Genomic DNA, 57,671 nt, shown 5'->3' with positions numbered 1-57,671 from the left:
GAAAAGCAGATAAAAACAGACGACGGTCATTCGGTCAATGTCACAGCAAGCTTGGCCTATCTCTCTACATCAAAACCACTTAGTAATTTTGATGAGCTGTATTCGATATTAGACCAAGCTTTGTATCAATCAAAAAGAAATGGGCATGATGCCGTGATTGATGCTTATAACGAGCCTATTGATCTTCCGCTTTCTGCTTTTGAATCAACGACTGCATAACAGTGTCTTTGTTATTCAGGTAATCATCTAAGCCCGCTTTGCGCAGATCGCAAGACGGGCAATCACCACAGCCATCACCAATGATGCCGTTGTAGCAAGTTAGAGTACTTTCACGGACCAGTTGCAACGCATCGTACTGATCTGCCAACGCCCATGTTTCCGCTTTATTTAGCCACATCAGCGGTGTTTTGATGTCGAACTGACGATCCATGCCTTTTACTAAAGCACTGTTCATCGCTTTCACAAAGTCATCACGGCAATCAGGGTAACCACTAAAGTCGGTTTCACACACGCCAGTAATAACGGTTTCAGCACCAATTTGGTATGCATAAATGCCAGCTAGCGTTAGGAACAAAATATTGCGACCCGGAACGAATGAATTCGGCAAACCGTTCTCTTGAAGTTCATGAGAAACTGGAATGTCATCACGAGTCAAAGAGCTGATTGCTAGTTCGTTCAGAAGACCTACATCCATGACTTTATGAGCAGCAACACCAAGATCTTTTGCTACTTTTTCCGCAACTTCGATCTCTAACTTATGACGTTGACCATAATCAAATGTGATTGCATGTACTTCATCAAACTCTTTTAACGCTTGAACCAGACATGTTGTAGAGTCCTGTCCACCACTGAAAACAACAACTGCTTTTTTCATCTTTTTCTCCGAGCTTAAGCAATACTTAAGTATTTATGAGTTTGAACTGACAAGCGCCAGTTACGTGCCACGCAAGTATCAATACAAAGCTGTGTTGCTCTTGGCTTTTGGCTAATTGGTTGCAGAGCGATGATGGTTTTTGAGTCTATATCGGCCATCGTAAGCAAGTCATCAAGATGATCGATATCTTTTTGTGTGCCAACTGGATGCTTAATTTCATTTGCGCGCTCCAACGCACTTTTAAGTACAGGCAATTTACCTTTCATCGCGACTTTAGGTGACACGGTCACCCAAGTATTTTCTGAAGTAACGACTTCTGAAGTGCCGCTGGTTTCAATTTGGCACTGGCAACCCATATCTTCAAATGCTGCGGTTAAATCACGCAAATCATAAATGCAGGGTTCACCGCCAGTGATCACAATGTGCTGAGCATTGAAGCCTTGCTTTTTGTATTCTGCTACGATGTCTTGTGCAGATGCGAAACACCATGTTGGGGAGTCCTCTGTTTTCACCAAGATATCGCCAATCTGGCGTTGGTCTTTCTCTTCTGCGTACCAAGTTTGCTTTGTATCGCACCAAGAGCATCCTACCGGACATTCTTGCAAACGCACGAAAACAGCTGGCACACCAGTGAAAACCCCTTCCCCTTGGATGGTTTCAAACATCTCATTTAGCTTATACAACGTAGAACTCACTCAACTCATAATACTTCGAGGCGAAGACCTTAATGGAGAGGCGCACTCAGGTCAATTTAAACCAAAAATAAATTGTTAAAATAGGTCTTTTTGTAGTTTCATACACGAGTTCCCAATTTTTAAGGTAAGTAAAGATGTACAAACTGATCGCCCTAGATATGGACGGTACGTTGCTAAACAGCGACAAAGTAATTTCAGAAGAGAACAAGCAAGCCATCACTAAGGCTCGTGAAGCTGGTGTGACCGTTGTACTTGCTTCAGGTCGTCCTCTTGAGGGTATGCAAGACAAATTGGATGAGTTGAACATCAACTCTGATAAAGACTTTGTACTGTATTACAACGGTTCTATGGTGAAGAACATTAGCACCAATGAAATCATCCACCAGCAAATCATCGATGGCAAAGCAGCAAAGAAAATCGCTCGCAAAGCAAAAGAACTTGGGGCGTACGTTCATGCATTCAGTCAAGAACACGGTTTAATTACTGAAGAAAACAACCCATACACTGATATCGAGGCAAAAATTAATGGTCTTGATGTCACTGAAATGAACTTCGAGTCACTTTCTGATGATCACGCCATCATCAAAGCGATGATGGTTGCAGAGCCAAGCAAACTTACCGAAGTGATAGCAGCGCTACCGTCAGATCTAAGAGAAGAATTCACCGTAGTACAAAGCGCACCGTTCTTCTTAGAGTTTTTGAATCCATCAAGTAATAAAGGCATCGGTGTTTCAGCAATCGCAGAATACTTAGGCATCAAAGCTGAAGAAGTGATTTGTATGGGCGATGCCGAGAACGACCATCACATGCTTCAATATGCGGGTCTTGGTATTGCAATGGCAAACGCGATGGAAGAGACAAAAGAAATCGCAGACTACATCGCTGAGAGCAACGATGAACACGGCGTAGCAAAGTCTATTGAGAAATTCGTTTTGAACGCTTAACAAATCTGAAGTAAACGCCAATTAAAAAACCTCGCTATTAAGCGAGGTTTTTTATTACTCTGCGTGCTTGTTTTTACACGTTAGTTTTCTCGCTAACACAATAAATGTCAGCATCAATAGAGGGTAATGGAAGGTGCTAAACACCAAAGACCAAAATCCGCTAAATGAAACCGTTGTGCTCAAGTAAAGATACAATTGCTCAACCAGCAATAACGCCAGAATCACAAACAACATCTGTTGACGGTCAAAACGTATTTCTGACTCTTTGAAGGTCATCACCAGCGCTGACGCAGTAATCAGAATCGCTAACCAGCTAGTAAATACGGGCAACGACCAAATGACAGAAATCACTGCGGTAATCGCAGTCATCGTAAACCAAACACTTTTTGAACTCAGTAACTTGTCTACGTCCACATCGGGGTTGCCTTCGAGTCGGAGCACATGCCATGCAACCAAAGAACCCAACAAAGCACCAATCAACATATCTAGGATAAATGCAGTACCAAGGAAGAACTTACAAGCCAGTACGGTCAAAGTCACAAGGGCAACAAGCAACGTGATTCGGTTTAGACCAAAGGTATTTGTTCTTTGGAACATAAACGTCATCACACAAAACCACACCGCTACCGGCAAACTTGGAAAACTAAAGCCAAAGCTTTGAGTTAACTCTGCCATTGGTACATATACATGCGGTCTTGGTAGTGAGAACCCCTGTTGAGCAACGAGAGTCATCAACGAAGTTGCGGTAACAGCAAAGAACAGCCGATATACAAAACGACTATCGAAACGCATCATCACGAATGGAAACAAGAACAACAAAAATGTTGGATTGCTCAAACTCGTAATTAGGTCTGCTATTTCACACGCCGTATTACGACTACTCGATGAAAACGAACCTACCCAACTCTGTAGATCCATCATCCAAGACAACTCCAGTTGACGGAAATTGGGCGCTGACTCAATTAACTGTTCAACATAAACGACAGGTTGTTCAGTCGCTCTAGTGTAGAACTCGCCTACATCTTTCCACTGCTCAGGATAACGGTACAAAGAGGCTGACATGTTACTCGGGCTCACTAGCATCGCAGAAGCGACTTCAACGCCATAATGAGGAGCAAACCAGATAGGTAACTCATTACCATCAATTTTATTGGTCATCGAAAACGCAATTACGTCTGAATCCGATACACAATCAAAGAAAACAGCAGTATCTGTTCTACCTAACTCTTCACCAACAGTAACAACTAAACCGGTTTCTTCCCACGTTTCTCTCTGCGCAGCAAGTTTAGGCGATTCACCTTGAATAATGGTGCCACCAGGAAGGGAAATTTTATTCGTTAATATCTCGTGGATTAATACTAATTTGTTATCTGCGCGAACAACACAAAGCGCCCCTTTCACATCTTCTGGAAGAGGATTCGCGGCAGACAAAGGAGAAACAAACAGTGAAATGGAATACAGGATGAGAAAAAACAACTGTCTCAGCACAAAATACAACCTTTAAAAGAGAGAAGAATCACACCGTCATGATGGCAGGGTTGCCAATATTTTTCGACATAAATTAAGTAACCAGTTGTACATTTGGCGAACATGTCAAAAAAAGACTTAATGATACTTTTCAAAATAATTCTGACAGAAATCAGACATAACTCGAAACATTGGCTGCAATTTTGCCAGTTATATTAATTTAACGTCAGGGTAATTTATGTGGATTTTACGCGTTCTCAGAATTGAAACAATAGAAGAGAGTTTATTATCAGTGAGAAATAAACTCTCTTAAACGATTACAGCTTCAACCATGCATAGCCTAGTCCAGCGACAGTTAACCAATCACAGACGCCTGCATATTGCGAGACACTCCTGATGCGATATCCACTTTCGTAACACCTTGAGGCTTTGAAGAGAGTTTTAACAGAGCGATATCATGAGACAAAGTAGAACGATTATAGGAAGGATGTACGTAGATTTGGCTGACATTAGAGCGAACGCCATCAGTACCATTATAAATCACACCACCAATTTTGACGGCAATTTGATTAGGAGCATCGCCATCAACACAGTGAGCAGCCGTGAGAACATAGCCATCCCCAATATAACTCGCCCCGCAGAAAGAACGATTACCATTGCGGCTGACTATCTGCGTATAAAATTTCCAGCCATTGGGGTTTGCCGTGATACCACCCACGATATCCGGCTGAATTTCATTGTTTTGTGTTTGCGTGACTTGTTCTGCACTTGCCAACATTGGCAATAACGCCGTTGCAAGTAAGGTTTTTGATAGATTCAATGTTATTTTCCTCTGTTTTATGAGGCACTATTCATGTGCCACTTACAAAACAAGCAAACAAAAACAACATCACCAATTTGGATGAGAATGAGTCGCCGCACATTGCGACGAGACTAATAGTAAATACTGACCATTAGACTCAACTTTTGCACCATCAGATTACATAAGTCACTAAGTTACCGTCTTAACTACGCATTAATTAACGTTCAGATAACGACTTTCTTAACCAATGAATATGATGCCCAAAACCTTGGTTCTCATAGAGAGAAATCGCTGTCTGGTTAAAGTCCCAAACCTCAACAAACATCTGTTTCACTCCGTAATCAACGAATGTCGCCTCTATCTTTTCAATCAAAGCCTTTGCGGTACCTTGCTTACGATATTCGGGTAAGACGTATAGCTCATCAACGCTTCCCATCATGACAGGTTTACTAACCGTAGAAATAAGCTCGCAGAAATGCCCAGATACAAAGCCGACGATCTCACCCTCTACTCTAGCGACATACACCAAACATTCAGGATTATCGAGATAGCGAGCAATACTCTTTTCTTGTTCGATTTCTTCTGCGGTTTTAAACAGCTCTGGAGATTGGATGTGGTGCTCATCATGCAGTTCGAACATCAAATCATTGAGTTGTTCAAGATCGTCAAAAAGCGCTGGTTTGATTACAAAAGTAGACATAGGAAAAGAAGCCAAAAACAGGAATCCATATAGTGTGTGTTTAAACACGAGATTAGGCAAGCAGGAATGCAAAAGCCTCTTGCCGACAAAGCAAGAGGCTTCGATATTTACGATTGGTCGCAGCTAATCTAAGATCGTGCTTAATTAAAATCGTACTTAACTAGCCACGTTTAAGCACTCGTTCGATTTCGCCTAAACTGGATGGATCATCAATGGTTGATGGCACCACGTATTGCTCACCATCGGCTATTTGACGAATGGTTCTTCGCAAAATTTTGCCTGAGCGTGTCTTTGGTAAACGATCGACAACCAGCGCATGTTTAAAGCAAGCCACAGCACCAATCTCGTTGCGCACTTTACCCACCAACTCACCCTCTAGCGTTAGATCATCAATCTTCACACCATCTTTAAGAACCACGAAGCCAAGTGGTAGCTGTCCTTTTAACTCATCATGGATACCGACTACTGCGCATTCCGCAATCGCTGGGTGACCACCAACGATTTCTTCCATCTCGCCGGTAGACAGACGGTGACCTGCGACGTTAATTACGTCATCAATACGCCCCATGATAAACAGGTAGCCATCTTCATCTAGGTAACCGCCATCTCCCGATACGTAGTAACCCGGAAATTGACTTAGATAACCAGTTTCAAAGCGGTCATGGTTGCGCCAGACAGTCGGTAAACAGCTTGGTGGTAATGGGCGCTTCAAAGCTACAAAACCTTGCTGATTTGCACCCACTGGCATACCCATTTCGTTGAGAATCTCGACCTGATAGCCAGGAATCGGCTTGGTAGCGGAGCCTGCTTTTACCGACATCATCTCGATACCGGTCGGATTGCCCGCGATCGCCCATCCGGTCTCCGTTTGCCACCAGTGGTCAATGACCGGCTTATCTGCTTTGCTTTCGACCCATTCTAGCGTTGGTGGATCAAGGCGTTCGCCTGCCATAAAGATAGAGTCGAGATTGGACAAGTCGTATTGCTTAATGAACTCGCCTTCTGGGTCTTCTTTCTTAATTGCACGAAAAGCGGTTGGCGCGGAAAAAAGCACATCCACTTTGTATTCGTCACAAACACGCCAGAATGCACCCGGATCCGGTGTTCTCACTGGTTTGCCTTCAAATAGAATAGTTGTACAGCCATGAATCAACGGTGCGTACACAATATAAGAGTGACCAACGACCCATCCTACATCCGATGCAGCCCAGAACACGCCATCTTGGGGGATGTTATAAATCGACGTCATCGAATATTTCATCGCCACGGCATGACCACCATTGTCACGCACCACGCCTTTTGGTTTCCCTGTTGTGCCAGAGGTATACAGAATATAAAGAGGATCTGTCGCTAGCACAGGGACACACGCATGAGGCAAAGCTTGCGCGTATTCTTGCTGCCAATCTAAATCACGTTCAAGGTTAAGTTCGGCTTCGCACTGCGGGCGTTGAAGAACAAAGACTTTCTCAGGCTTCCAACGGCTGTCCATAATGGCTTTATCAACCATTGGTTTGTACGGGATCACCTTGTTAATTTCGATGCCACAAGACGCCGTCATGATGACTTTAGGTTCCGCATCTTCAATTCGAACAGCAAGCTCATTCGGGGCAAAACCGCCAAACACCACCGAATGAATCGCGCCCAATCGAGCACACGCTAACATCGCCATTGCTGCTTCTGGGATCATCGGCATGTAGATGACCACACGATCGCCTTTGGTTACGCCTTGGTTGGAAAGCATACCCGCGATTTTTGCTACTTGGTCGCGCAAAGCTTGATAACTGTAAGTTTGTTTTTGACCCGTCACTGGCGAATCATAAATCAGTGCGGTTTTATCCCCCCTTCCATGCTCGCAATGATAATCCAACGCGAGCCATGATGTGTTCATTACGCCATCAGGAAACCAACGTTCAATCCCATGTTCGTCAGCTTGTAAGATGGTATTTGGCGCTTCAAACCAATCGATGTTTTCAGCTTGAGCACGCCAAAAGTTTTCCGGTTCGTTCTGTGCCCAAAGGTATTCTTTTTGATATGCAGACATATTGCTTCCTCCAGTATGTCCTGACATTGCTTCTCTTAAGTATCACTACCATGCAATTGTGTTATTCAAAGACATTGGAGGGAACACGCACAAAGCCCTCCATCAGTATTCTTGCGCTGCGGCTCATGATGGCTTTCTCAACCACCCAACCTTGTTCTGTTTGTTTGGCTTTTGCCCCCACCTTAAGTGTTCCTGATGGATGCCCAAACGTCACAGATTCTTTCTCTCCGCCGCCAGCCGCTAGGTTGACTAGAGTACCCGGGACGCATGCCGCCGAGGCAATGGCGACCGCTGCGGTTCCCATCATGGCGTGGTGAAGTTTGCCCATAGATAAAGCTCGGACGAGAATATCGACCTCACCTACTTCTACGGTGTTACCACTCGACGATAAATAGGATTTAGGCTGGGAAACAAACGCAATCTTAGGCGTGTGTTGACGTGTTTGAGCCTCTTCGAGCGAATCAATCAGCCCCATTTTTAGCGCGCCATGAGCACGAATGGACTCAAACCTCGCGAGCGCAAACTCATCGTTATTGATGTCATCTTGAAGCTCAGTGCCTTGGTAGCCGAGCGCTTCTGCGTCAATGAAGATCGTCGGTATGCCTGCGTTAATGAAGGTTGCGTTGAATGTCCCAACATCTGGCACGACCAAATCGTCTACTAGATTGCCGGTTGGAAACATGCTACTTTCGCCATCAGCAGGGTCGACGAAATCAACTTGGATTTCAGCCGCTGGAAACGTCACACCATCAAGCTCAAACGCCCCTGTTTCTTGAACGAAACCATTTACGATTGGCACATGAATCAATATGGTTTTGCCAATATTTACCTGCCATACACGAACGGTAACGATGCCGTTTTGAGGAATTTGATCTTCGTCGATCAACCCTGCATGAATGGCGAAAGGTCCGACTGCAGCAGAAAGATTGCCACAGTTACCACTCCAATCGACAAACGGCTTATCTATCGATACTTGCCCGAACAGGTAATCAACGTCGTGATCGACTCGCTGACTGCGCGACACAATCACAGTTTTACTGGTGCTGGAAGTCGCGCCGCCCATGCCATCAATTTGTTTGGCATACGGATCCGGACTGCCAATCACACGAAGTAACAGTTTGTCTCTTGCCTTACCTGCGACTTGCGCTGGCTGTGGCAAATCTTCAAGGTTGAAGAAAACACCTTTGCTCGTACCGCCGCGCATGTAAGTCGCCGGGACTTTGATTTGGCTTTGCATCTTGCTATCCATATCTTGCTCCGTTATTGCGCTATCTATTGCGAGAGGAAATCTTTAGCAAAGCGTTGTAACACACCACCCGCTTTGTACACGTGAACTTCATCTTCGGTATCTAGTCGACAAGTCACCGGCACATCAACCTTGTCGCCATTAGTTCGGGTAATCACCAACGCCAAATCCGCACCTGGAGTGATATCGCCGATAACGTCATAAAGTTCAGTGCCATCTAATTCGAGCGTCTTTCGGTTCACGCCATCTTTAAATTGCAGAGGAAGTACGCCCATGCCAACTAAATTGGTACGGTGAATGCGCTCAAAACCTTCCGCGACAATCGCTTCTACACCCGCCAAGCGAACGCCTTTCGCCGCCCAATCTCGCGACGATCCTTGACCATAATCCGCACCCGCGACCACAATAAGCGGCTGCTTGCGATTCATGTAAGTCTCAATCGCCTCCCACATGCGTGTCACTTTGCCTTCAGGTTCGACTCTCGCTAACGATCCTTGCACTACTTCGTCGTTTTCCTTGACCATTTCGTTGAACAGTTTCGGGTTAGCGAAAGTAGCGCGCTGCGCGGTTAAGTGATCGCCTCGGTGAGTCGCGTATGAGTTAAAGTCTTCTTCTGGCACGCCCATCTTCGCGAGGTATTCGCCTGCGGCGCTGCTTGCCAAAATTGCGTTTGATGGCGACAAATGGTCGGTCGTAATGTTATCGCCTAAAACGGCAAGAGGACGCATTGAAGACAGAGTTCGCTCACCAGCCAGTGCTCCCTCCCCCTCTTTTTGCCAGTAGGGAGGTCGACGGATATACGTACTCATCGGACGCCAATCGTAGAGCGGATTCGGGTTACGAGCCTCATCATTCAGTTTAAACATTTGAATGTAGACTTGATTAAATTGCTCTGGCTTAACGTACTCACCCACCACAGCATCAATTTCTTCATCCGTTGGCCACAAGTCATTGAGGTAAACCGGCTTGCCGTCTTTGTCTGTGCCTAAAGAATCACGTTCGATATCAAAGCGAATCGTACCGGCTAACGCGTATGCAACGACCAAAGGTGGCGATGCTAAGAATGCTTGTTTTGCATAAGGATGAATTCGACCATCAAAGTTTCGGTTCCCAGAAAGTACTGCCGTTGAATACAGATCTCGGTCGATGATCTCTTGTTGGATTTTCGGGTCAAGTGCACCACTCATACCGTTACAGGTTGTACACGCATAAGCCACGATACCAAAACCAAGTTTCTCTAGTTCAGGGAGTAAGCCAGATTCTTCAAGGTAGAGTCGAGCAACTTTAGAACCCGGAGCAAATGAAGACTTCACCCAAGGTTTGCGCACCAATCCAAGCTCATTCGCTTTCTTAGCGACCAGACCTGCTGCCACAACGTTTCTTGGGTTACTGGTATTGGTACAAGAAGTAATCGCCGCGATGATCACCGCGCCATCTGGAAGCTCGCCTTCTTTCTCTTGCCACTCTCCAGAAACACCACGCTCAGCAAGCTCTGAGGTAGGTAAACGACGATGAGGATTAGATGGACCTGCCAAATTACGCCCGACTTGGGACAAATCAAACTCAAGTACGCGTTCGTAAACGGCAGTGTCTAAATCATCTGCCCACAGACCGGTTTGCTTGGCGTACTTCTCAACCAAGTCGACCTGTTGATCATCGCGCCCTGTCAGTTTGAGGTAATTAATGGTCTGCTCATCAATGTAGAACATCCCAGCGGTTGCGCCGTATTCTGGCGTCATGTTTGAGATGGTCGCGCGGTCGCCGATGGTTAGGTCTCGCGCCCCTTCGCCAAAGAACTCGAGATAGGATGAAACCACACGTTCATTGCGCAGGAACTCGGTAATCGCCAACACGATATCGGTAGCGGTAATACCCGGTTGACGCTTACCAGTCAGCTTCACGCCAACAATGTCTGGTAGACGCATCATCGACGGGCGACCAAGCATAACCGTCTCCGCCTCTAAACCGCCGACACCAATCGCAATCACGCCAAGAGAATCAACGTGAGGTGTATGACTGTCTGTGCCGACACAGGTATCTGGGTAAGCAATGCCTTGCTTGGCTTGCACAACCGGAGACATCTTCTCCAAGTTGATTTGGTGCATGATGCCATTACCTGCAGGAATAACGCTAACGTTCTCGAACGCCGTTTTACACCACTCGATAAAGTGGAATCGGTCTTCGTTTCTGCGCTCTTCTATCGCGCGGTTTTTCTCAAACGCCTCTGGGTCAAAGCCTGCATGTTCAACTGCCAGTGAATGGTCAACGATCAATTGCGTTTCAACCACAGGGTTTACTTTCGCTGGGTCACCGCCTTGTTCGGCAATCGCATCACGTAGACCAGCGAGGTCGACTAATGCGGTTTGTCCAAGGATGTCATGACAAACCACGCGCGCCGGATACCAAGGAAAATCGAGGTCACGCTTGCGTTCAATCAACTGTTTTAAGCTATCAGTGAGCGTATTTGGGTCACAGCGACGAACCAACTGCTCTGCTAAAACGCGTGAGGTGTATGGGAGCTTTTCATAGGCTCCTGGAGAAATATCGTTAACAGCTTCTCGGGTATCAAAATAATCGAGTTGGGTTCCCGGGAGCGGCTTACGATATTGAGTATTTATATTTGTGGTGATGCTCATGGGCTTGCTTCCGCTTTAGTGTACATCTTGTGCCTGAACGCACCGCGATACTGTTTTTGAAATGGAATCGCGGTGAAAAAGACGCCCCTTGTGAATGCCATCAAGACAAAACTCACAAAGAGGCGTCACGCGCTAGCGTTGTTCGATTGGCACCCAGTCTTGATGATCCGGTCCTGTATAATCCGCACTTGGGCGAATAATTCGGTTGTTCGCTCGTTGTTCATACACGTGCGCCGCCCAACCTGTCAGTCGGCTCATCACAAAGATTGGCGTAAACAATTTGGTCGGAATATCCATGAAGTGGTAAGCCGAAGCATGGAAGAAGTCGGCATTACAGAACAGACCTTTCTCGCGCTTCATTACGGATTCCACGCGCTCAGAAACCGCGTAAAGATGCGTGTCACCCACCTCTTTCGATAATGCTTCTGACCAACGCTTAATCAGTGCATTACGAGGGTCACTTTCGCGATAAATCGCATGCCCAAAGCCCATAATTTTGTCTTTGTTCTTTAACATCTGAAGAATGTTGGCTTCTGCTTCATCTGGCGTTTGCCAATCTTGAATCATCTCCATCGCCGCTTCGTTTGCACCGCCATGAAGTGGACCACGTAGCGTGCCGATAGCAGCTGTGATACAAGAATGAAGATCAGAAAGCGTAGAAGCACACACGCGCGCCGCAAATGTTGAGGCATTAAACTCATGCTCTGCATAAAGAATCAAAGAACAGTGCATCACCTTTTTGTGCGTTTCGCTTGGTGCTTTATCAGTAAGAAGTTTTAGGAAGTAGCCGCCTATGCAGTCTTCGCTGTTATCGTGCGTTTTGATTCGTACGCCATCGTGGCTGAAGCGATACCAGTAACAAATGATGGCAGGGAAAAGCGCCAGCATTCGCTCAGTAGCATGGAGCTGTTGCTCAAAGTCCATTTCTTGCTCTAAGTTACCCAGCATAGAGCAACCTGTGCGCATAACGTCCATCGGGTGAGCATCAGAAGGGATCAGCTCTAACGCTTGCTTAAGCTCCGCTGGTAAGCCACGCAAGCTCAATAGATGTGTCTTGTAGGCGTCTAGCTCTTGTTGATTAGGTAAGTGACCGCGTAACAGCAAATGCGCGACTTCTTCAAATTGAGCATGATTTGCCAAGTCCGTAATATCGTAACCACGATACGTTAGACCCGTCCCCGTTTTACCGACAGTGCATAAAGCTGTGCTTCCAGCGCTTTGACCGCGTAGACCTGCGCCACCTATCTCAGCTTTCTTTTCTACAGAATGAGGCATTGTTGAACTCCTTTTCTGTCTGATTTGGCTCTCTTAATGGGCTCTTTTGAATCAGACAATTTTCACGTTATTGGATTAGAGATTCCGTTTATCTATCTTTTTCTTGGGCTTCCGTTTGTTTCTTTGTTGACCTTATTTACCCTCCGAAAACAGCTTGTCTAACTTATTCTCGTAGTCGTGGTAATTAAGGTGCTCATACAGCTCTTTTCGTGTCTGCATTGAATCAAGCAGCGCTTCTTGGTTGCCAACTTCAAGCAAGTGTTTGTAAACCATCTCGGCAGCTTTGTTCATCGCACGGAATGCGCTCAATGGGTACAAAACCATGTCCACTTTGGATTGCGCTAACTCTTCACAGCCATACAGTGGCGTTTGTCCAAACTCAGTAATGTTGGCAAGAATCGGCACATGCTTCCCTGTTGCGTCTTCGAGCGCTGTTGAGAACTGCTGATATTGGTCTAGCTGGTTCATGGCTTCTGGGAAGATCATGTCTGCGCCAGCTTCCACACATGCAATCGCACGTTCAATCGCACTGTCCATGCCTTCCACCGCCAACGCATCAGTGCGAGCCATAATGACAAAGCTCTCGTCAGTACGTGCATCCACCGCCGCTTTCACTCGGTCGACCATTTCTTGTTGGCTAACAATCGCTTTGTTTGGGCGATGACCACAACGCTTCTGCGCCACTTGGTCTTCCATGTGCACTGCCGCCGCACCGGCTTTTTCCATCGCTTTGATAGTGCGTGCGATGTTAAAAGCTCCACCAAAGCCGGTATCGATATCAACCAGTAATGGCAAATCACACGCATTGGTGATGCGGTCTACGTCCACCAAAACGTCGTTCAATGTCGTAATGCCAAGATCTGGCAAGCCGTAAGACGCGTTAGCGATGCCGCCACCCGACAAATAGATAGCTTGGTGACTCAAGTTTTTCGCCATCATGGCGCAGTATGGGTTAATGGTGCCGACGATCTGCAGTGGGTTGTTTTGCTCAATGGCGAGTCTGAACTTCGCCCCCGGAGATAAGCTCATGACAATTTCCTTCTAGTCTTGTTTTACCCTTCATACTTGAAGCTGCAGCTTTGTTAACTGCGCCAATTCACCGGATCGCCGGCCGCCAAAATTACATAGCGCACCTATGCTCATAGGGCTGAATTGTCTTGTTGCCGCGCCGCAACTCCAATTATTTTGGGTAAAGTTTTGGAATCTGAAATCTGTAATTCGATAAGTTTTCGGCTGCCTGAGATGTGCCTTCTCATCAGCATTTCTGCCAGTTCTTCATCACGGTTGCGAATCGCTTGCAGAATGAATTTGTGCTCGTTGAGTGCTTCGTTAGGACGAGATTGCGCACGTGGCGATTGGTAACGATACATGCGCAACAAGTGATACAGCTCATCGCAAAGCAAAGAGATAAGCTTGCTGTTTCGGCTCGCTTGAATGATTCGATAATGGAAGTCGAAGTCACCATGCTGGTGGAAGTAAGACGATCCTTCGACTTCGTCAATATGTTTGGAATGTGTCGACAATAGCATTTCCAAACTCAACAATTCTTCTTGAGTGATATAGCGAGCCGCGAGCCTTGCCGCCATGCCTTCTAACGCTTCGCGGACTGAATACAATTCGATGAGTTTTTCTGGGGAGAAAGTAATAACACGAGCACCAACATGCGGAATGCGCTCAATCAAACCAAGTCCTTCAAGGCGCATCATGGCTTCACGTAAAGGACCTCTACTCACTTGATATTTCTTGGCTAATTCAGGCTCTGAGATTTTACTGCCCGGTTCAATTTCACCACTCACAATCGCTTCCACTAACGATTCGGTCAGCGATTCAGATTTAGTGTGCTCTTTTTCAGAGACAATCACTTTATGACGAGTTTTCAATTCTGTATTCATATTCAAGGCACTCGTATTTAGAAATCAAAGTTTCAACAATTGGTTAACTTGAATATAAAATAGACGATCAGATTGTCGACAATCAAGCAAATTGTCGACAATTTAGACTAAGGTATAGTGCTATTGAGTGATTTATGAATGGATAAATAGGCAATTTAATGAGAACAATTCGAGATTGTCGACAATAAAAGTTAAATAAATTCAGTAAGTAAACAAAATTAGGGAGCACAACAGCTCCCTATTTGGGTTCAATTTGGTAGCTAGCGGTAAGTTTTGTCTAGTTGACCAGTTTGTAGGTTAAGTCTTTTTCATCCAACAACCCGGATTCAACGAGGTTTCTCTCCAACATCATGTCTTGCAGTTGTTTCAGCGAATTGATGTTACCGTAACTGCGGCGGATCTGGTCAAATGCTTCTTCCAGTTGCGGTAGGTTTTGTGCATTCATCTGGTCAGTAGTCGCTTCAGAAGCCGCTAAGAACCACTCTACATCCTTGGTGATCTCTTGCACTTGAATCAGGCTTTCACGCAATTTCGCTTGGTAATGCTCGACCTCTTTGATGGCAGAAAAGAACTCCGTCCATGCTTGCATGTTGTCGATAGCGGACGTGGAAGACATGGTGGTTTTGTTGAGCTTCACACGGGATTCATTGATCGCCTCTTTAAGCTTGAATAAACGCAAACTGAGCTCATCAGAACGCTTTGGTAACAACTTCACCTCGTACTTCACTAGCTTACGAATCGCATGAATGTGTTCATCACGCTTACGAGCAGAAAGCGCCAAGAACTCGTGATCGACTTTTCCTACCGAGTTAGTTTTAAGTTGCTTGCGAGCAGATTCAATTTTTTTGTTAAGAAGAGATTTAACCCCTTTCTTTGAGCCCTCTTCCCACGCTTTGCGAGAAGCGGCTTTTAACGCTGCCCCACCTGCGACTTCCAACAGGGCTGCCCCCTCTTTCGAGCCGGGAAATGGAATCATCCCGATACCAGTCCTTACCCCTTTTTGTGCAATATCCATCGCGACCATTTTCTTGTCACGTTTCACCCAGTTCTTTGCAGATTGGTATTTATTACCGAATTTTCTCGCCCAACTTTTGTGATATGACTTACTGTCCTTTTCTACATTTTGCAAAAATTCTTTCGCCATCTTTTTTGCATTTTGACTCGCCATAAAGAACTCCTTTTCTTTTAATAAATCGAATAGCGAATAAGATCTAATACTGCTATTTTTTGAGTAATTTGATTAATAATAGTATTTATATTTCAAATTTTTATTATTGAAAAGTTCAAGCATAAGGATATGCAATGGCTGATAAATACAGCAGTTCGGCTAGTTTAATGTCTGCAAAAGACTCAAGTAATCAAGAACATATCATAAGCAATGCAACAGTAAAGCAAGCCTTATCAGAGCCCTTTGAAATCAAAGCGATGCTGGTATCCAGTGGCTTTGACATGCAAGATCAGTTGGGGCAATTTCTTACAATAAACCGTTATTTCAACGAATCTGGCAGTAATACACTTAATCGTTCCTACAACGGAATTGTGACATTGATCCAACATTTAGGAATGGATTCAAATTTACAAAACCACCAATACGAAATAACGCTTAAACCGTGGTTTTGGTTATTAAAACACACACATTCCTTCCGGGTTTATCAAAATCAATCCACACAAGAAATCGTCAGTGATATTTTCGACAACGCTGGTTTCAAAGGAAACTATAAAATATCCAGCATGCCTTCAACCAAGCGTGAATATTGTTTGCAATATAACGAATCAGATTTTGATTTCGTTTCTCGCCTGCTCGCTGAGGAAGGTGTTCATTATTATTTCGAGCATACGAGTGGTTCACACACTATGATTTTGCAAGATGCTCAAACCCCATTTGATAAAGCCAGCACAGCAAAGTTCGACATGAAAGAAACACCGACTGGCTCACTCCCTCTGATTGAAGATTGGTGCCCGACCGTTGCCTTTCATGGCGCGAGCGTAGAGCTTTCAAGCTACGATTATTCGCAGACAAAACTCATCTCCAGCGGCAGTAAAACCTCCAGTAATACCATTGCCAACAACACTAAACTCGCCAACACGCGTTACCCAACTTTGGGTATCAGCGGTGATATGACAGATCTCTCTAGCAATCTTGCCAAACGTCGAATCGAGTATGTTGAGCAGGATTACCAAAGTGTCATTGCCAGCGCAAAACATGATCTCTTCGAGCTCGGTACTTACTTCTCGCTCTCAAGCCATCTAGACAAAGAGCAACTTGGTGACTTTTCGGTCGTCAGTATGGAAGTGGAATACACCGAAAATGCAGAGAGCAGCACCAGACTAAAAGTGATCCCAAAAGATACCCCTCACTACCCTCAACCTCGCTCAAAACAAGTGGTTCAGGGCTTACAAAGCGCAGTCGTTGCTGGCTCAACCGCGGGTGATATTAATCAGGACGAACAAGGTCGCGTGCGTATTCAGTTCCAATGGGATACAGATGCAACTGGCGACAAAACCAGTTGTTATGTTCGTGTCGCACAAATGCTTGCGGGAAGTGGTTACGGTGCTCAATTTGTGCCACGAGTCGGGCAAGAAGTGCTGGTCTCTTTCATCGATGGCGATCCAGATAGACCTATCATCACGGGCAGCGTTTACAACAGCAAAAATGCCCCGCCATACGCAGAAGCCAATACAACAAAGTCTGGCATCAAAACTCAACTTTCTGGACAGAGTAACGAGCTCTACTTCGATGATAAAAAAGACAATGAACTGCTTTACCTTCATGCAGCCAAAGACCTGACGCAAGAAGTTGAAAACAACCAAACCGAAACCATCAAGGGCGAATTGAGCCAGGCGGTCACCAAAGCGGTATCAGTGTCGACAGAAGACAACTACTCGCTGAGCGTAACCAAAGCACTGAGCGAAAAAGCCAAGTCGATTTCGATTGAAGCTGACGATTCTATCGAGCTCAAAGTTGGCTCAAGCAAAATAACCCTGTCCTCATCATCCATTGCCATTGAAGCAACCAATATCGACATCAAAGCGAGCAGCGCACTGAATTTGGAAGGGACCAATGTCACCAGCAAAGCCACTTCAGCCAACAAAGTTTCTGGCACCACGACCGCTCTTGAAGCAACCAGTTCAAACAGTATTTCTGGCTTGAGTATTTCCATCAAAGCGGACACCACGCTTTCTGCTGAAGGCTCTTTGAGTGCCGAGTTCAAATCGGGTCTCAAAGCGACATTTGATGGCGGTGTAATGGGTGAAGTAAAAGGCGCAATTGTAAAGGTTAACTAATGAAATATAAGAAGATTCCATACCAAACGGCAGAGCAAATACTACCGAGATTCAAAGCCAGTGACGAGGCTAAAGCGCTACTCAACGAAGAAACCAGCATCAACGATGCAATTCAATCACTCACAGACAAAGAGCTCTACAACGATCTCGTTCAGTTTTTGACGCACGCTCTACCCGTCCGGGAGGCAATCTGGTGGGGAGCGTTGTGTTTAAATCAACGCAATGAGGAATGGTCACCCCTTCAAAAACAAAGTGTCGAAACGTGTATGGCTTGGGTGCGTTCACCCTCCGAAGAATTGCGCCGCAAAGCCGAACATCTCTCTCATCGATTGGAACTGAATTGCGGTCCATCTTGGCTTGCTCAAGCGGTATTTTGGAATGGTTCGGGCAGCATCGTTGCACCAGATATTCCACCCGTCATGCCTGATCCATTTTTGTATGCCAAAGCGACTGCGGGAGCTATCAATCACGCAGCGGCCCTTCCTGAATGGGACAAGACGAAACCTTACTATCAAGCCGCAATCGCCATGGCGTTGGATATCGCTGCAGGCGGTCAAGGCACTTCAGTTAGCCAATCACAAACTGCAGTACAAGGAGAAGTACGATGACATTACCTGCTGCTCGTATCACTGACATGCATGTTTGCCCAATGCAGACACCTGCAACGCCACCAATTCCTCATGTGGGTGGTCCGGTCACCGGCCCTGGGGCACCTACTGTGTTGATCGGTAGCTTACCGGCCGCGACAGTAAGTGACGTTTGCGTGTGCGTTGGAACCCCAGATTCTATCGCGATGGGAAGCACGACCGTGCTATTAAGCAATAAACCTGCCGCCCGAATGGGAGACACCACTTCTCATGGCGGCAGTATTGTTGCTGGTATGCCCACAGTACTTATAGGGGGATAAAACCTCTTTATAAATCAGGATATTATATTGATAGAAGCATTCATCCGACCAATTTTTTGGATCGACATCTTAGTTTTTATTAAATAGTTAATTTTTATCGGCTATTTAGGAAAATCCTCACTAGACTGAAGTTTACAAACTATGAAACCAGAGGAAGGGAATTATCTCTGGCTTAATAAAACAATAATTCATGGATTGAATATGGTTGACATTGATAGTCTTTTGGCACCGATCACAGATGGATCGCCGAGCGGCGTCTATCTAAAACTCGATAGAAGTGCCTATCGAGCACTGAGAAACAGTTACAATGCGGCGCAATCGTCATTTCGCCAGTTGGTGGAAACGCCCGAAGCATCCAGTGATGAATCCTTACTTGAGAGTAATGATGAAAACTGGACGCAGCTGCGTACCGCGACATTTCACGCTCTCACCCAGTCAAGCAAAGACTTGGAGTTACTAGGTTGGTATATCACCAGTCAGTTGTTCACCGACGCACCCTATCGAAACCTTGCCGACGCAACGCAAGTTCTTCTAAGCACCGTGGAGCAGTTTTGGGACTCTCTCAATCCATTCCTTCCTGAAGACAAACTAAAAAGCGCTGAGGAGTCTGGCATAGCGAGAGAACGTGCTGAGTTCCGTATGAAGCCTTTGCTACAGCTTGTTGGCGAAACTCATGATACAACTGCCGTGTATATGCCTTTGCAGTTAATCGGCTTGATTGATGACATCACTTTTGCAGATTACCTACGTGCAGAGCGCAACGGTTCGCTTGGCGAAATCAAAACTAAAGCGCAAAACCTTTTCAGCGCAGACACGCAAGACATCTTAATGGATCTGGCGCAAACGTATAAGAATCTTGATACTACAGAACAAGCCATCGCGAAGCATTGCCAACCAATTAACGCCACGCCAGTAAGTTTCAAATTCATCAAAGAAAACATCGCTGAACTTATAAATGCGATTCGTTACCTCACCGAAGATAATTTTTCCAAGTGGCCGTTAGACGAAAAATTTAGGCTATTAAAAGATGAACCACAAGCCGCTGAGATAGAACTACCAAGCGTAAGTGCTGTTGAGCCGACTGATAACATATTGGAATCAGTTGCTCAAACAACGGGTCAAGCGAGTAAAGAAACGAGCCAAACGTCTTCTACTCAGCAAATCGATTCTGTGCCCCCCACTTCAACCACACAGACTCAACCCCTTATCCAAGCGCCTTCCGTTAGCATCGATGTTCAAGTACACAATCGCGACCACGCCTTTCATGAACTTAGAAAGCTCGCCGACTACTTCAAACAAACCGAGCCACACAGCCCTGTTCCGTTCTTGCTAGAGCGCGCAATTCGTTGGGGTTATCTGAGCTTACCAGAACTACTCCAAGAAATGACTGGTGGCAACAACCAAGTGCTCGACCATATCAATCAACTCACAGGAATGGACAACTTAGAACAAACCATTCTGAAGAAAATTCCTGAACCACAATCAGTGTCAGAGTCGGTTCCGACCGTACCACCTGCGACTGAGGTTCAAACAGCCTCTAATGAGGAGTCTCAAAGTGCAACGTCAATTGAAACAACAACGTCAGAGCAAAGCGACACTCCAAATACAACCAACCAACCAGAAGTAAAAACTACTCAATCGTCGAGCGGTATTACCGATTTCGAGTGGTGAAGCAAAAAATGCTAAAAAGCAAAGGAGAACCAAATGGCTTCTATTTACATGAGAATTGATGGCACCACACCAAAAGGTGCTGCAACGGTAGAAAAGATCGGTGGCAAGGATGGATTTTTTGCTATTGATACAGTGAACTGGAGTGCCGTTCGTGGCGTTGGCATCGACGTCGGTAATGCGAACAACGCAGACCAAGGCATGGTCGCGCTAGGTGAAGTGAACATCTCTCGTGGCTGTGATGGTGCGACACCGTACTTAACGACTTTCCTTTACGCACCAGGTGGCGAAGGCAAAACCATCGAGATCGTGATGACTAAGCCAAACCGTGAAGGTTCTGGTGCAGATCCATACCTAATCCTGACACTAAGTGCTGCGCGTATGTCGAGCTACAACATGGGCGCGTCGGATGGTCACCTACCAAATGAATCATTCAGCCTCACTTACACCGAGATTTCTAAAGCGTACTACATCGAAGGCGAAGGCGGCAAAATCGAGAAAGGTCCTGAAGTGGGCTTTGACGCAACGACAGCGAAAGTTACTTCGACAGCTTCTTAATGGAATAAGGAGATACCATTATGGCACTGAACTCCCAACACAAGCGAGTTAGCAAAAACCGTGTAAGTATTACTTACGATGTCGAGACGAATGGCGCAGTAGAAACCAAAGAACTCCCTTTTGTGGTGGGAGTCGTCGGTGATTACTCAGGTCACAAGCAAGACAAAGAGGACGTGGAAGATCGCACCTTCTATAACGTCGACAAAGACAACTTCGATACTGTTATGAAGCGGGTTGGCCCTGAGTTATCACTCAAAGTGGACAACGTTTTGGTTGATGACGACAGCCAAATCGAAGCGAGTCTGAAATTCTCATCAATGAAAGATTTCGAGCCTGAAGCCATCGTTGAGCAAGTTGAACCGCTCAAGAAGCTTGTTGAAACTCGTAACCAACTCAAAGTACTGCTTTCAAAAGCGGACCGTTCTCGTGATCTAGAGAAGCTACTCAAGGAAGTTCTGCAAAGCGCAGACACTATCAACGCCCTTTCCGATGAGCTAGGCATCCAGAAAGAAGGAGCAGAATAATGACGACGGAAGTTGAAAACCAACCACAAGCAGAAGCGGCTGAAGCTTCGCTGAGCTTTCTGGATCGTGCAATCGAAGCGACCACACAAACGCCAGCGGACACAACGAAAGAACTGTTCTCAGTATTAGCAGAGCAAGCGCTAAGCGGCACGGTAACCTGGGACAAGAACGTCACCAAAACAATTGAAAACGCCATCGTAGAGATCGACAAAAAGCTTTCTAAACAGCTATCAAAAGTCATGCAAGAAAATGACTTCCAAAAGCTAGAAGGTTCATGGCGTGGTCTGCAAAAACTGGTTAAAGAGAGCGACCTAGGACGTTCACTGAAAATCAAAATGGTCGACTACACCAAAGACGAACTACTTGATCAGTTTGAAGATGCGCCAGCCATCGACCGTAGCCCACTGTTTAACGCGGTATACCAAGGCGAATACGGCACAGCAGGTGGTGAACCGTATGGCACCTTCATCGGTGACTACGAGTTCAGCGCAAAAGATGAAGACGTCGCCCTACTACGCTACATGGGCGAAGTAGCCGCTGCGTGTCACGCTCCGTTCATTGCCGCAGCAAACGCAGAAATGTTTGAGTTCAATGACTTCACTACCTTCGAAGAAGGCAAACCGGTCGCGGCTGGTTTTGATTCTCCGGCTTATGCTGCATGGAACTCGTTCCGTGAAAGTGACGACGCGCGTTACGTAACTCTAACACTACCTCGCACACTGGCTCGCCTTCCTTACGGTGAGAAAGGTCTTGGCACCAAGCTGTTTAGCTACGAAGAGTTAAACACAGACCAAGATGGCAACCCGAACCCATCAAGCAATGATGAGTTGGTTTGGTCAAATGCGGCTTACGAGTTGGGTCTGAAAATGACGCAAGCGTTCACTGCGTACGGTTGGTGTACAGCGATTCGCGGTCTGGATAACGGTGGTAAAGTGGAAAACCTACCAAACCTAACGTACAAGACCGAAGCTGGCGACTTGGTTCAGCAATGTCCAACAGAAGTGAACCTAACCGACGAACGCGAGAAAGAGTTAAGTGACCTAGGCTTCTTGCCACTGGTTCACTACAAGAACTCAAACTACGGCGTGTTCATCGGCGGTCAAACAACGCAGCAACCTAAGACTTACACAGATCCAGATGCAACAGCAAACGCAGCGATTTCAGCGCGTCTTCCTTACATCATGGCAAGTGGTCGCATCGCTCACTACTTGAAAGTCATGGGCCGCGACAAGCTAGGTTCAAACCTAGAAGCGCCAGACATTCAACGTGAACTTCAACTGTGGATCGATCAATACACCAACGCAGGTGCAATTGGTAACGATCAACGAGCGAAAACGCCATTGGCGGAGTCTCGCATTGAAGTGGTTGAACAACCGGGCAAACCGGGCGCGTATTCAGCCGTTGCTCACCTAAGACCTTGGCTACAACTTGAAGAACTGACTACGTCGGTTCGCATGGTAGCGAAGATCCCAGGTTAAGCATGATAAAGCTTGGTCGAAGTAGGATGCTTCGACCAAGCCAATTCGATTTAGGTCACAAGGATAGTATGAGTAAGATTTATCACTCAGGTTGGCAGACCCAATTTATACAGCTAGACGATAAAGACAGCGACTTTTTACAAGAGGCGCTCTCTTTACTGTCTCAAGTGTCTCGCTCCGCGCTAGACAATCCCGATGCGCTTATCACACATGTTTCGCGCTTGATTGCAGAGATTGACAATAAGCTCTCGAAACAGATGGATGAGTTATTGCATCATCCAGAATTTGAGGCACTGCAAACCAATTGGCTAGGGCTTCAAGGCTTAGCCACCCTGCCCGTTAATTACCAACGCACTCAACTCAAGCTTCTCAATATGAGTTGGGAAGAAGTGTCTTCCGACGTCAATCAAGCCTACAGCACCAAAACGTCTGAGCTGTACAATAAGATCGGCAACCAAGAGTTAAACACCTTAGGCGGACATCCATTCGGTTGCTTGCTGTTCACACAACCTATCGCGGCAGATATGGATTTCGAATCCGACTACGATGATTTGTTCACCGTAGAACTATTGAGCCGCTTAGGTGAAGCAACGTTATGCCCAATGCTATTTGCTCCTAATCGCGATTTCTTTGTCGAATCCGGCGCAGACTGGCTGTCTGATATCAACCGAATCGAGAAGATCCTTGCTAGTCCTGATTACCAATCGTGGCAGTCTTTACGCAGTAAGTCCTCTGCGCGTTTTGTCGGTTTAGTGATGCCAGAAATGTGCATGCGTACACGTTATCAAAACGCCAAAGTGGGTTTCATATACAACGAGAAACAAAACGGACTTTGGGGCAATGCGGGCTTTGCATTTGTATCCACCATTATGCGAGAGCATCAACGTGTAAGTTGGTTTGGCTTCTTGAAATCTCGTTGGAACGACAACAACCAAGGTGCTGTGGTCAATCAAAGCCAAAGCGATAGTCATTTTCTGGTTCAACCTCAAACCAAAGTGACCTTGTTTGGGCAACTGTCGACCTTCTACAGTCGCAGTGGTTTTATCCCTCTTACTAAGAGTCCTTTGAGCGACAAGTTTTACTTCAATGGTAACAATTCGATTTGGCACAACAGTGAATCTGATAATGAGAAAGTCCTCACTCAAATCCAAACCTCGTTGATGTCTTGCCGTATTGCACATTATCTCAAAGTACAAGTGCGAGAGATGATTGGCAGCTTCAAAACAGCTGCTGAGTGTGAGTTGTTCCTCTCTCAGTGGGTTGAAAAATTCTCTAGTAACGTCGCGTACGCCAACGAAGAAACCCTATCAAAATACCCATTGAGTTTTGCAAAGATCAGCGTGTGCGACTCTGACCATCATCCGGGCAATTTCGTCTGTACTTTGCGCATCGTACCGCAGTATCAATACGACCATTTCAGCGGCGAAGTGGTGCTGACAACAGAATTGGATGAGGTGGCGTAATGAGTTTTTGGCGTACCTTTGTGCAAACTGCCCCTACCACTCGTCGAGATGATATCGAGGACATCAAATATCACCTCACTCGTCTGTTCGATTCGGAAGCGTCACTGATGAGCATTGATGATCGGTTAACCGAAGTGCAGCGCTCTAACTACCGTTTTGGCATCGAGGATGTGCACCTGTTGAGTGCCAGTCTCGACCACCAGCAATTAGCCCTCAAACTAGAAAACTACATTCGACATTTCGAGCCTCGTCTTAGCCAAGTCATGGTTGAACTTGTTGAACGTAAAGCGGGAGAAAACACCATCGCGTTCAATATTGTCGCCAAAGCCAAAACGGCACAGGGCGAAAAAGAGCTGATTTTTGATTCCAAGATTTCATTAAGCGACATGACCACCGATATGAAGGAGGATTTGTATGAGTGATCCTCTACTGCGTTATTACGAGCAAGAGCTGACTTTTGTTCGCCGTGCTCTCGGTCAATTTGGTTCTGAACATCCAGAACACGCACAACGCCTAAACATCCATCAGGGACAAATCGAAGACCCAAGTTTGGCTCGCTTATTGGATGGCGTGGCACTATTGAATGCCAACGTTGAAAAACGTCTATCTGAGCAAGTCCCTGAAGTTGTCGAAGGACTACTTGGCGTACTCTACCCAAGTTACATTCAAACGGTACCGAGTGTGGCGTATCTAGAAATGAGCACAGACGCGCCTTCCACCGACAGCACGACGCTTCCCAAAGGCACACGCTTTTCTTCCGAATCGCACGGCAAAACATGTTTGTTCACCACTACGGATGAACTCAAAACTACACCATTTGCACTGATTGACACCAAGGCAAGCAGTGCGCCCTTTGACTTCAATCGCCCACAAGGCAGTGAACAAACTACCGCCGTTATTCAGCTCACTCTATCTACTGGAGATGATGATGTGCACTTCAGTCAATTAGCGTTAGAAGATCTCGACTTCTTTGTTCAAGGTTTCGAGAACAATGCGGACTCCTTGGTTGAACTGCTGCTCAGTGAAGCGCGTGCAATATCGATTTCCGACATCAATGGTGAGAATCACGCTGTCTTGGCTGCCAATCAGCTCAAGAGCCGAATCAGCGATAAGCAGTTTCAGTTTCTGCCACAAAAAGGCAATCAATTTTCTGGCTACCATTTGATGAATGAATTTTTCTTCTTCAAAGAGAAACGTCAGTTCTTCCGTCTTAAAGGCTTTGGTGAAGCCTGTCAGCAACATGATTGCTCCACTGTGGTATTAAACCTGTTCATGCACTCTTTACCGATGGAGTTTATCCGTCTTTTCGACAACCAAGTGTTTAAGCTCAATGTAGTGCCTGCGGTGAACCTCTTCGAGCAAACGGGCGAACCAACCAGCTATGACCAACGTAGCCTGACCATTCCCGTTAATGCCGATGCGCATACCGATAATGAGATTCAAGTGGTCGACATTTTGGATGTGTTTGAGATTACGTCGAGCGGTCAAAAACTGCTGACGCCACTGTTTAAAGACAGTTACCAAAGCGACCCACATTGCGATTACTGGCAAAGCCGAAAGGAGTCCACAGGTGAACTGCGATTGGCGATCAGCCTAAACGCCAACCAAGAACTCGAATTCAACAAACTCTACGGTACTCGCCTTCTTTGTACCAATGGCAAACAAGCATGCACCATCAATGGTGAGATGACATGTTTAGAGCCGATAGATTTACCCGGCGATTTTCATTCGCTCTACCCACCGTCAGCTCCAATAGAGCGTGAATCTGACGCTAATATGCACTGGCAATTTATTGGGCTACTGAACAGTAACTTCTCGTCACTTTTACACTCTGAAGATCCGACTCAGCAGCTTAAGCAAATGCTGCAATTGTGTAGCCGCAATCAGTTGGTAAGCGATGAAATTCAGATGATTCAGTCAGTAAAAGTGCGCTCGCAAGTTTCATCGATGCGTATTCTTGGCAAGAACGTCTTCTCTCCGGGCACAGAGATTGAAATCACTCTCGATACCTCTGGTAACTATCTGACTTTCACCGATGTATTGAATCGCTTCTTCCAACAGTTCTGTAGTTTTGATCGCTACATTCAGCTCACAATTCGTCTTTATGGCAAAGATGGCATTGCGAGGCGTTACCCAAAAATCCACGGGAGCCAACGCTCGATGTAGCGTGGAAGATAGATGATGTCGATGTCACTGATTAACGATTTAAAAGCGAACCCACATGAGTATGACTTTGCTCTAGCAATGCGATTGCTGATGCAAATGGCAAAACAGTCTGGGCACAAGCTGAAGTTAGAGCTTAAAGCGGAAGCCATGCCTCATGGTGATGCCGACGATATTCAATACTTCTCGTTCAGTGACCACAGCGCCAAGGTTCGCATTGCTCAGCAAGCACTATCTGGCGCACAAGGGGTTATCCCAAACTACATCTATGAAGAATTGTTGTTTGCACTGCATAACGATGATCACGCACTGAAAGACTTTTTAGACGTATTCAATCAGCGCCATTTTGAACTTGCCGCTCAGCTAGAACTCGCTCCTCATCTCTTGGTGCAGAAAGAGCTGGCAAAAGAAAAAACCGATCTACTCAAACAACTGGCGAACCTGAAACACGAACACGGCGCGCTGTTCCAATATTCGCTGTTGTTCGCTCAAGGGCATCGCAACTTAGAAACGTTAGAGCAGATCCTTAACGACTACTTCCCTTACCAAATCGATGTGTCGACTAAGAGCCATGAACGTCGTCAGTTACCAGCAAGTTCTCTTACCCGTTTGGGACAAAAAGACGACTACAACAGCGGAATCGGACAAGGCTTCCTCATTGGCAAAACGTGCATGACTTACAACCAACATCTTGTAGTGAGCATCCAGCCAGCCAACCGCAAAGAGCTGCATCAAATTCATAGAGATACTCAGTTGGCGAGCCACATGCGCCAGCTCATTCAACATTATTTACGAGACGCCACGCCGATTTCTATTTATCTCAACGTTAAGCGTGCGTATCTCGAAAAACCAAGGCTGTCTGCTCAACCAGATCAAGCCGCGAAATTGGGTGAAGTGGATTGCCTCGCCCCTGAACGTAAACCTACAGAGCGGATTCGGATTCTTCTGAAATAGCTAGGTAGACATCGCGACGACAAAGAAGGTTATCGCGCAAAAGACAAGGATAAGGTTATGACACAAGTAACGCTGACAAATTTAGTCGCCAAGTTATCGCCAGAATTAAAACGCGCATTGGAAGCTTCTGCGGGGGCAGCTATGAACCAAGGCGTTGCTGCCATTGAGCCAGAACATTGGTTGCTCACGCTATTGAATCAGCAAGACGCGCACTTAAAAACTTTGATTGAAAGTCAGAAGATCAACCAAGATCAACTTGCTAGTGAACTGGCAAATCGCATCGAGCGCTTACCAAAAGTACAAGACAGCCAGCCAACGCTCAGCCATGCACTGACTGAACTTCTCAAAGACGCTTGGATGATTGCCTCCGTTAACTATGGGCATGGTGAAATCATCAGCCTGCATCTCGTTCAAGCACTGTTGCAGCAGAACGTCATGGGCGTATCGAGCAACAATCTCGAATCACTACAGAACGTGTCGACTGAGTCCCTGCAAGGTTTAATCAACAAAACGCCGGTTAAGCGAGCAACACAACAAAGCACAGGTGAAGCAAGTTCAGCCGCAAATACAGCAAGCGCGAACGACGCATTAAGCAAGTACACCATCAACCTGACTCAACAAGCGATTGAAGGCAATATCGACCCGATTTCTGGGCGTAATTCTGAAGTGAGAAAAGCCATCGACATTCTTTGTCGCAAACGCCAGAACAACCCTATTTTTGTTGGTGAGCCGGGCGTGGGTAAAACCGCTGTCGTTGAAGGCTTAGCACTGAGAATCGCAGCAGATGAAGTACCAAGTGCGTTGCAAGGCGTTCAACTCCATTCACTTGATTTAGGTTTGTTACAAGCAGGTGCCAGCGTAAAAGGCGAATTTGAAAACCGCCTTAAAGATGTCATCAATGAAGTAAAAAACAGCGATGTGCCAATCATTGTATTTATTGATGAAGCACATACGCTTATCGGCGCTGGGGGTGCAGCAGGACAAAATGATGCTGCCAACCTATTGAAACCTGCTCTTGCGCGTGGTGAGTTCAAAACCATTGCCGCAACAACATGGGCAGAGTACAAAAAGTACTTTGAGAAAGATCCTGCCCTGACTCGCCGTTTCCAAGTCGTCACGGTAGAAGAGCCAAATGCAGAAGATGCCAAACAGATGCTGCGAGGCATTGCGGCTTCATTGCAAAAGCACCACGGCGCGTTTATCACAGAATCCGCGATCGATGCCGCTGTCAACCTGTCCATTCGCTACTTACCTTCTCGCCAATTGCCAGATAAAGCGATCAGCCTGCTCGATACCGCTAGTGCGCGTATTGCATTAACTCAAGGTGCAAAACCAGAAGTGATTGAAGCGCTGGAGCAAACCATTCGTTATCAACAAAACGAGCAGTCTGCTTTGGAGAAAGAGTTTGATTTGTTCGGCACAGGCGCAGAAGAAATTGCCGAATTGAAGCAAGAAATCACCACCAACCAATCTCAATTAGCGGACTATCAGACGCGTTGGGAACAAGAGATTACATTGGTTGATGAGATTAAAGCGCTTCAACAAAGCATCACAGAAAGCGAAACGCCGGACGAAGCTCAACAAACCCAATTGAATGCCCTTCTCGACCAATTACGTGAGCTTCAAGGTGAAGAACCGTTAGTTAATGCGATGGTGGATGATTCGACCATCGCTCAAGTCATTTCCGGTTGGACAGGCATTCCCGTCGGTAACATGATGAGTGATGAAATCGCTCGCCTATTGTCACTAGAATCAGAGCTAGATAAGCGCGTTATCGGTCAAAACGTGGCTAAGCAAGAACTAGCAAAAGCGATTCGAATCTCGCGCGCTGGCTTAACCGACAACCGTAAGCCGATCGGTGTGTTCTTGATGTGTGGTCCAAGTGGTGTCGGTAAAACTGAAACCGCCATGGCGCTCGCTGAACAGCTTTACGGAGGCAGCAACGATCTCACGGTTATCAACATGACCGAGTTTAAAGAAGAACACAAAATCTCAATGTTACTTGGCTCGCCTGCCGGCTATGTTGGCTTTGGTGAAGGTGGCGTGTTAACCGAGGCGATTCGCCGCAATCCCTACTCTGTCTTGCTTTTGGATGAGATGGAAAAAGCGCATCCGGGCGTTCATGACCTCTTCTATCAAATCTTCGATAAAGGACACATCAAAGACAGCGAAGGTCGCACGGTGGATTTCAAAAACACCTTAATCATCATGACTTCTAACGCCGCTGACCAAGCGATTTGCGATGTGTGTGATGAAAACGCCGAACGCATCAGCAACGATGAACTGCTCGAAGCAATTCGTCCCGATCTACAACGTTACTTCAAACCTGCGTTCTTAGGACGTACTACCATCGTGCCTTATTACCCACTCAACGATGATGAGTTGGCGAAGATCACCGAAATCGCGCTAAACCGCATTCGCAAAAAACTGGCAGAACAGTATCAAGCGAGCTTTACGTGGGATGCAGGTTTTGTGGATTTGGTTGTCAGCAAAAACACCGACCCTACGACAGGTGGTCGTGCGGTTGAGCAAATCATTAACCGCTCTTTAATGCCGAAGTTGGCAGAAGAATGCATCGCGCGCCTGAGCACACAACAACCGATTAGCCAAGTGACGGTCACCGCAGCGTCGACGCCACAGGGCTTTGAACTGGATATTCAGTAGTAACGAATCATGATGTTTAGAAGCGTACATTCACCCCACCTCGTCACCACCTCGATTCTTGTTCAAGAGGCGGCGGTCAGCTGTGGGATGAGTCTTTTCCGCAAAATAACCAAGCTGGTTTCATCACTGTTTATTTTGCTTGGTGCCCTTTTCTCGTTCGAAGCTTGGGCGCAAGTTTGGATTGGTCCCGACCGATTACTGCTTGCGACCCACAAATGGGCACCGTACCAAACTCACCAGAATCAAAACATGGATGGGTTTGCGCTTAATCGCGTCAAATGCGCGCTGGGCGAAATGGGACAACCTTACCAACTGACCATGACGGAATGGTCTGACGCACAACTTCACGTGCACAGTGGTCAACAGCACGGCTTTTTCGTCTCGCCGAAAACCAGAGAACATGACAGCTACGCAACGTTGTCAGCTCCTATTACCGAGCAAAAGTTGCGTTGGTATTTTGGTCCGGGCGTAGAGCCTAAGCTTGATGATTTGTCAAAGTTGAACCTTAAGTTCTCGGCAGAATTTGGCTCAAGCACATGGTTTTGGCTGAAACGTAATGGATACAACGTCGTTAAGCAGCCACGAGATGCTAAGGTTTTACTAAGGCTTTTAAAACAAAGAGAAATTGACGTCGCACTGGAAGATGAACGGGTGTTTCACACGGAAATCAGCCAAGCCTCTCTTCCAAGGGATTACTTCTATTCTCAAGTATTCGAAACCAAGCCGATGGGCGTGTATTTCTCTAACCGCTTTTTGGACAAATATTCTGGTTTCTTAACCGCTTTCAACACAGCGTTGGCTAAATGCGAGGGATAACAAGTGGCGATCAGCATACATTTGATTTCTGTACCCTCTGAAGAGGTGGTGACTTCAAGAGTCATCTATCTGCCCGAGTCTGGCGGGCAGTTTGGGCGTTCTGCTTCTTGTGAAGTGGCATTGCCCGATCAATCAAAACGCATCTCGCGTATTCACGGACAAATTCGTCTCACTGAAACAGGTTATTTGGTGAAGAGTACCGGTAAGAACCCGGCTCGCCTCAACGATAAAACCATGGTGAGAGACAAAGATTACCCACTCAACGATGGCGACATTTTAAAGATCGAAAGCTATTCAATGTTGGTATCAACACTCACGTCGAGCAAAGCGCCTGTCGAAGAGCAATCCGATGACCTCTTTGCGACCAAGTTCGACCTGCAACTGGAAGACAATGTCGATTTTCTCGATGAAGGAGATATCGTCGAACCCGTGAAATCGGAAGTTCATTACTCTCACCAAAATGTAATGAGCGATGACCCCTTCTCCTCCGACCCGTTTGAAGACATCGACGATGACGAACTAGCGGATCACTTTGAAGTGGATGAGGTGTCGAAACAGCAGCAAGCAATGGAGCGTTCTACGGAGATTGAGTATCTTCCGGGAGACCACCTTCCAACGTCTGAGCTGGAAGCCTCCATCGAAAAGCTGATTACGATTACCGAGAAGAATCAACAATACCTTCGCAACCCACCGCTTGCACATGATGCTTTGTTTGATGCGTTGGACAAAACGCTCGATCAGTTCCTCAACGAATTCGCGCCGAACCAACTAGAGAATCAATTTAGCGAATTTGTGTCTGGCGGACTGTTCAGCAGCAAAGACAAGAAGTATTGGAAAATCTACCGCAAGCACTTCCAACATCGACAAGATAACGGTGATTTTCGTCGTCAATTTAAAGCGATGTTTATGGAAAACATGCAAAAGCAAAGCGAGGAAAGCTGATGAAGATTTGGCTTAGTTTACTCGCTTTCGCTTTGGTGGGATGTTCATCTGACCCAACACCGGTTGTCACGCAATATCAATTGGCGGTGAGCGCCGAGAAGACGATCAACCCAAGTGTCAACAACAGTACCAATCCCGTGGTGGTGCGCTTGTATCAACTAACCGATGCCCAGCAGTTTAAGCAATTGCCGTTTATCGATTTGTACAACGATGACGTAAGCCTTTTGGGCGCAAACTTGGTGTCGAAGCAAGTGCTGCCCGTGGTAATGCCAGACAGTAACAGCAAACAAACCTTAGACATCAACAAGACCACTCAATACATCGGCGTATTGGTGGAGTTTGCCGAATATGATGCAAGCACGGCGACGGTAGTGACAACCACGCCTCAGGAAGAAGAACAATATATCCAGTTAAAGATCAGCGGTAACAAAGCAGCATTGCAAACCGTGACACCAGATTCACCTTGGTGGGATGTCTTTTAACTCGATTCAGTAGATAGGGAAATCTCGTGGACGCATACAAAAAAGTCGTTTGGCAAGAAGGCATGTTCATTGCCCCACAACACTTTCAACAACAAGACAGATACACACAAAACTACGTCAGACAAAACGTCGAAACGCTTGCTGGTTATGCCCCTTACTATGGTGTGACCGACTTGGTGATCAATCACGATCTACTTAAAATTGGCAAGCTTTCCGTCTCTTCTAGCGCGGGTTTGTTCCCAGATGGCACGCATTTCGAACTGAAACGCGAAGTCGCCAGAGATGTGCCGCACGGTACGATTGAGAAAATGGCTTACTTAGCACTGCCCGTCTCTCTGCAAGGCAATAATGATTACGCCAATGATGAATCGGAACAAAGCCGCTATCTCACACGCACCATCAATGTGTTTGATACTTCAACCTCTGAAAACGCCAGCGTTGAGGTGGACGTCGCACAGCTCAATATAGCGATTAAACTCGAAGGTGAAGACACTTCTGGCTTTACCCTCATTCCTTTCGCCAAGGTGTTGGAATGCAGTGAAACGGGCGAAGTGATGCTAGACCGCTCCTTTATTCCTGCGTGTTTGCATTACGGTGCATCACAGTTATTGGTTGAGCGTTTGAAAGAGATTCATGCTCTCACCTCCAACCGTGCCACCAGCTTGCTCAAACGTATACAAGCCGGACAAGGGCAAAAGAGTCCACAATCGATGATGCAGGATTACCTATGGCTGCAAACACTCAACACTTGGCTTCCGTGGTTTGATTTGTCTTTGTCGAATCCAAAGTTTCAAACCCATCAACTTTATTTGGAGCTACGTAAGTTTGAAGCGCAAGTCATGGCATCCACACCCGCAATTCCAGAGCCGTGTCAGCCGTTAGATTTCCATCGTCTGTACGATTGCTTTAATCCGCTTTTTTCGAATCTGCGCAATATGCTCACGCTGGTTCAACAAGACTCTGTGATTGAGTTTGCGTTCGACACTTCGTTGTTTGAACGACGCCGCTTGCTTCGCACGTTGGTAAAAGATGGTCACAACCTGTCCGATCGCCGATTCGTTCTCAGTGTCCGCTCCAACATCAGCAGCACCGAGCTCAACGAGTTGTTCCCTGCGGCAGCCAAACTGAGCAGCAATAACAAGATTGTCGAGATTGTGCGTAATGCCCTTTCTGGCGTTCAGCTGACGCCGCTTCCTGTTGCTCCAAGTGAACTAAAACCAATGCAAGGTACAGCGTATTTTGAAGTGGATACGTCAGACCGCAATTGGTTAGAAATGATTGAAAACCGCGATGCACTGGCGCTGCACGTCGATACACGTGTTGGCGACCTAGAAGTGATGCTGTACGCACTGAGGTAGTAAGTTATGAACTATTTGGATGAAGACACCTTAGTTTGGGACAGCAGCGAAAACGACTTCGTGAGTAAAGAGACCGACATGCCAGACGTAAAGTGGCATTCGGTCAACGCTGCACAAGCCAACATAGGGTTCTTACATCATTTCGACAAAGCCGAGAATCAGCTGATCAACATCAGTTCTGAGTTGTTGGCAGTCACGCTCAAGATCAACACCTTGCCGGAGCCCGAAGATATCACTACGCTCAGGCATCAACTAGTGGCTTCTATTAATGAGATCAAAACCAAAGGCGCGGAGCTCACCTATCCAGTCGCCGTGATCGACAAGCTCTGCTTCCTGTATGCCGTGGTTTTGGATGAGTTGATTGTCTACACCGATTGGGGTGAAAAACGCGGATGGGAGAACAAAACCCTACTCAGTGAACTGTTTGGCATGCGCAACGGCGGTGAGCTTTTCTTTACTGTGGCAGAGAAAGCAGCGCGCCAACCGCACAAGCTGATCGACTTATTAGAAGTGGTTTACCTGTTTCTCAATATCGGGTTTAAAGGTCAGTACCGCGAAACGGGCAGCGAACAGCTAAAGAGTTTTACCTACCGTCTAGAACAGATTTTAAGTCAGTACCGACAAGCCGGTGGAATCTATTGTCATACCAAGGTTTCGGTACCTAAAACACGTAAGCCAACGCGCAAAAAACGTTACCTTGTCACCACGCTATTTTTCCTAACTATCATTGGTTTGAGTGTTGCGCTCACCTATTTCTGGTACAACAAAACCAAACCACAGCGGGCACGTGATTTTGTTCAGCTCGGTGAGTACAGCCAGCGCTATATTGAATCTGGTCGTGCGGAAGACATCGTGTATGTCAGCACTGACGACGATTTAAAAGGCAATAAAGTCGCGGTAAATACCACCCAACCACCTCGTCCAGTTCCGAGCCAATCAAAAGCCGTGACGCCACAAGCGAAAACTTTGACGCCAGAAACAACGAGCAATCCAACGACAAACCCTGCAGCGGACACTGATTGGCTGGTGCAACTTGCGACCTTCTCTAACCTTAAAAACGCCGAGAATTTTATCGCCCAACTGCCGACATCCAACTATCAACCTGTCGCGGATAACATCAATTCATACGTTCGCGTCATTGTTCGATGTGACAGCTCAGAACAAGCGAAAACCATCAATAACTGGTATCGAGAGAATGCCAACGTCAACGGCTTAGTGGTGCATAACAAAAACAAACAAAGCGAGGTTGAGTCACAATGACGCAAGACAACCCAAACACACCAACAAGAAAAAAGGCAATCATTTGGAGCCTTGTTACCCTTCTGCTTCTGGCAATCTTAGGCGGCTTACTGACTTGGTTTGTTGCGTATCCTGATTTCTTATGGACAGGCGTCATCACGACAACCATTGTGGCACTGCTCTCTGCTGGGCTTTGCTTTTGGTTAATCAACCGCAAGGTGAAAAAGAGTCTTGAGCAAGACCAAGAACGTGCACTAATTATCAAACGCTCCAAGTTACTCGCCTTCCACTTCAAGAAAATGCTCGGCGTACAAAAACGTAAAAAGCGCTTAACCAGCCGTTACGATCAGCCGATTTACCTGTTACTCAGTGATAACCCAAGCAAAGACAAAAGCATCATCACGCAGATGGGTTACGAAGCTTATAAGGTGGATGACTTTGGTAACGACATTGAGTTTCCGATTCTATTTTGGCTCAGTGAACACTCAGTTCTGATTTCCATCAGCATGGGCGACGATCAACAACCGCTTTACTTAAAAACGCTGTGCCAGTGCCTAAATAAATGGCGTCCGAGACAAGCGATTAACGGCTTGTTGCTCACCACAGAAATTGAACAGTTAGTTGGCAATAGTGAAACCCTTTCACAAAAAGCCGACCAATTGAAATCGCAAATCAAAGCATTCAATCGTTCATTTGGTTTGAACCTACCTGTCTACAATGTCCTAACTAACATGGGTCAAGTGAGCGATTTCTGTCAGTTTTTTTCTGCGTTTGATGAAGCGAGACGCAATGAAGTGTTCGGCGCCACCAGCCCAGTGCAAAAACATGGTGGCATTGATGCCGATTGGTTCAATGACGAATACGACCACCTCATTGGTCAGTTAATCTCGAACATGAGCAATGCGTTGGGAGCGCAGCTTAACCAAGATTTCCGCAATGCCATTTGTGGTGCGCCTTACCAATTTGGTCTGTTCAAACAGAATTTGTGGCACTTCTTACAACGCTTGCATCGAGGTGACCAATACGCAGATGGGCTCAACTTCCGCGGCTTCTACTTTACCCACAGTGGCAGTGATTTCGCACAGCATGATTTACTGGCGAACGTGGTCAATCAGTCCCTAGGCAATGAGCAATATCAGCAACACCAACAAATGCCTGTTCAACAAACCTTGTTTGCTCAGCATTTGATGTCTCATGTCGTGTTAAATGAAAACACTTTAGTCGGAGTTAACCGCCATAAAGAGAATTGGTTGTGGTTCAGCCAAACCACCTACACCCTAATTTGGCTCGGTTTATTGATTGGTACACTGACGATTCTCAAGCTCGACTTCGATTATCAAACCAATCGTGAAGCCAAAGCCGATGGCATGTTAGAGCGTTACAAAGAAGCGATCGCAGCACAGCCATACAGCAAAGAAGATTTGGTGGGCAACATTCCGAACCTGTACACCATGCATCGCATTTACGCGCTGTATCAGGAGCCTGAACCTTGGTATACATTGCCATTCCTACCGAATGCGACCATCAAGCCAGAAGTTGAAGCGGCTTACACCAAAGAGCTGCAACAAGTTTTGCTCCCTTCTATGGTGCACACCATTGAGAATGACCTTTATGTGTATGTGAACTTGGAAGACCAAGCCAGAACGCTCGAACTGTTGAACGACTATCGACTGTTGTTTGATAAAAATCGCACCAACATTGAAGAGTTGAAGAGTTACTTTTTAGCGAACTTAGAGCATCAAGGCGAAGCGGACAAAACCAACGTTGCTCAGCTTAAAGTGCTGCTCGACGATGTGTTTAACCAGCACTTAGTGGCGACAACTGCCAATCAAGAGCTTGAAGGACTGGCGAAGCAAGTCATCAATCAATCCAACATCGAGACGCTACTCTACCAACACATCTTGAATGATCATGCGTACGAGAAGCGCATCGATGTGCGTAAAGAACTTGGTTCCAACTTTAACCAAATATACCAATTCAAACCTGGCTACGTGGGTTATTTCGTGCCTTACTTGTACACACCAACTGGCTTTAACGAGTTGGATCTTTCTGTGGAATCTCCTCTTCTTATCGAAGCGTTATCCGCTTATGAAGGCATCGCAGGACAAGCCCCAAGCGCACTAGAGATGCACCGAATCAGCCACGATTTGAAACGCATGTACCAGAACGATTACATCAATTACTGGCGCGATTTTATTAATAGCATCGAGGTGAAAAACATTTCTGGTTCTGAGCAGTTGAACGCCAGCTTGAACGTACTCAACAATGCTTCAAACAATCCAATGTCTAAGCTGTTTACCACCATCAGCAACTATACTTCGGTTCTTCTACCTGAGCCAAAAAATGCGAAGAAGAAAACCGATGAGGAGATTGCCGATGCTGCGCAAGACAATGAGAAAAAGGAATCCGCTCGCCAAATCACACTGACGTTTAATGATTTCCACAAACAAGTGACGCCAGACGATCAGGGTAAGAAACCGATAGATTCCGTTCTTGAAGGTTTCGCTAACACGGCAAAATGGCTCGATCAGTTCTACAAATCCAATACGCCAGACAAAGTGGCTTACGAAACGTTATCTGCAGGTTTAAAAGCGCAAAACCCTGTCGCACAGTTGGCGTCACTGACCGATTCCCAGCCACCGCTATCCGGTGAAGTGATTGACTATGTGACAGTGCAAACTAATGAGTTGGTAATGAACTTAGCTCACCAATACCTTAATAGTATGTGGAACAGCGAAGTCTACCAGCCTTATGAAAACACCATCGCGGCTTTCTACCCGTTTAAGAAAAGTGCCAACAGCGACGCAAGCACAGCAGATGTTGCAGCCTTCTTTAAAACCGATGGCACATTGGACACCTTCTATCAAACCATGTTGAAAGGCTTCTCGACAGAGCAACGTGCACCGTTTATGTCCGGCTTGCTGCCAAATACTGGCTTTGCGTTGGATCCTGCGATTTGGCTGATGTTTGATAAAGCCAAAGACATTCGCTCTGCCCTGTTTTTAGCTGACCCGAAAAACGTCGCGATTCAATTCCAGATGAAACCAACAGAGATGAGCTCGGCACTGACTGAGTTTTCCATTCGGGCTGAAAAACCGATTTTCACCTATCAACACGGTCCGATGCTGTGGACTCAACAAAGCTGGAAAGGCGATTCTGTCGCGCAAGATGCACTAACAGTGCGTCTACAAAAACAAGCAACACCGATTGCCAATGAGCAGTTTAAAGGCAGTTGGGCATGGTTCCGCTTGATTGAGCCACGCGTCACTTCAACCTCTTCGCAAAGTACTCAACTTGAGTTTGATTACAATGGCGAGAAGGTTCGCTTAACGATTAAAACTCAAGGTCAGAACAATCCGTTCGTACCGAACTTCTTTGCGGGCTTTGTGTTACCGGCGAGCATTTAGTGATGAACACGTTCGCCAATCAAACCCTATTTAGAGCCTGTGGCGTTACTTATGTAGCGCCTTTGAGCGAAAACGTGTTTCAGTGCGAGCACAAGCTTTATGGCACTGTGGTCATCAAAGTAGCGCGCAGCTTAGCTGAGAAACGGGCTTTGATGGCGGAAGCGGACTTTCTATCCAAATACGTATCGGATTACTGGGCGAATTTCCATGGTTACGGCTCGCAAAACCATGCTGACTGGTTAATGAGCCAATATCTGGAAGGCAAAACACTTAACGCGATAGAACCTAATTTATTACCTCAAGACATAATAACCAAGCTTGAATTCGCTTTGCTAAACCTGCATAAAACGGGTTATCTGCATGGCGATATCAAACCACACAACGTCATCGTGACGCCGAATAACCAAGTTCGGCTTATCGACTTTGGCAGTGTGATTCGAGTTGATGCTAAATATCGAGAGCATTCACATACAACCGTTAGCCGAGCCTATAGTGCGACACACCCTTCTCTGCGTATCGGTCAGGCAAGTAAGAACGATGATTTCTATGCTTTGGCAATGACCTTGCTAAGCTGTCACGATCAACATCCTTTTGCAGGTCTCTCATTACAAGAAGCGGCAGAACTGCTACCTACCCCAAGCAACATTGATTTACCAACGCGCTACCAAGTTCTGATACAAAAAGAGTGGCAACGAATGCGCCACTCTTTGAAGTTATAGGGATTCAACGCTCTAAGCTCTCTGGCTTACGCGTCTGATGATTTCGACTTCAGATACTTCTCAATATCCACCTCATCAACCTGTTCGGCTGGCATAAACTTGTTGGCATAGTCACGGTAAACACCGCTTTCTAAGAACAACAAGAACAAGTCCATATCCAAATGCTCATCCAACGCCATCTTGTACATGATGTCGACCGCAACACTTACTGGCTTGGCTTTCTTGTAAGGTCGATCCCCTGCAGTTAATGCTTCAAAAATATCCGCAATCACTAAGATGCGTTCTGGGGTTGATAAATCTTCTGCACTCAACCGACGCGGATAGCCTGTGCCTTTCAACGTCTCATGGTGGGTCGAAGCGTAACGCGGCACGTTGCTTAACTCCGGAGGGAATGGCAGTGCCCCCAGCATTTTGATGCCGCTGATCATGTGCTCGTTAATTTTGAAACGGTCTTCTGGTGTTAACGTCCCGCGGGAAATCGTCAGGTTGTACACTTCACCCAAGTTATATTGATGCTCTGGTACTTGCACTTTAATGCCATATTCCGGGTCAAATTCTAACGGGCGAACACGTTCAATAATATGGTCAGGCTTATCCGCTAAAAGGTTTTCAACCACGGGTAGCGTAACGTCAGATTTTGGCTTAATCATTTCTTCAAACGGAGAAAGACCAAGATGATCATCATAGTGACGCAACCAAGTTTGTTTGGCGATTTGTTTAATGCGCTCAATCTTATCGTCGCTCATAAACTCGCCACCCACGTTGGCGTTGGCAACAAACCGGAAGTCTTCGTCCAACTGAGCAACTCGTTGGTCGAACTTGGCTTGCGCCTCTTCTTTTGACAGTTCACCAGTAGATATCGACTTCCACATTTCCACCTCAGCGTCTCGCCTTAGTACTTCGAAACGAGTGCGAATCTCATTGATGCGATTGTAGTTGGCTTCTAACTTAGTGCCTTTATCAACGATGTGTTCTGGCGTGGTGATCTTACCGCAGTCATGTAACCAAGCCGCGATACGGAATTCACGTCGTTCATCGTCATTGTTGAACTTAAAGTCTTTGAACTTACCGGTGTCGCACTTCTCTACTGCCTCTGCCAGCATCAAGCCAATTTCTGGAACACGATTACAGTGCCCCGCAGTATAAGGAGACTTGTCATCGATCGCTTGCGCGATAAGGCGAATAAAGGCCTCAACAAACTCTTCTTGCTGTTGCTCGTGATGCTGAATCTCTTGCGTCATTTCGGTAACTGAGTCAGACAAGTCAGAAACTTCTTTGATACGCGTTTCTACCGGAGCTAATTGGTCAAATTCACGATTTTTGATTTTGATGGTTTCTTTTCGAAGCGCCAGAATCGGATGCACAATAGGTGATCCAACCTTCCATGCTAATGGAAACAAGATAACCATCACGATAGAGGTAAACGCAATAGCCTTGGATAATCGACTGGTGACAGCATCAGTCACGACTTGCTCGGAAACTAACACCGCAAAGTAGTCACTTGTTCCACGAGTAGATTGCAACTTAGTGATATAGAGAAATCGATGCTCTCCCTCAATGGTCACTTTGTTCATCGTGTCGTGTTTATCTTTTTGGGTTGCTAGCTCATAGACTTCTGGATAAGGCGCAAAACTGCCTCGCCATTGATGGGGTTTAAACCACTTATCTTCCAACGCGGATTGTTGTTCTGGTGTAATACTGTCGATTGCCTGATTGACAACTTGCATCAATCCACTGTTTTCATCTTGCATGAACACAGAAAATTCCAGAGGTGATTCCGTCAATTTTGTCACATGGATATTGGTAATTTTCACTAGTCGCTTCATCTCGACCATGGTTAGGTAACTGTCTACAAGGTATTCAATATCCCCCATGTGCAGCGCTCGTTTTGCTAAATCGAGATTAGGTTGTTCAACAATATTGAGTGTCGGATAACGTTCGAGTAACCACTCCTTCATTCCAAAGCCAGCGACGACGCCCACTTTTTGGTTCGTGAGTTCAGTTAGAGAAACTGGCATCGGAATATCGATTTTGGCTGCGATAGCCAGTTGTCCGTAAAATATCGGATGGCTCTTGAGACCAAATTCAGAGGGAGCACCAAGCACGGGCTGAAGTATATCTATTTCGCCATTGCGATACTTCTTCACCAATTCTGCAGAACTGAAGCCATTTACGAACTCCACTGCCATGCCCGTTTTCTCAGCGATGAGTTTTAAAACATCGATAGCATAGCCACCAGGCTCACCACTCTCGGTATAATCGTATGGTCCCCAATCATTCTGGTTGGACACAACAAACTCTTTATCATTCAATAATGCTTGCTGTTCTTTTGTTAAAGTTAACGGTGGCGATGTCGGAATTTCAACCTCTTGAAATACGTTGATGCTTGAAGCGATCACTTCACCTCGATTGTTAAAAATGAACGACTCTACGCCATCATCTTTTTTCATTCCGAGTTCAGTCGCTGTGATTTTCTCACTCAGAGACGAGAGCACGGTATCGACACCGATCACGGCGCCTTTATTACTGCGAACAGAATAGGATTGACCGGTGATTTTTAAATGCTGAAATAAGTAGGGATCGGTCTTGTAGACACTGTTTTTTGAGGCATTGTCGAACCAAGGTCTCCGAGATGGATAGAAGTTACTAGTTTGTTTTGTAGTACGAACCAGCTCAAGCGACTCTGAATAAAATAAGGAATATCTTGTTCGCTCTTCGCCTTCTCCCACAATTTTGATAACCGCCCAACGCTCATCAGGTGCCGCTCCTATTTTTCCTCTAACAATTGAAGAAGATTCCAAGTTAACTACTTGAAAGAAGAACTCTTCCTGATTCGCAAAGTAAATACTGTAAAAGACAGGATTATCAATCAAGGTTTGGGTAAATACGTGCTGAATTTCATCTTCACTAAATTGTGTATCACTGTAATCAGCTACACTCCGCAGTATCCCCGCACTACTTGTTGCACTCGCATCAATTTGATGGATATGGTTACTGACGTCTTTAGCCGTCATGGTTAAGCGCGTCAAAATATGTTCCTCTGACATCTGCTTACCAAAGTAGTATTGCATACCAACCCCGAGTAACGCAGTCACTGCAGTAGCAAATATGAAGAGACTTCCGACGGTGAACTTAATCGAAAACTTACGAGGAGAACCTGATTTAGTTTTCACGCGATAACGCCCTCCAATGGCATTGACGACAAGAAAATTCGCTACCTATGTTGGCAACTTGAGGCATATTAATATCAAGTCTAGTACATATTTTTCATAGACTTGCACAAGGAGCGACCAAAAGGTTATTAATCGGCAAGTACCACTATCGCAACCACAGGCTCAGTTCTTTCATAGGTTTCGACTGTTGAAATAATCGGTCATCTCAAATTTATCCTAAGCACCTAGCTCGCTAACATTACGCTTCTTTTGTATGCCCCCTCTATCTGTAAGAAATATCTATGAAGCAAAAAGGATTCTCCTTAACCGAAGTTACTGTAGCGCTTATTCTCTTAGCCATAATAAGTTTGTTTTCAGCACCACAAATCATGCAGAAGCAACGTCAAGATCGACTCAACAGCTTGGAATCTTTTATCGACAAATTTCATGACATCAACCAGGAGATGATGACACACGCTAAGAGTCAAGGTGTTGCAGAAATGCCGTTAGCAAAACTGTCAGAACTGAACATTTATGTCAGATTGGGAACGCTAGCGTTGGATGATTTCAATGTAGAGAAAGCGATGGGCGTGCAAGGGTTGAACCTTGCCAATATCGGACCGACCGAGAAACCGTCATTACTTATTTACTTAGGCAAGGAAAAGTCACCTGAACAGATAAAAGAGTCAGGTTGTTTCCTCAGTATCAGCCGCCCATCTCACGGCGCTACGAGTCTAACTGCAACTACGAATAAGTTAACCATCACAAAGTTTTACGACTATTGCTAGAGCTCCATTTTAGAGAGATTAGATTACTACGAAACCTTATTCTTCAATCGGCGTATGCTAGCTAATGTCTTATATACCCTTAAGGTTTTATTATGATCGTCGTGAAAAAAGCAGGTGTCTCTGATGTCAAAAAGGTCTCTCCTCTTTACCTAAAATATCTTGAGTTTTATCAAGTCGATGTTTCAGGTAAAGACCCAGAGTCTTTTATCAAAGCTCGTATTGAGAATGAAGAATCAGTCGTGTACTACGCAACGGATGAAAGTGGGCGGACGCTCGGTTTTGCGCAGCTTTATCCACTCTTCTGTTCGCTAGAAATGCGTAAGATTTGGCTTCTGTACGATTTGTATGTGGATTCATCACAGAGAAAACGAGGGATTGGTGAACGCTTATTGGAACAAGCGGACCAACTGGCAAAAGAGACCGACTCTGCCTTTGTTATGTTAAGCACTGGTATTGATAATAAAACCGCACAATCCGTGTATGAGAAACACGGTTACGTACGAGATGTCGAGTTTTATAACTATGTTCACATGCTTAAGTAATCAAACGAGCACATGAGCAAAGAGCGAAAAGCCGAGTTAATACTCGGCTTTTAATGATCAACTTACACCACTTTGTACTTGCTGATAGACAATCAAAAATAAACCTGCAAATACCGCTACTGTCAGTAAAACCTTTAACCAGAGAAACTTCATTTTATCTACTCTTCTGGCGCGTATTGGTCAAAAACTTCTTGAGCTGTCATTTTCTTGCTGTGTGGTTGCAGATCATAGTATGCGGGCTTCTCATCAGTGAAGATCTCTAAGCTTAATTTGAAATCTGGCTCATTAAATAATCCCGCAGAAAGAATATATTCATCTGTTGCCAACAAGTGGTAATAGATATTCGTGCCGCATTCACCACAAAAACCTCGTACTGCCCATTGGGATGATTGATAGCGTTTAGGCTCAGCACCGTTAAATGTCACACCAGGACCTCAATGCACCGCATGCAGAGGTCCACTTGACCACTTTCGACACATATCGCAATGACAAAAGCTCACTTCATTGTGTTGAGGTGCGGTCACTTCAATAGCGCCACATAAACATGTTCCTTTCATCTCTATTCCTCCCTATTCAACCTCCATCATTATGGCGGCTTTAGACACTCCATTGATGTGACCAACCTAGTCTTTCACCACATTCTTTGATGAGTATATTTGTGTGAACTTTATGAACAAAACGTCGTTTATGCTCAATATTCTCTTTATCTACGCATTAGAGACATCACGTTAACACCTTATTAACCTTTAACTCATCACTAGCGAGTCACCCTACCTTGCTAGAAGAACAAATAATAAGACTCTTCAAAACAAGAGAGTCACCAACATAAGGAACGTGAAACATGTTAAAGGTATTCAAACCAACGCTCGCCGCATCCATCATTGCAGCCTCATTTTCTTTCCACGCTTTTGCTGCTGATGTTGAAAAAATCCACTTTCTAATCCCAGGTGGTGCTGGTGGTGGCTGGGATATGACGGCTCGTGGTACAGGTGATGTACTGGTTAAATCCGACATCGTTGAAAATGTCTCTTTCCAAAACCTCTCTGGTGGCGGTGGTGGTAAAGCCATTGCACACCTCATCGAAACCGCTGAGCGCCAACCTGATACGTTGATGGTGAACTCAACCCCAATCGTTGTTCGTTCACTGACGGGTATCTTCCCGCAATCTTTCCGAGATCTCACACCAGTAGCCGCAACGATTGCTGATTACGGCGCTATCGTGACCTCCGCGGATTCGAAGTACAACACATGGGAAGATGTGGTCAAAGATTTCGAATCTAACCCACGTAAAGTAAAAATCGCCGGCGGTTCTGCTCGTGGCTCGATGGATCACCTTGTCGTCGCAGCTGCATTTAAAGGCGAAGGTTTTGACGCGCGTAAAGTTCGCTACATCGCGTATGACGCTGGCGGCAAAGCAATGGCAGCGCTTCTGTCTGGCGAAACACAATTGCTTTCAACCGGTCTTGGCGAAGTATTAGAGATGTCGAAATCTGGTCAGGTAAAAGTACTGGCGATTACGGCACCAAAACGTCTAGACGCTGCACCAAACATCCCTACCCTGAAAGAATACGGCAATGAGACTGTGTTCGCGAACTGGCGTGGTTTCTTTGCCGCTCCTGGCACGAGCCAAGCCAAACTCGATGAATGGAACGCAGCTCTGACCAAGATGTACAAAACGGACGAATGGCAAGTTGTTCGTGACCGCAATGGTTGGATTGACAACTACAAAGCGGATAAAGAGTTCTTCGCGTTCCTAGAAGAGCAAGAGCAGCAAATGGGCGATCTAATGCGCGAATTAGGTTTCCTTAAAAAGTAATAACTCCCATCCGAGTTTGTGGGGTTAGCTATCCCTAGCCCCCCTGTATTTGCACTCTAATTTCACCGTATATGGGCATTGTCGATATTCGACAAGTAAAAACTCCTTTGTTTATTGATTGGTAAACACTAAGTAACTCGACTAGCAGCGATGCGCTTAATTGTTAATGACTTGGCCCTTCTTCATTAACGCCCATATACGGTCTTTTCCTGTTGTTCTAGGAGTTGGATATGTCTCATTCAACCAATATTTTTACCAAAGAGAACTTGCTGTGCCGCGATCGTGTTGGCGCGATGATCTTTTTGTTGTTTTGCCTATGCTATGGCTACCAAACTACGCAAATCCCTCTCTTTCCCGGAGATGAATACGAACCCTTCACGGCTCGCACTTTACCGACCATTCTGACCTACGTCGGGATTGGTTTAGCGCTAATGCTATTGGTCACTGGTCAGCCCGATAAACAAAGCGGCGCTGTGATGTCATTCAACTGGGAATTGCTTATCGCCTTTTTAGTTTTGATGGCGCTTTATGGTCTGGGTTTGACTTACATCGGCTTTGTATTAGCGACAGGATTCTTCCTGCTTGCGGGCTTTTACCTTCTTGGCGAACGACGTAAATCGGTGTTGTTTGGAGCCTCATTCCCGTTCGTTATCGCGTTTTACTTGTTGCTCACTCAAGGTCTGGATATCTACCTTGAGCCTGGTCTGATTTTCACCATCTGGTAGTCAAAAGAAAGGACTGAATTATGTTAGATGGAATTCTACAAGGTTTATCCACCGCCGTGATGCCAATGAACATCATGATGGTGATTGTTGGCTGTTTTGTTGGTACGTTTATCGGCATGCTACCGGGGCTTGGTCCTATTTCTGCCATCGCTCTGATGATTCCTATCACCTATGGTTTGGATCCATCTTCGGGTCTGATTCTGATGGCAGGTGTTTACTATGGTGCGGTATTTGGTGGTTCAACTTCCTCTATTCTTATCAACGCACCGGGTTGTTCTTCAACCGTAGTTACCGCGTTTGATGGCTACCCAATGGCGCAGAAAGGACAAGCAGGTAAAGCACTTGCACTGGCGGCTTACTCTTCTTTCACTGGTGGCACGCTTTCAGCAATAATGCTGCTTGTGGCGGCACCTGCATTGGCTAACGTCTCGTTAAGCTTCCAATCTTCTGACTACTTTGCGCTAATGCTTCTTGGCTTATCCGCAGTGGCTGCGTTCGCTGGCAAAGGACAAGTAATAAAAGCATGGATGATGACCATTCTAGGCTTGATGTTGTCTACAGTCGGCATTGATAAAGGCGTCGGTGTCGAACGCTTCACCTTTGGTCTAACGGATTTGATGGATGGCTTTAGCTTCCTATTGTTGGCGATGGCGACCTTTGCGCTTGGTGAAACTTTGATGGGTATTTTGAAGCCTTCTGAAGATACGCGTGATGAGGAACAAGATAAGCTGAGCAACATTGGCTCGATGAAAGTCACCAAGGAAGAAATCAAAGAAGTAGCGCCTGTTTCTATTCGCTCTTCAATCCTTGGCTTCTTTACAGGTGTTCTTCCGGGCGCAGGTGCAACCATCGCCGCCTTCTTAAGCTACGGCATGGAACGTAACCTTGCTCCAAAGGATAAAAAAGAGCAGTTTGGTAAAGGCAGCATCCGAGGTTTGGTGGCTCCGGAGTCAGCGAACAACGCAGCATCAAGTGGTTCTTTCGTTCCTCTTTTGACCCTTGGTATTCCGGGCTCTGGTACAACCGCAATCATGCTAGGAGCGTTGATCGCTTACGGTATTCAACCAGGTCCTCGTCTGTTTGTTGAACATCCAGATGTGTTCTGGTCGGTAATTATCTCCATGTACTTCGGCAACATTGTGTTGGTGATTCTTAACCTACCACTGATCCCATACATCTCGAAGTTGTTGGCAGTACCAAGAACCGTGTTGTTGCCGATGATTCTGTTCTTCTCCATCACGGGTGTTTATCTGGTTTCTTTCAACACCATGGACGTGTTTGTGATGCTACTTGTGGCAATGGCTGCCATCGCACTAAGGTTAGCAAACTTCCCTCTCGCACCGCTGTTGCTTGGCTTTATCCTTGGTGGATTAATGGAAGAGAACCTGCGTCGTGCATTGATGATTTCCGACGGTGAACTGAGCTTCTTATGGGAACGCCCAATCACACTGACATTCACAGTGCTTGCAGTATTGGTACTTGGCAGCCCACTGTTTGTAAAACTCTTTCAAAAGCTTAAAGCGCAACCAGTGAAAGTTGAGCAATAAGCATTCTATCTCTCCCTCAAGATAGACCTTTGAAACCAAGCCACCCTCTGCGGTGGCTTTTTTCTTGGACTAATCGCTACTTTATTTCTTTGGGTGAGTTGCGTAGTGTTAATCGTTCAGAAACAAAAACTATAAGAACAAAAAAGGACTTTTTATGCTGCTGGAATTTGCTCTCTTGTTTGCTGCGGGCGTCGTTGGTGGGATCATGAACTCCGTCGCCGGTGGTGGTAGCTTCATTACCTTCCCTGCATTAATGGCGGTTGGCGTGCCTCCCATCATGGCGAACGCGACGAATACTTATGCTTCTTGCGCAGGTTACATCAGTGGTGCAATCGGTTTTCGCGAAGAAATCATGAAGAACAAGCAAGAACTCGCTTTCACTATCTCTTTCAGTTTGATTGGTGGCGCAGTCGGTGCTTACCTTCTGCTGAATACGCCAGAATCTGTTTTTCTTGAAGCGATTCCATGGCTACTTTTATTCGCAACCGTGCTCTTTTTAACTGGCTCACGCATGACTGCGTTGATTAAGTCTATGACCAAAGAGATCAAACACGCTGGCATTCTGGGTGTGATTGCACTAAGTCTTCTTTTGATTGGCGTCTCTGCTTATGGCGGCTTCTTCAATGCGGGACTAGGCGTGATCGTATTAAGTTATTTAGTGGTTGCAGGGCACCAAGACATCAACTTAATGAACGGGCTTAAGCTGCTGGTTTCGACCTGTGTTTCTCTGATTGCCATCGTAATTTTTGTTGCTAACGGTTCGATCGATTGGACCAAAGGCAGCGTTGTAATGGTTGGCACATTAGTTGGCGGCTACTTGGCAGCGCGAGTATCTCGCCAGTTGAATCCTAGTCATGTAAAAGGCTTCGTTGCCCTCTCTTCTATCGCGATTACCATTTACTTCTTCGTAGATGTCTATGCCTAACTCAATACCACGATATAACCAAAGCCAAGCACTCATTGCTCACAAACAAAAACGCCATCGCAAACTACGATGGCGTTTTTATTAGTTCTAAGTGAAATTACTTAATCAAACCCACTTCTTTGTAGTACTTCTCAGCACCTGGATGAAGCGGCGCAGATAGACCATCTTTCACCATTTCTTCTTTCTTCAAGTTGGCGAATGCTGGGTGTAGACGGCGGAAATCATCAAAGTTTTCGAATACCGCTTTCACTACGTTGTAAACTACTTCGTCTGGCACGGCCGTTGAAGAAACAAACGTCGCACCTACACCAAAGGTTTGTACATCACTTTCTGAACCGCGGTACATGCCACCCGGTACGTTTGCGATACGGTAGAAGCTGTTATCAGAAACCAACTTCTCAACTTGTGGACCGGCTACCGTTACGATATTGCTGTCACACGAGGTCGTTGCTTCTTTAATCGCACCACTTGGGTGACCGACTGTGTAAACCATCGCGTCGATCTTGTTATCACACAGTGCTTTTGACTGTTCTGATGCTTTTAGCTCAGATACCAGCTTGAAATCATCATTCGTCCAACCGTACTCTTTCATTAGCACTTCCATGGTGCCGCGCTGACCAGAACCTGGGTTACCTATGTTCACTCGTTTGCCTTTTAGGTCATCAAACGTGTTGATGTTAGCGTCTTTACGAGCCACAACGGTGAACGGTTCTGGGTGTACAGAGAACACCGCACGAAGCTCTTTGAATGGTCCTTTATCTTCAAACTTGCTCGTACCGTTATAAGCATGGTATTGCCAGTCCGACTGCGCGATACCTAAATCCAACTCACCTGCGCGAATGGTATTGATGTTGTAGATAGAACCACCGGTACTTTCTACTGAACAACGGATGCCATGATCAGCACGTGATTTGTTCACCAAACGACAAATTGCACCACCCGTCGGGTAGTACACGCCAGTTACACCGCCCGTACCAATGGTTACGAACGTATCTTTAGCAGAAACTGAAAAACTTGTACTTAGTGCAGCCAGAGAAGCCGCGACAGCAATTTGCTTGAGCTTTAACATTGAACGTCCTTATTTTTCCTTTGTTTATGGCTTGGTAAGTATAGCAATCGTTAACAAACTGATAACGTTTAAGATCACATCCTGAGAATTATCACCGCGCAGCAAAAGGCATTGATCGGTAAGCAATTATGAACCGTGTTCGACTTTAGTTTTAGCCCAACCAAAAAGCCCGCAGAATTTAACTGCGGGCTGTCCGGTATTTCAATAGTACTTAGTCGGTCGCTAGGGTTCTCTCCTCGCTGTTGTCATTGACTGCGGATGCACTTTCATTCCCTTTCCTGTGTGTCCATAGGTAAATGGATGGGATCACGGTAAGCGTGACGATCATTGAGATCACGCAGCCCCAACCAACCACCAACGCCATCGGCGACATGTAGTTATCGTAGCCACCCAAGCCGTACGCAAGCGGGATAAGACCTGCAACGGTTGTGATTGTGGTTAAGGTGATTGGTCTTACTCGGCTTTGCGTTCCACGAATTACAAACTCCAGCAAGTTGGTATCGTTACATTCCGCTTCGTGTTCTTTGAAGTGCCAAATCAGCACCAAGCTGTTGTTCACCATAATACCAATCAAGGCAATTATCCCGATGATGGAGAAAAAGCTCAGCACCTGATTATGTAAGAACAGAATAAACAGCGCACCAGCGATGCCAAAAGGAATCACCGTCAACACAATTAAGGTTTCGCGCATTCGGTCAAAAAGAAGAATCAGAAGCAACGCAATGCCAATAAACGCCACACTAATCGCGATGACAAAGCCTTGCTGCGCTTCTTGTGTTTCTAAGATCTGCCCTGTCGCAATAATAGAGGCACCGCCGTATTCTTTATTGGCAAAGGCTTCTTGAACCGCAGCAAAAACGGCAACCGGATCAGTCACGGTCGAATCGACACCTGACGAGACACGAATCACTCGCTCTCCATTAAAGTGTTTGATTTGTGCTTCTGCATCGGCATTTCTCCATCGAACCAGCTCACTTAATGGCACCAGCTTGTTATTGCTGGCGCGAACCAAAATGTTATCCAGTTCTTTTAAGGATTTGTCGTCTTCTTCTAAAGCGACTCGGAAGTACACTTCTTCTTCACCATTAAAGATCCGCGTCACGCGTTGACCGTCAATCGCAAACTTAATGATATCCCCAACTTTGTTGGCACTGATGCCGTAGTACTTGAGCCAGTGATGTTGCAGCTCAGCTTGAATCTGTGGTGCTGGTGCATTTAAATCACGTCGTACTCGGCTCGTCCCTTCCAATGATTCAATGTACGCCGTCAGATCATTAGCAAGCTTTTCTCGCCCTTCATCCGTACCGCCAACGACACGCAAGTCCACTGGACGTCCTACCGGAGGACCGCCGCCATCAATATCGAACTCAATTTGAGCCAACCCTGTAATTTGCGTTGCTTTCTCTTCCCACTCTTCGACGATTTGCTCTGCGGTTCTTGTTCGGCTGTTTGGTGGTGTTAATGAAATCACCCAATAGCTATTTGGTGAGCTCACTTCGCCGTACCAATAATTCACCTCTTCAGTGCTTTTGATCAGCGCTTCGAGTTGTTGTGTTTCTTTCCAGACGTCATCCAAATCTAACTCTGGATTCGATTCAGCACTGATTTCTATCAAATACGCGCCGTCTGTTGGGAAGAACAAGAAGCTCAAACTCTTATATGAAATCGCTCCTAAAGTCAGAATCACTACGGTAATACATGGTAGCGCTACTTTGCTGTTTCGAATGACAAGTTCAATTAAACGATTCAGTGCGCTTAAATCTAAAAATGGCTTTTTCTTTACCTGACTCTTCTTACTCAAAATGCCTTTTAAATGAGCAGGAATAAAGAACAGCGCGTCGATAAACGAAAAGCACAACGCAATAATGACCGTAAGCGGAATTACATAAACCAATTTACCGCTGTTTCCCGGTAAGAAGAGCAAAGGTATGAAGGCAATCATGGTCGATAAAATGCTCGCTAGGACCGCTGGGAATACACTCTTCACACCTTGCGAGACCGCCTTATCAACTGGATAACCTTCTTCAACTAGTGCCACGATTTTATCGCTCACCACCACGGCATCATCGACAATAATTCCGACAATCAAAATTAAGGCGGACATAGTGAACACATCCAGAATCTGCCCGAAAGGAGGCAGCAAAGCCAGCGTGCCGAAGATACATACGGGAATAGAAACCGCGACCCAAAATGCAATGCGTCTATCAAGGAAAAGCGCCAACGTGATCAGCACCAAGCCAAGTCCAACCAAGCCGTTGTCTTGCACTATGCGCGCTTTCTCTTGGATGTCTTCAGACAAATCAGAACCGATGGCGATAGTGTATTTGTCACCGAGCAGTTTTTGCTGATTTGCAATCAGAGCTTTCACCGCGTTAGAAGTGCTAATAACGTCCGCGCTTTCATTAGTTCTTAAGTCAAAAAGAATACTCTTATTACCGTTGATTGAGCCATAAACCTCGCCTTTTTCAAACCCATCCTCAATGAGACCTGCAACGTCTTTAAGTTGAATATTCGGGCTGAATGAGATGAACATTTCACGTAGCTCTTCAATGCTATCCAGCTCGGCAGAGGTCATCAGTTCTGGGTTGTTCTTTAACGTTTCCAGACGACCACCGCTGATCAGCGTATTACGCTCTGCAATCAATGCCGCCACTTGATCCAACGTTAAGCCATAACGTCTCAAAGAAATCGGTTCGAGTTGGATTAAGAACTCTGGCGCACGCAAATCGACGGTGTAAACTTCACCAATCCCCTCAACACGCCGCAAAGCCAACTCTAGGTCTTTGGCTTTATCTCGCAGTGCTTTATAACCAACATCACCAGAAATACCGACCACCATGAAATCCAAGCTGTACGATTTTTTGATCGACAGCGTTGGCGCTTCGGTCACACCAGCGGGTAAATCCGTCACCCTTGCCAGTGCATCTCGAATGTCTTGGTAAACCGTATTCGGATCAGAGACATTGCTATCCAACACCACACTGATGTTTGACACGCCCGTTTCCGACGTAGAGGTAAACTCTTTCAATCCAGAAATAGACAGCAATTCTTTCTCAATTTTACTGGTGATGTTGCTTTCAATATCTTTCGCACTGGCACCAGGATAAACCGTGACGATATCGCCTTTTCCTAAGTCAAATCGAGGCTTCTCAGCAAGGGGAAGATTGTAGGCAGTAAGGGCACCAATGCTGATGATCAAAATGGTCAGGATTTTAGACGCAAACTTTCGGTGAGAGAGCAAATCTAAGAAGAAATTCACATTGCCTCCTGATCATTGAAATACACGTACGATTCCATGCCCGGATTAAGCGTGCCGTTGGCGTTATCTACCGTCACTTCAACAAGGAAGCCCGGCTCACTGTTTTGGAAAGCAGGAGAAAGTAAAGTGATGGTGCCGTCCAACGTCTGCTCAACAGAAGGCACTTCGACCTTAACCTTCTCGCCTTTACTGAACTTGTTGAAATCAATCTCTAACAGGTGAAAACGTACTTTCAATCGTTCCATATCTGCAATGGTAAAGAGCGCATCACCCACCGAAACAAACTGCCCTAACTCAACAGAGCGATTAGTAATCACCCCATCAAAAGGTGCATTCGGAGAGGCTTTATCCAGCGTTCGTGCGGCGATTTTGTAGTGTGTATTACTTACGTTGAATTGAGCTCGACCAATGTTGGTTACACGAATTTGGTTGTCCACGTCACTTGCCGAGACGCCATTACTGGTCAGCAAGGATTGATAACGCTTTAATTGCTTTTCTTGAATATCTAACTCGGCACGACTCACCTCTAACTCGTTACGGGCTAAGTCCAAACTCAATGCATAATCTTCTGAGGACAGAGACAATAGCTCCTGCCCTTGAGTCACAGAGTCACCGTTATCGTAACGATAAGAATCCACCACGCCGACGACTTCACTTTTTACCACAACACTTTTTTCAGGAATCAGTTGACCAACAACGTAATCGCTCGCTGCATGAGCAGCGCTTGATAAAAGAAATAAAGGAATTAGTACGGATCTTTTTTTCATTTAGTTATCTCATTTCCGATGAACCAAATGACTTGTGTAACCGTTCCTCCGACAAGTCACCACTGACAGGAACACACAAGCCTTTAGTGTTTACTAAGGCATTAACCAGAAGTACAGCAAACGATTAACGCTCTTATTTATTGATGCTTGATATATAAATTATCAGTGGAGGTGTGGAAAAAAAGTGAGTCCTGAATGAAGCGTTTAACTACTTAAATCGAGGGAGTCCTTTCTGATTTGTTAGTACTTCGTTCAATCAAAACCGTTGCAGTTCTGTCGAGAGAAACTAACCATGATTTGATATATACCCAAGTAACCTCGAGATGCTTGGTTCAGCGAGAATGACTTGGTTTGAAGGCGAGGCAACAATTTGAAGATCTAGTGGTTCTAAATCGAAAATTGTTAACGAAGCATGCGAACCAAGGCAACTCCTAGATACTTAGGTATAGCGCATCAATCTCTGAGCCATTGATGATCTTCACCACCATCTTTCTTATTGAAAAATGCAGAGTGCTGCTGTTTGAACTGATCTGCTTTTATCTCTGAAATCGGCCACAATGTAAAATCTTCACGAATAAAGCTATCGTCAATACCAAACTCAAGCGTTCTTAGCTTATTGCCGATAAATCGATAGATGTACGTTTCACCGGTCTTCTCGCACACCATTGGTACATGCGACATCGGCTGACCATTGACGGAAACTGACACCCATTTACTACTCTTTGGCTCACAAGACGCTTGATTTACTACATCAATTTCGAACTTGTTGTCTAAGGTCGTACCGACAAAGACGACGGTGGAATCTTGCAAATAGACGCGCCTTAATAAAAGCTGTTTAGTATCTTGAGTACGTGTGGTTTGAATACCATTAGAAAATGGTTCGAAGTAAGACCAATGCCAGTTCCATTGCATGCCTCTTTCAACAAAGTGAAGTTGAGGTATGGTTTTCCAAGCCACAATACCAGCAAGCGCCGCAATAAAAGCGATCAGGATGATTAGAATTCGAACAAGTGAATGCATTAGACTGGTTTTTCTACAAGTAATTTAACACCAAGTGCAACCAGTACCGCTCCAGTTGCTCCTTCCATCCATTTCATAAAACTTGCATTTTTTAACAAGCTTTTCGCGGAATTTAATGCACCAGCCAGACCACATTGCCAAACCATCGCAATCATAAAGTGAATAGACGCCATAAGCATAGATTGCATTAATGGAGAACCTTCTGGGTTAACAAACTGAGGTAAAAACGCCAAATAGAACACTGCCGTTTTTGGATTAAGCACATTAGATAAGAAGCCTTCACGAAAAGAGCGTTTACCGCTATACGCTTGGTGAGTCTGTTCAGAGACAGCAATGCCACCATTCGATTTCATTAACGCTCTCAAACTACTTAATCCAAGCCAGATCAAATAAGCAGCACCCACCATTTTCACCATTTGAAATAGTTCAGCGGATTGAGCTAAAACAGCAGAGATGCCTACAGCAGAGAAAAATGCATGAACAAACAGACCGAAACAAATACCTAAACTTGTCGTACAACCATCTTTAAGACCTGCACGACTGGTGTTACGAATCACCAAAGCTGTGTCCAATCCCGGTGTAAGCGTCAAAATAGTGATGGCAATGAGGAACGCCTCAAAATTCAAAATATCCATATTCTTGTAGTGAGTGATTGTGCATTACCCATCAATACCGTCAATCCACGCAATTCGCAAGCAACTTTTGTGATCAACATCGTTGAAAATCACATAACGTACAAAGCCATACGCATAAAAGCACTTAATAAGCATACACACAAATGATTTTAAGATGCAGAGCTCAAAACGTTGTCATTGATTCGAGGTCAAGGAAAACAACGTAGCGTCTACAAACCAAGTCATTCTCGCTAAACAAAGCATCTCGAGGTTACTTGAGCATAAGGTCTTTCTTATATAAAGAGAGTTACTACTATTTCTACAACTTTTATAAAAACGATCAACCTCCTTTACTACTCTTCTATTTCCATCAGGAATTATAGTTTATTTCAACAACACAAAATAAACGAAAGTTGGTGTGCAAATGGGATATATGCTTCTTTTTCATTGCTGCCTGATGATCGCAATTTGGTTATTTATATTTGCGCCACTTTTTAGTAACGCAAATACCTTAACGATGAATCTTGTTGGCAAATTAGAAGACCGATGTGAGATAAATTTCACGTCAGGTCAGAAAATCGACTTGTCCGACAGCAATATAAAAACACTACCATTGGACATATATTGCAACCAACCACTCGGCGTAAGCGTATATTCAAAAAATGGCGGACTAAAATTGGATAAAAGAGATGATATTCCACCATTCGAGTATTTATTTGAAATCAACATTAACAAAGCAAATATTCATGAAGAAGTAAAAAGCATTGATTTGCTCTCTGAAAAACGCTTTGACAGTTCAGGTGTTATTCCTTTCTCGGCACTAGGAGAAATTAGAATAACACTAGAAGACCGCTTGCTATACGCAGGCTATTACGAAGACGTGATTGAAATTGATGTATTCCCCTCAATTAACAGCGTCATCAACTAGGAGTTCTGTATTCGATACAGAGAAAGGCTAGCTCGGTGGGATTTGGGCTAAACATGTATGTTATCTCTCAAGTTAAAGGAATCTTTTTATGAAAAAACTTACGATTTGTGCAGCGGCTGTTACAGCAATTTTCGGTTCGCAAGTTCACGCAGGTCCGGGTGATGTTCAATTAGTGGGTTATGTTTCTCCAGTATGTGAAGTATCAGGGCTTGCTACTCAATTGCTCGACTTTGGTGATGTAACACAAGAACAAACTGTTTCTATCGATCTGGATATGAAATGTAACGATGTCGATGGTGCAACCGTTTCTTTGACCAGTTCTGAAGGTGGTCTTGAATCGGATGATGACGAAGATTTCGCGCTAACTTATACCGCAACTTTTGCGCCTACAGGTCTTCCATCATTTGATCTAAATGCACCTGGTGGTCCGGGTTTAAACGATGTCTCTAGTGAGCTGTCATACCCAGGTTCTTCGGGTCTAGCATCTGGTGTTGATGCGACATTGACTGTACAAACAACAGAAGTGGCAACATGGGCGGGTGGCTACTCAGATACGCTAACCGTTAACGTGACTTCTAACTAAGTTCCCCTCCGGGAGGCTAAGCGTATAGCCTCCCTTTCTACACAGCCATACCAAGCTGACATTGATGGAGCTCAACATGACTCGATGGATTATCCTAGTCGCAACATTTTTATTTTGTTCTTACGCTAACGCATACAAGGTTGAACCTATGGTTGCTGAGATTGAACCCATAGGCAATCGAGCCCAAATGTCGATGCGTATCGACAATACATCCCGAGTACCCCTAACTGTTGAGCTCTATCCTTTTTCAATGGCCATGGATGAGCAAGGTGTAGAAACAACAAAACCCGCAGACGATGAATTGCTCGTTATTCCAGTAACCGCAATCATAGAGCCAGGTCGCTCTCAATCGGTCATGATTCGTTATTTGGGTGATCCTTCAATCTCTGAATCAAAAGCATACCGTGTCTCCATTAAGCAGGTGGAAGTAGCCCGTGGCGAAGAACAAAGCGCTAAGATGGGGTTATTACTTCAATTCAATACATTAATTAATGTTAAGCCCAAAAATACATCGGCAAACTTAGATATAAAAAGTGTCAAACAAAAAGGAAGCAAATGGATTGTTGAAGTAGAGAATAATGGTAATAGTTATGGCAGGCTAACGAATACTAATTGGCATTTAACGGATGGTAGTAATTCTAAATACCTAAAAGGATTAGATATCAGCAAGTTAATCGCAGGCACACTTGTACTTCCTCATTCAACACGATTTTTTGAAATGAAACCATTGAAAGGGT

General features: G+C 45.5%; 47 protein-coding genes and 2 pseudogenes (2 of these 49 only partly in view). 30 read left to right on the top strand and 19 right to left on the bottom strand.

Annotation, left to right across the window (positions count from 1 at the left end):
* A protein-coding gene (locus OH463_RS03540; RefSeq protein WP_005451970.1) for a tetratricopeptide repeat-containing diguanylate cyclase crosses the window boundary here: on the top strand, positions 1–219 show its final stretch. Its footprint begins 1,749 nt before the window's first position; only the last 219 of its 1,968 coding nucleotides appear in the window; its start codon lies off the left edge, out of view; its stop codon occupies positions 217–219.
* Here OH463_RS03540 and queC read toward each other — a convergent pair.
* Together queC and queE are read right to left on the bottom strand one after the other, a co-directional pair.
* Complete coding sequence (gene queC / locus OH463_RS03535; protein ID WP_029789726.1) at positions 176–874, bottom strand: 7-cyano-7-deazaguanine synthase QueC; 699 nt, start codon at positions 872–874, stop codon at positions 176–178. The genes OH463_RS03540 and queC overlap by 44 nt on opposite strands.
* 14 nt (positions 875–888) lie before the next feature.
* Positions 889–1,539: a 7-carboxy-7-deazaguanine synthase QueE gene (gene queE / locus OH463_RS03530; protein WP_029789727.1), complete on the bottom strand. Its 651-nt coding sequence runs from the start codon at positions 1,537–1,539 to the stop codon at positions 889–891.
* Positions 1,540–1,703: 164 nt separating this feature from the next.
* Between queE and OH463_RS03525 the strand changes: the two genes are divergently transcribed.
* A complete protein-coding gene (locus OH463_RS03525) occupies positions 1,704–2,513 on the top strand; it encodes a Cof-type HAD-IIB family hydrolase (protein ID WP_269990535.1) in 810 nt (269 codons plus the stop codon).
* Between the two features lie 54 nt (positions 2,514–2,567).
* On the opposite strand, the gene OH463_RS03520 is transcribed toward OH463_RS03525, so the two are convergent.
* The 10 genes and pseudogenes from OH463_RS03520 to OH463_RS03475 all read right to left on the bottom strand — a co-directional run bounded on the left by OH463_RS03520 (position 2,568) and on the right by OH463_RS03475 (position 15,740).
* On the bottom strand, positions 2,568–4,001 hold the full coding sequence (locus OH463_RS03520; protein ID WP_017819416.1) for a bifunctional NUDIX hydrolase/phosphatase PAP2 family protein: 1,434 nt from the start codon (positions 3,999–4,001) through the stop codon (positions 2,568–2,570).
* A 317-nt stretch (positions 4,002–4,318) separates the two neighbouring features.
* Positions 4,319–4,800 (bottom strand): annotated as a pseudogene (locus OH463_RS03515) (S1 family peptidase); the annotation flags it as partial.
* A gap of 199 nt (positions 4,801–4,999) precedes the next feature.
* Entirely contained in the window at positions 5,000–5,482 is a 483-nt protein-coding gene (locus OH463_RS03510; protein ID WP_050936495.1) for a GNAT family N-acetyltransferase, read from the bottom strand.
* A gap of 160 nt (positions 5,483–5,642) precedes the next feature.
* The gene (locus tag OH463_RS03505) at positions 5,643–7,523 is read right to left on the bottom strand and encodes a propionyl-CoA synthetase (protein ID WP_017188081.1); all 1,881 of its coding nucleotides are present in this window, start codon (positions 7,521–7,523) and stop codon (positions 5,643–5,645) included.
* 61 nt (positions 7,524–7,584) lie between these two features.
* Complete coding sequence (gene prpF, locus OH463_RS03500) at positions 7,585–8,772, bottom strand: 2-methylaconitate cis-trans isomerase PrpF (protein ID WP_269990534.1); 1,188 nt, start codon at positions 8,770–8,772, stop codon at positions 7,585–7,587.
* 23 nt (positions 8,773–8,795) lie between these two features.
* On the bottom strand, positions 8,796–11,405 hold the full coding sequence (gene acnD / locus OH463_RS03495; RefSeq protein ID WP_182878425.1) for a Fe/S-dependent 2-methylisocitrate dehydratase AcnD: 2,610 nt from the start codon (positions 11,403–11,405) through the stop codon (positions 8,796–8,798).
* A gap of 132 nt (positions 11,406–11,537) precedes the next feature.
* The gene (prpC, locus tag OH463_RS03490) at positions 11,538–12,680 is read right to left on the bottom strand and encodes a bifunctional 2-methylcitrate synthase/citrate synthase (protein ID WP_038894135.1); all 1,143 of its coding nucleotides are present in this window, start codon (positions 12,678–12,680) and stop codon (positions 11,538–11,540) included.
* Between the two features lie 132 nt (positions 12,681–12,812).
* Positions 12,813–13,709: a methylisocitrate lyase gene (gene prpB, locus OH463_RS03485; RefSeq protein ID WP_269990532.1), complete on the bottom strand. Its 897-nt coding sequence runs from the start codon at positions 13,707–13,709 to the stop codon at positions 12,813–12,815.
* A gap of 110 nt (positions 13,710–13,819) precedes the next feature.
* On the bottom strand, positions 13,820–14,572 hold the full coding sequence (locus tag OH463_RS03480) for a GntR family transcriptional regulator (protein WP_049536121.1): 753 nt from the start codon (positions 14,570–14,572) through the stop codon (positions 13,820–13,822).
* A gap of 277 nt (positions 14,573–14,849) precedes the next feature.
* Positions 14,850–15,740, bottom strand: a complete 891-nt coding sequence (locus OH463_RS03475) for a hypothetical protein (protein ID WP_005426534.1) — start codon at positions 15,738–15,740, stop codon at positions 14,850–14,852.
* A 134-nt stretch (positions 15,741–15,874) separates the two neighbouring features.
* Here OH463_RS03475 and OH463_RS03470 point away from each other — a divergent pair, with 134 nt between their 5' ends.
* The 19 genes from OH463_RS03470 to OH463_RS03380 all read left to right on the top strand — a co-directional run bounded on the left by OH463_RS03470 (position 15,875) and on the right by OH463_RS03380 (position 39,199).
* Positions 15,875–17,857: a type VI secretion system Vgr family protein gene (locus OH463_RS03470; protein ID WP_269990531.1), complete on the top strand. Its 1,983-nt coding sequence runs from the start codon at positions 15,875–15,877 to the stop codon at positions 17,855–17,857.
* On the top strand, positions 17,857–18,465 hold the full coding sequence (locus tag OH463_RS03465) for a DUF6931 family protein (protein WP_269990530.1): 609 nt from the start codon (positions 17,857–17,859) through the stop codon (positions 18,463–18,465). The genes OH463_RS03470 and OH463_RS03465 overlap by 1 nt, the downstream gene beginning before the upstream one ends.
* Positions 18,462–18,764, top strand: a complete 303-nt coding sequence (locus tag OH463_RS03460) for a PAAR domain-containing protein (protein ID WP_005426629.1) — start codon at positions 18,462–18,464, stop codon at positions 18,762–18,764. Before OH463_RS03465 ends, OH463_RS03460 begins: the two co-directional genes overlap by 4 nt.
* A gap of 201 nt (positions 18,765–18,965) precedes the next feature.
* On the top strand, positions 18,966–20,435 hold the full coding sequence (locus OH463_RS03455; RefSeq protein ID WP_269990529.1) for a type VI secretion system protein TssA: 1,470 nt from the start codon (positions 18,966–18,968) through the stop codon (positions 20,433–20,435).
* 33 nt (positions 20,436–20,468) lie between these two features.
* Positions 20,469–20,990: a type VI secretion system tube protein Hcp gene (locus OH463_RS03450; RefSeq protein WP_005426582.1), complete on the top strand. Its 522-nt coding sequence runs from the start codon at positions 20,469–20,471 to the stop codon at positions 20,988–20,990.
* Between the two features lie 20 nt (positions 20,991–21,010).
* Positions 21,011–21,514 (top strand): type VI secretion system contractile sheath small subunit, encoded by a 504-nt coding sequence (tssB, locus tag OH463_RS03445; RefSeq protein ID WP_005443648.1) that lies wholly within the window; start codon positions 21,011–21,013, stop codon positions 21,512–21,514.
* Positions 21,514–22,992: a type VI secretion system contractile sheath large subunit gene (gene tssC, locus OH463_RS03440; protein WP_005426542.1), complete on the top strand. Its 1,479-nt coding sequence runs from the start codon at positions 21,514–21,516 to the stop codon at positions 22,990–22,992. Before tssB ends, tssC begins: the two co-directional genes overlap by 1 nt.
* A gap of 68 nt (positions 22,993–23,060) precedes the next feature.
* The gene (locus OH463_RS03435; RefSeq protein WP_045416604.1) at positions 23,061–24,455 is read left to right on the top strand and encodes a type VI secretion system contractile sheath domain-containing protein; all 1,395 of its coding nucleotides are present in this window, start codon (positions 23,061–23,063) and stop codon (positions 24,453–24,455) included.
* Positions 24,455–24,877: a type VI secretion system baseplate subunit TssE gene (tssE, locus tag OH463_RS03430; RefSeq protein WP_005451929.1), complete on the top strand. Its 423-nt coding sequence runs from the start codon at positions 24,455–24,457 to the stop codon at positions 24,875–24,877. Before OH463_RS03435 ends, tssE begins: the two co-directional genes overlap by 1 nt.
* Entirely contained in the window at positions 24,870–26,621 is a 1,752-nt protein-coding gene (gene tssF, locus OH463_RS03425; RefSeq protein ID WP_269990526.1) for a type VI secretion system baseplate subunit TssF, read from the top strand. Before tssE ends, tssF begins: the two co-directional genes overlap by 8 nt.
* Before the next feature lie 12 nt (positions 26,622–26,633).
* Positions 26,634–27,572 (top strand): type VI secretion system baseplate subunit TssG, encoded by a 939-nt coding sequence (locus tag OH463_RS03420; protein ID WP_269990524.1) that lies wholly within the window; start codon positions 26,634–26,636, stop codon positions 27,570–27,572.
* A gap of 57 nt (positions 27,573–27,629) precedes the next feature.
* Entirely contained in the window at positions 27,630–30,236 is a 2,607-nt protein-coding gene (gene tssH, locus OH463_RS03415) for a type VI secretion system ATPase TssH (protein WP_269990523.1), read from the top strand.
* An 87-nt stretch (positions 30,237–30,323) separates the two neighbouring features.
* Positions 30,324–31,052 carry an ABC transporter substrate-binding protein gene (locus OH463_RS03410; protein WP_269990547.1) on the top strand — a complete coding sequence of 243 codons (729 nt, stop codon included), beginning with the start codon at positions 30,324–30,326 and terminating at the stop codon, positions 31,050–31,052.
* Between the two features lie 3 nt (positions 31,053–31,055).
* Positions 31,056–31,994: a type VI secretion system-associated FHA domain protein gene (locus tag OH463_RS03405; protein ID WP_269990522.1), complete on the top strand. Its 939-nt coding sequence runs from the start codon at positions 31,056–31,058 to the stop codon at positions 31,992–31,994.
* Positions 31,994–32,476, top strand: a complete 483-nt coding sequence (gene tssJ, locus OH463_RS03400; protein WP_005451918.1) for a type VI secretion system lipoprotein TssJ — start codon at positions 31,994–31,996, stop codon at positions 32,474–32,476. The genes OH463_RS03405 and tssJ overlap by 1 nt, the downstream gene beginning before the upstream one ends.
* A gap of 26 nt (positions 32,477–32,502) precedes the next feature.
* The gene (gene tssK / locus OH463_RS03395; protein WP_009704391.1) at positions 32,503–33,834 is read left to right on the top strand and encodes a type VI secretion system baseplate subunit TssK; all 1,332 of its coding nucleotides are present in this window, start codon (positions 32,503–32,505) and stop codon (positions 33,832–33,834) included.
* 6 nt (positions 33,835–33,840) lie between these two features.
* On the top strand, positions 33,841–35,094 hold the full coding sequence (gene icmH, locus OH463_RS03390) for a type IVB secretion system protein IcmH/DotU (RefSeq protein WP_269990518.1): 1,254 nt from the start codon (positions 33,841–33,843) through the stop codon (positions 35,092–35,094).
* Positions 35,091–38,480 (top strand): type VI secretion system membrane subunit TssM, encoded by a 3,390-nt coding sequence (gene tssM, locus OH463_RS03385; RefSeq protein WP_269990517.1) that lies wholly within the window; start codon positions 35,091–35,093, stop codon positions 38,478–38,480. The genes icmH and tssM overlap by 4 nt, the downstream gene beginning before the upstream one ends.
* A gap of 2 nt (positions 38,481–38,482) precedes the next feature.
* Complete coding sequence (locus OH463_RS03380; RefSeq protein WP_269990546.1) at positions 38,483–39,199, top strand: protein kinase domain-containing protein; 717 nt, start codon at positions 38,483–38,485, stop codon at positions 39,197–39,199.
* 26 nt (positions 39,200–39,225) lie between these two features.
* Here the strand turns inward: OH463_RS03380 and OH463_RS03375 are convergent, their stop codons facing one another.
* On the bottom strand, positions 39,226–42,372 hold the full coding sequence (locus OH463_RS03375; RefSeq protein ID WP_269990516.1) for an HD domain-containing phosphohydrolase: 3,147 nt from the start codon (positions 42,370–42,372) through the stop codon (positions 39,226–39,228).
* A 281-nt stretch (positions 42,373–42,653) separates the two neighbouring features.
* Here OH463_RS03375 and OH463_RS03370 point away from each other — a divergent pair, with 281 nt between their 5' ends.
* Both OH463_RS03370 and OH463_RS03365 read left to right on the top strand, forming a co-directional pair.
* Complete coding sequence (locus tag OH463_RS03370) at positions 42,654–43,139, top strand: type II secretion system protein (RefSeq protein ID WP_009696964.1); 486 nt, start codon at positions 42,654–42,656, stop codon at positions 43,137–43,139.
* Positions 43,140–43,231: 92 nt separating this feature from the next.
* Positions 43,232–43,681: a GNAT family N-acetyltransferase gene (locus OH463_RS03365; RefSeq protein WP_005451904.1), complete on the top strand. Its 450-nt coding sequence runs from the start codon at positions 43,232–43,234 to the stop codon at positions 43,679–43,681.
* Positions 43,682–43,839: 158 nt separating this feature from the next.
* On the opposite strand, the pseudogene OH463_RS03360 reads toward OH463_RS03365, so the two are convergent.
* Positions 43,840–44,238 (bottom strand): annotated as a pseudogene (locus OH463_RS03360) (GFA family protein).
* Between the two features lie 284 nt (positions 44,239–44,522).
* Between OH463_RS03360 and OH463_RS03355 the strand changes: the two are divergent.
* The 4 genes from OH463_RS03355 to OH463_RS03340 all read left to right on the top strand — a co-directional run bounded on the left by OH463_RS03355 (position 44,523) and on the right by OH463_RS03340 (position 48,694).
* A complete protein-coding gene (locus OH463_RS03355) occupies positions 44,523–45,497 on the top strand; it encodes a tripartite tricarboxylate transporter substrate binding protein (protein WP_005451901.1) in 975 nt (324 codons plus the stop codon).
* Positions 45,498–45,727: 230 nt separating this feature from the next.
* Entirely contained in the window at positions 45,728–46,222 is a 495-nt protein-coding gene (locus tag OH463_RS03350; RefSeq protein ID WP_269990512.1) for a tripartite tricarboxylate transporter TctB family protein, read from the top strand.
* Between the two features lie 20 nt (positions 46,223–46,242).
* A complete protein-coding gene (locus OH463_RS03345) occupies positions 46,243–47,769 on the top strand; it encodes a tripartite tricarboxylate transporter permease (RefSeq protein WP_005451899.1) in 1,527 nt (508 codons plus the stop codon).
* 154 nt (positions 47,770–47,923) lie between these two features.
* Entirely contained in the window at positions 47,924–48,694 is a 771-nt protein-coding gene (locus OH463_RS03340; protein WP_269990511.1) for a sulfite exporter TauE/SafE family protein, read from the top strand.
* A 97-nt stretch (positions 48,695–48,791) separates the two neighbouring features.
* On the opposite strand, the gene OH463_RS03335 is transcribed toward OH463_RS03340, so the two are convergent.
* The 5 genes from OH463_RS03335 to OH463_RS03315 form a co-directional block, all read right to left on the bottom strand.
* On the bottom strand, positions 48,792–49,763 hold the full coding sequence (locus OH463_RS03335) for a TAXI family TRAP transporter solute-binding subunit (protein WP_005451897.1): 972 nt from the start codon (positions 49,761–49,763) through the stop codon (positions 48,792–48,794).
* A gap of 211 nt (positions 49,764–49,974) precedes the next feature.
* The gene (locus OH463_RS03330) at positions 49,975–53,022 is read right to left on the bottom strand and encodes an efflux RND transporter permease subunit (RefSeq protein WP_269990509.1); all 3,048 of its coding nucleotides are present in this window, start codon (positions 53,020–53,022) and stop codon (positions 49,975–49,977) included.
* Positions 53,019–53,789, bottom strand: a complete 771-nt coding sequence (locus OH463_RS03325) for an efflux RND transporter periplasmic adaptor subunit (protein ID WP_269990507.1) — start codon at positions 53,787–53,789, stop codon at positions 53,019–53,021. Before OH463_RS03325 ends, OH463_RS03330 begins: the two co-directional genes overlap by 4 nt.
* Positions 53,790–54,242: 453 nt before the next feature.
* A complete protein-coding gene (locus tag OH463_RS03320) occupies positions 54,243–54,809 on the bottom strand; it encodes a threonine transporter RhtB (protein WP_269990505.1) in 567 nt (188 codons plus the stop codon).
* On the bottom strand, positions 54,809–55,444 hold the full coding sequence (locus tag OH463_RS03315) for a LysE family translocator (RefSeq protein ID WP_009696973.1): 636 nt from the start codon (positions 55,442–55,444) through the stop codon (positions 54,809–54,811). The genes OH463_RS03320 and OH463_RS03315 overlap by 1 nt, the downstream gene beginning before the upstream one ends.
* Before the next feature lie 403 nt (positions 55,445–55,847).
* On the opposite strand from OH463_RS03315, the gene OH463_RS03310 reads away from it, so the two are divergent.
* From OH463_RS03310 to OH463_RS03300, 3 genes are all read left to right on the top strand, one after another.
* The gene (locus OH463_RS03310) at positions 55,848–56,351 is read left to right on the top strand and encodes a hypothetical protein (RefSeq protein WP_223295806.1); all 504 of its coding nucleotides are present in this window, start codon (positions 55,848–55,850) and stop codon (positions 56,349–56,351) included.
* Positions 56,352–56,439: 88 nt separating this feature from the next.
* On the top strand, positions 56,440–56,934 hold the full coding sequence (locus OH463_RS03305) for a hypothetical protein (protein ID WP_005451888.1): 495 nt from the start codon (positions 56,440–56,442) through the stop codon (positions 56,932–56,934).
* Between the two features lie 76 nt (positions 56,935–57,010).
* Positions 57,011–57,671 carry the 5' portion of a molecular chaperone gene (locus OH463_RS03300; RefSeq protein ID WP_269990504.1) on the top strand. The gene runs 44 nt beyond the window's last position, so only the first 661 of its 705 coding nucleotides appear in the window; its start codon is at positions 57,011–57,013; the stop codon falls past the right edge of the window.

Source organism: Vibrio sp. NFR (genome assembly GCF_027587095.1).
Classification (GTDB): Bacteria; Pseudomonadota; Gammaproteobacteria; order Enterobacterales; family Vibrionaceae; genus Vibrio; species Vibrio harveyi.
This window is presented reverse-complemented; position numbering and strand designations above follow the sequence as displayed.

Excerpts from the sequence above, each read along its gene's own strand:
- OH463_RS03335 (WP_005451897.1), bottom strand. The coding sequence starts at position 49,763 with ATGTTAAAGCTCAAGCAAATTGCTGTCGCGGCTTCTCTGGCTGCACTA.
- tssF (WP_269990526.1), top strand. The coding sequence starts at position 24,870 with ATGAGTGATCCTCTACTGCGTTATTACGAGCAAGAGCTGACTTTTGTT.
- OH463_RS03320 (WP_269990505.1), bottom strand. The coding sequence starts at position 54,809 with ATGCATTCACTTGTTCGAATTCTAATCATCCTGATCGCTTTTATTGCG.
- OH463_RS03340 (WP_269990511.1), top strand. The coding sequence starts at position 47,924 with ATGCTGCTGGAATTTGCTCTCTTGTTTGCTGCGGGCGTCGTTGGTGGG.
- OH463_RS03475 (WP_005426534.1), bottom strand. The coding sequence starts at position 15,740 with ATGGCGAGTCAAAATGCAAAAAAGATGGCGAAAGAATTTTTGCAAAAT.
- OH463_RS03505 (WP_017188081.1), bottom strand. The coding sequence starts at position 7,523 with ATGTCTGCATATCAAAAAGAATACCTTTGGGCACAGAACGAACCGGAA.
- tssM (WP_269990517.1), top strand. The coding sequence starts at position 35,091 with ATGACGCAAGACAACCCAAACACACCAACAAGAAAAAAGGCAATCATT.
- OH463_RS03525 (WP_269990535.1), top strand. The coding sequence starts at position 1,704 with ATGTACAAACTGATCGCCCTAGATATGGACGGTACGTTGCTAAACAGC.
- queE (WP_029789727.1), bottom strand. The coding sequence starts at position 1,539 with ATGTTTGAAACCATCCAAGGGGAAGGGGTTTTCACTGGTGTGCCAGCT.
- acnD (WP_182878425.1), bottom strand. The coding sequence starts at position 11,405 with ATGAGCATCACCACAAATATAAATACTCAATATCGTAAGCCGCTCCCG.
- prpC (WP_038894135.1), bottom strand. The coding sequence starts at position 12,680 with ATGCCTCATTCTGTAGAAAAGAAAGCTGAGATAGGTGGCGCAGGTCTA.
- OH463_RS03345 (WP_005451899.1), top strand. The coding sequence starts at position 46,243 with ATGTTAGATGGAATTCTACAAGGTTTATCCACCGCCGTGATGCCAATG.
- tssE (WP_005451929.1), top strand. The coding sequence starts at position 24,455 with ATGAGTTTTTGGCGTACCTTTGTGCAAACTGCCCCTACCACTCGTCGA.
- OH463_RS03465 (WP_269990530.1), top strand. The coding sequence starts at position 17,857 with ATGAAATATAAGAAGATTCCATACCAAACGGCAGAGCAAATACTACCG.
- queC (WP_029789726.1), bottom strand. The coding sequence starts at position 874 with ATGAAAAAAGCAGTTGTTGTTTTCAGTGGTGGACAGGACTCTACAACA.
- OH463_RS03450 (WP_005426582.1), top strand. The coding sequence starts at position 20,469 with ATGGCTTCTATTTACATGAGAATTGATGGCACCACACCAAAAGGTGCT.
- OH463_RS03480 (WP_049536121.1), bottom strand. The coding sequence starts at position 14,572 with ATGAATACAGAATTGAAAACTCGTCATAAAGTGATTGTCTCTGAAAAA.
- OH463_RS03325 (WP_269990507.1), bottom strand. The coding sequence starts at position 53,789 with ATGAAAAAAAGATCCGTACTAATTCCTTTATTTCTTTTATCAAGCGCT.
- tssC (WP_005426542.1), top strand. The coding sequence starts at position 21,514 with ATGACGACGGAAGTTGAAAACCAACCACAAGCAGAAGCGGCTGAAGCT.
- icmH (WP_269990518.1), top strand. The coding sequence starts at position 33,841 with ATGAACTATTTGGATGAAGACACCTTAGTTTGGGACAGCAGCGAAAAC.
- OH463_RS03460 (WP_005426629.1), top strand. The coding sequence starts at position 18,462 with ATGACATTACCTGCTGCTCGTATCACTGACATGCATGTTTGCCCAATG.
- OH463_RS03470 (WP_269990531.1), top strand. The coding sequence starts at position 15,875 with ATGGCTGATAAATACAGCAGTTCGGCTAGTTTAATGTCTGCAAAAGAC.
- tssB (WP_005443648.1), top strand. The coding sequence starts at position 21,011 with ATGGCACTGAACTCCCAACACAAGCGAGTTAGCAAAAACCGTGTAAGT.
- OH463_RS03435 (WP_045416604.1), top strand. The coding sequence starts at position 23,061 with ATGAGTAAGATTTATCACTCAGGTTGGCAGACCCAATTTATACAGCTA.
- OH463_RS03510 (WP_050936495.1), bottom strand. The coding sequence starts at position 5,482 with ATGTCTACTTTTGTAATCAAACCAGCGCTTTTTGACGATCTTGAACAA.
- OH463_RS03455 (WP_269990529.1), top strand. The coding sequence starts at position 18,966 with ATGGTTGACATTGATAGTCTTTTGGCACCGATCACAGATGGATCGCCG.
- OH463_RS03370 (WP_009696964.1), top strand. The coding sequence starts at position 42,654 with ATGAAGCAAAAAGGATTCTCCTTAACCGAAGTTACTGTAGCGCTTATT.
- tssH (WP_269990523.1), top strand. The coding sequence starts at position 27,630 with ATGACACAAGTAACGCTGACAAATTTAGTCGCCAAGTTATCGCCAGAA.
- OH463_RS03365 (WP_005451904.1), top strand. The coding sequence starts at position 43,232 with ATGATCGTCGTGAAAAAAGCAGGTGTCTCTGATGTCAAAAAGGTCTCT.
- prpB (WP_269990532.1), bottom strand. The coding sequence starts at position 13,709 with ATGAGCTTATCTCCGGGGGCGAAGTTCAGACTCGCCATTGAGCAAAAC.
- OH463_RS03420 (WP_269990524.1), top strand. The coding sequence starts at position 26,634 with ATGATGTCGATGTCACTGATTAACGATTTAAAAGCGAACCCACATGAG.
- OH463_RS03380 (WP_269990546.1), top strand. The coding sequence starts at position 38,483 with ATGAACACGTTCGCCAATCAAACCCTATTTAGAGCCTGTGGCGTTACT.
- OH463_RS03350 (WP_269990512.1), top strand. The coding sequence starts at position 45,728 with ATGTCTCATTCAACCAATATTTTTACCAAAGAGAACTTGCTGTGCCGC.
- OH463_RS03310 (WP_223295806.1), top strand. The coding sequence starts at position 55,848 with ATGGGATATATGCTTCTTTTTCATTGCTGCCTGATGATCGCAATTTGG.
- OH463_RS03355 (WP_005451901.1), top strand. The coding sequence starts at position 44,523 with ATGTTAAAGGTATTCAAACCAACGCTCGCCGCATCCATCATTGCAGCC.
- OH463_RS03315 (WP_009696973.1), bottom strand. The coding sequence starts at position 55,444 with ATGGATATTTTGAATTTTGAGGCGTTCCTCATTGCCATCACTATTTTG.
- OH463_RS03410 (WP_269990547.1), top strand. The coding sequence starts at position 30,324 with ATGAGTCTTTTCCGCAAAATAACCAAGCTGGTTTCATCACTGTTTATT.
- OH463_RS03305 (WP_005451888.1), top strand. The coding sequence starts at position 56,440 with ATGAAAAAACTTACGATTTGTGCAGCGGCTGTTACAGCAATTTTCGGT.
- prpF (WP_269990534.1), bottom strand. The coding sequence starts at position 8,772 with ATGGATAGCAAGATGCAAAGCCAAATCAAAGTCCCGGCGACTTACATG.
- tssJ (WP_005451918.1), top strand. The coding sequence starts at position 31,994 with ATGAAGATTTGGCTTAGTTTACTCGCTTTCGCTTTGGTGGGATGTTCA.